Genomic DNA, 57553 nt, shown 5'->3' on the forward strand with positions numbered 1-57553 from the left:
GACACCGGCCAAACCCGCATCAACAACTACCACCACCCCGAGAAATACCTCCTGCCCGACGAACCCGACGACCCACCCACCGATCCCGACAACCACCCCAAGAACAGCGAAGGACCGTAGGACCCGACGCTTCCATTTCGAAACGGCTACTGGCGTGGGTGAATTACGATCCAGGCATGAGCCGGGTCGTCAAAGCTGTGCTGGTCACACTGGTCGTCGCGTGGTCCGGGCTGCTGGGTTTGGGTACAGCGAACGCGCAGCCACCGCAGCCGGCGTGCGGTTACACGCTGTCGCCGCCGCAGGTCGTCAACACCGACGGCGTGAGCAAGGTGACGGCGACGGTGTCATTCCTGGCCTGCGGCGCTCCGTTCCGTCCAGCGTGGAGCGTCGCTTGTGTCCACGTCGCCGGGCCCAACTCGCAGGGCCAGTGCACACAGGCGCGAGGGCCGGCAGCCGCGCAGGTGTTTTTCGCGCCGTACCAGCCGGGCGCGACCTACACCGCCAGCGGACGAGGCTGCGGCAAGGTCTTCGAAGACGCGCTCGAGCCGAACTGCCAGATACTCGGCCCGATCAACCTCACACTGTAGCGGAGAACCGGCGCAGCCGGAGGCTGTTGCTGACCACGAACACCGAACTGAATGCCATTGCCGCACCGGCGATCATCGGATTCAGCAGGCCTGCCGCCGCCAACGGCAACGCTGCGACGTTGTAGGCGAACGCCCAGAACAGATTGCCCTTGATCGTCGCCAACGTCCTGCGCGACAGCCGAATCGCGTCGGCGACAGCGTTCAGGTCGTCGCGCACCAACGTGAGATCACTCGCCTCGATGGCGACATCGGTGCCGCTTCCCATCGCGAGCCCGAGGTCGGCCTGGGCCAGCGCGGCCGCGTCGTTGACTCCGTCGCCCACCATGGCGACCACCTTGCCGTCGACCTGAAGACGCTTGACCACGTCGACCTTGTCCTGCGGCAACACCTCGGCGACGACGTCGTCAATGCCCACCAGTGCAGCGATCGTGCGGGCTGCGGCCTCGTTGTCACCGGTCACCATCATCGGCCGCAAACCCAGTGCACGGAGTCGTGAAATCGCTTCGGCCGACGTCGGTTTGACCGCATCGGCCACCACCAGCACGCCGCGCGCCGACCCGCCCCACCCGACGACCACCGCGGTCCTGCCTTGCGACTCCTTCTGTCGCACCGCCCCTTTCAGCGACTCGGAAAAGTCGTGCGATGTCAGCAGCCGCTGCCGTCCGACGGTCACATCGCGTCCGTCGACCCGTCCGCGCACTCCGAGACCACGCAGGTTGGTGAAGTCCTCGACCGCCGGCAGGTCACCGAGCTTGTCCCGCGCGCCCTTCGCGATCGCCCGTGCGATCGGGTGCTCCGAACCGTCCTCGACCGCTCCGGCGACCCGCAGCACCTCGTCGGGCTGTTCACCGTCGGCGGCGACGACATCGATGAGCGTCATCTTGCCCGTGGTGACGGTCCCGGTCTTGTCCAACACGATGGTGTCGATCCGCCGCGTCGACTCCAACACCTCCGGCCCTTTGATCAGGATGCCGAGCTGCGCTCCACGCCCCGTGCCAACCATCAGCGCGGTCGGTGTCGCCAAGCCCAACGCGCAGGGGCAGGCGATGATCAGCACCGCCACCGCCGCGGTGAAGGCCGCCGCGACCGACCCACCGGTGGCCAGCCAGAACCCGAGAGTCGCGACCGACAACGCGATCACCACCGGCACAAAAACCCCGGAGATTCGGTCGGCCAGTCGCTGTGCCTCCGCCTTGCCGTTCTGGGCGTCTTCGACCAGCCGCGCCATCTGCGCCAGCTGAGTGTCCGCGCCGATCCGCTTGGCCCGCACCACGAGTCGACCGTCGACGTTGACCGTCGCCCCGACGACCTCGTCGCCCGCAGCGACGTCCACCGGCACCGACTCGCCAGTCAGCATCGAAGCGTCGACCGCCGAGGCGCCCTCGACCACCACACCGTCGGCGGCGATCTTTTCACCCGGACGCACCACGAACTCGTCTCCGACGCCCAGCTGATCGATCGGAATGCGTTGTTCGCCATCGTCTCTGCGGACCACGACGTCCTTGGCTCCGAGCTCCAGCAACGCCCGCAACGCCGCACCCGCACGCCGTTTCGATCGCGCTTCGAAATATCGGCCCGCGAGGATGAACGTTGTGACTCCCGCCGCGACCTCGAAATACACGCTGCCCGAACCGTCGCCGCGTGACAGTGTCAACTCGAATCCATGCGTCATCCCCGGGGCGCCCGCGGTGCCCCAGAACAGCGCGTAGATCGACCATCCCAAGGCAGCGAGCGTGCCCATCGAGATCAGCGTGTCCATGGTCGAACTGCCATGGCGCAGGTTGGTCCATGCCGCGCGATGGAACGGCCAGGCGCCCCACAGCACCACCGGCGTCGTCAACGCCAGCGACATCCATTGCCAGTTCGGGAACTGCAGCGCGGGGACCATCGCCATCGCGATGACCGGGACGGTCAGCGCCAGGCACACCAGCAGCCTGCGCCGCAGTGCGACGGTCGGGTCCTCGTCGTCTGTCGTGCGGTCCGCAGGCAGGTGCGCGTGGTAACCCGCTTCTTCGACGGTGGCCAGCAGAGCCTGCGGCGTCACATCGGCGCCGTACGCGACGCGCGCCTTCTCGGTCGCGAAGTTGACGGTGGCCGTCACGCCGTCGAGCTTGTTGAGCTTGCGCTCGATCCGGTTCGCGCACGACGCGCAAGTCATACCGTCGATCGACAACTCGATCGTGTCGGTGGCCGCGGCGTCGGGTCTCATCAGCCGGCCAGGCGGTAGCCCGCCTCCTCCACGGCGCTTCTGATCGCGTCGGCTTCGACGGGTGCGACACTGTCGATGGTCACGGCGCCGCTGGCGACGTCGACGTCGACCGCCTGTACGCCCGGGATTTCGCCGAGTTCCTCGCGCACCGACGCCGCGCAGTGTCCGCAGGTCATTCCGGTGACTGTGACTGTGGTGGTAGCCATGCTCACCAGAGTACCCAATACCCCCTAGGGGTATTCAACCGGAGTCGGGTCTTATGGCCCGCTCCGCACGCATCGGCGGCCATGGCAGCATCTGCGAGCATGCGAGTTCTCGCTCAGCGGGTCACTTCGGCCGCGGTCACGGTGGATGGCGAGGTCGTCGGGCAGATCCGGCCCGACGGCCAGGGTCTGCTCGCGCTCGTCGGCGTGACGCATGACGACGACGCGGCCAAGGCCCGACGGATGGCCGAAAAGCTGTGGCAGCTCAGGATTCTCGACGATGAGAAGTCCGCGGCGGACGTTTCGGCGCCCATCCTGGTCGTCAGCCAGTTCACTTTGTATGCGAACACCGCGAAGGGCAGGCGGCCGGCGTGGAACGCCGCCGCGCCGCGCGCGACCGCCGAGCCGCTTGTCACCGCGTTCGCCGATGCGCTGCGCGATCTCGGCGCGACCGTCCAGACCGGTGTCTTCGGCGCTCACATGCAGGTCGAACTCGTCAACGACGGACCGGTGACGGTGCTGCTCGAGCTTTGACTAGGCGGTCGCGACGTGCGGCACACCCTCGGACGGCTGGACGATCACGAAGCCCTGACCGTGGAACGCGACCTGGATCGCCTCGCCGGACCCTCGGCCGATCAGCGCGCCGGCCTTGAAGCTGGTCTTGAGCTGGGTCTGCAGATGCGCCGACCACGCGACCACAGCGTTGGTATCGGCGAACGTCGGCGCCTCCGCCGCATTCAGCACCACCGGCGGCCCGTCGGTCGTCAGCGCGACCCATCCGGTTCCGCGCAGTGTCGTGTTGAACAGTCCGCCGGTCGCGATGCTGCCGCCGCGCACCCGCTCGATGTTCCAGTTCAGGCTCGACGAGAACGCCAGGACGTTCTTTCCGCTGATCGACAGCCCGGAGTTGTTCAGAGACAGCAGATGCACGTCGTACGCCCGCTCGGCGAGGAAAACGTCGCCCTGCCCCTGAACCCGCATCAGGGGCAGGCCCTCGCCCGTCAGCGCCTTCTTGATGAACTTCGAGGCGCCGCCACCCTCGAACGCGAAATCGACGTTGCCTTGGTAAGCCACCATCGACCCCTGCCGCGCCATGAACGGTTCGCCGAGGCGCACACGCAACATCTTCGTGTTCTGGTTGGCGATGGCCTTGGCCTCTTTCTCGCTGAACCGGCCGTCGACCAGGTCGCCGCTGATGCCTCCGAACCCGTCGCCGACGGCAGCGGCCTGCGGAGGCGCCGTCTGATGCGGGGGAGCCTGGGGTGCCGGGGGAGGTCCACCGAGTGACGTCAGCGGTGCTCGGCCCACCTGCCCCTGATGCGAAACCTGGTCGGTCCACTGCTGACCGTCCCACCAGCGGTACTCATAGCGACCCTCGGGATCGGGGCGCCAGCTTCCGTTGTTCGGTGCTGTCATGCGCTACAAACTAACCGGGCGACGGTCGCGCTGTGGCGGACTTTTCGGACTGGTTCACCGACGCCGAATCCGTCGCCGGCTGGCATTCTTGGGATATGGCAAAGGAAATCGACCGGGTACGGGCGCAGAGCGCCTTGGCGGTCATCAAGCAGCACCCGGGCATGGTGCTCTTCGTCGCCTCGCCCGCCCTTATCGCGGTCGCCCTGGCGTGGTGGTTGGTCAGCCCGACGCTGGCCGTTCTGCTGTTGATCGGCGCTGTCGTCGGCGGCGGCTTCGTGTTGCTGCGCAAGCGCGGCTAGGCGTTGTCATGATCAGGCGTCGAGTCGCTGTGTGCCGATGACCGACAGCAGGCGCAGCGCCTCTTCCGACGCCGAACCCGGATCGGCCGTGTAGATGACGACCCGCTGATCGGCGTCGGCGACGTCGAGCACGTCGCAGTTGACCGGCACCGGCCCGACTCTCGCGTGGTCGAACGTCTTGCACAGCGCGACCGCGACGCTGACGTCGTGCCGCTCCCACAGCTCAGCGAATTCTGGACTGCCATCGCGCAGTTCGGCGATCAGGTCGAGTGTCTGCCGGTCTTCGGGATACTTCGCGGCCGTCGTGCGCAGATGCAGAGCGCAGATCTTGGCGAATTCGTCCGCATCGGACACGCCGTAGAGGCGCCGCCCGTCTGGATGGGGGCCGAGGAATACGCGCCGGGCCAGGTTCCGGTCGCGTGGCGGCAACGCGGAGAAATCCTCCATCAGTGCGCACGCCAGGTCGTTCCACGCAAGTACGTCGTAGGTCGCGGACAACACGATCGCCGGCGCGAGCGGAAGCCGCCGGACGAGATCGACGATGCTGTGCCGCACGATCATCGGCGGTCCGGTCGGCCTCTCGGGTGCCACCCCGGCGAGCGTGTAGAGGTACTGGCGCTCGGCGTCGGACAGGCGTAGCGCCCTGGCCAGACCCGCCAGCACCTCCGCCGACGGATGGGGCGCCCTCGCCTGCTCGAGACGTGTGTAGTACTCGGTGGAGATGAACGCCAGCTGCGCGACCTCGTCGCGGCGCAGACCCGGTGTGCGGCGACGGCGACGGAGCGGCAGGCCGACGTCCGTCGGGGCGATCCGCTCGCGGCGGCTCCGCAAGAAAGCGGCGAACTCCGTCCTGTCCATACCGCCATTCTTCAGGCTTTCGGTGTTTCAGCCAGGTATCGGTGGGACCTGGTTGTCGTCGGCGCATCAGCACAGGCTCGATGCCATGACTCACACCACCACCACCACCACCACCGGCCTACTGGCCGGCAAGACCGCACTGATCACCGGTGCGGGGCGCGGCATCGGCGCCGCGGCCGCGCGGCTGTTCGCCCGCGAAGGAGCCTCCGTTCTGGTCACCGCGCGCACAGAAGAACAACTGCGCGCCGTCACCGACGACATCCGCGTTGCCGGGGGTGTCGCCGACTACGTCGTGTGTGATCTCGCTGACGCGGCCGATGTCCGTGCGGCCGTCGACACGGCAGTGAAGAAGTGGGGCCGGCTCGACATCGCCTTCAACAACGCCGCGACGATCGTGCCGCCCGGGCCGATCGACCAGGTAGCCGAGGCGGACTTCGACCGCGTCTACGAGGTGAACCTCAAGGGCGTGTACCTGGCCATGAGTGCCGAGGTCCAAGCAATCCGCGCGACGGCGGGAACCGGCGCGATCGTCAACACGTCGAGCGTGGGGAGCCTTCGCGGCAATCCGGCACTCCCGGCGTACGGCGCGATGAAACGGGCCGTCAACAGCCTCACTGAATCGGCAGCGGTCACCTACGGCCCCGAGGGTATCCGCGTCAACGCGATCGCTCCGGGGACCACGCTGACCGAGATGATTCGGGAGTGGGAGAGCGCCAGCCCCGGGGTGATCGATCAACTGGTGTCCGACTGCCCGCTTGGCCGCGCCGCCGACCCCGAAGAGATCGCCCAGGCGGCGGCGTGGCTGCTCAGCGACCGCGCCTCCTATGTCACCGGTGCCGTCCTGCGGGTCGATGGCGGCACCTGGGTCTGACCTGGACCGTTCGCCCACGGCGAACGACCGGATATCACATGTATAACGGTGTAAGTATGTAATCATGCGACACAATATCCATGGCCGGCGCCGTCAGGGCGGCTGGCAACAGGCACAGCAGCCCGACGCGGGCGACGCCGCCGACTGGTTCGCGGGCCGGCTTCCCGAGAGCTGGTTCGCCGCGGACCCCACGGTGGTGGTCGACCGCGAGGAAATCACCGTGATCGGCCGGCTGCCGGAGGCCGCGGGCGACGAAAGCGAGGCGCGCGCGTCGGGACGGGCCGCGCGGTTCCGTGAAGAGACCAGGTCCGAACGCATGCACATCGCGGACGAAGCCGAGGCGCGTTACGGCCGCAAGGTCGCGTGGGGCATCGAGATCGGGGAACCGGGCGCCGACAACCATGAGCGAATCATGTTCACCAACATGGCCGTTCCGGTGATGACCAGGTTGCGTCAGCCCGAGCGCCAAGTGCTCGACACACTCGTCGACGCGGGCGTGGCGCGGTCGCGCTCGGATGCCCTGGCGCGGTCGGTGCGTCTGGTCGGTGAGCATGCCGACGAGTGGCTGAGCAAGCTGCGCGAGGCGATGCGCAACGTCGACGAACTGCGCGCCGAAGGGCCGAATCTTTAGTCGTCCGGGCAGGAAACCCGTTCCACTCCAACGTATTGCGAACTGAGCGCCGACGTCTGCGACAGCGGGTCCACCGTTGCCCCCTCGACCAGCAGGTTGCGGTTGACGCCGTAGGAGACCGGCTCACTGCGCCCGTGCGGATCGAAGACCCGTGAACCCCAGCCGTGGTCGATGATGATCACGCCTTCACGCGGACGGTCGTTCACCACCGCCTTCAACTCGATGGAGCCGACCGGCGAGAACACCCTGACGACATCGCCGTCGCTCACCCCGAGGTCGGCGGCGTCCTTCGGGTGGATGACCACGTCATTGCCCTTACCGGCCGGATGCAGATCCGGTAACTCGTTGAGCCACGAGTTCATCGAGTGCCGCTGCCTGCGGTTGGCCAGCTGGTACGGATAGCCGACCGGCGCCGCGGGACGCGGTTCGGCGAGCAGCTGGCGGGCGCGCGCCACGAACTCCGGTGGTGCGGCGTGCACTTTCTTGTCGTCGGTTCTCAGCGCGTCGCGGAAGTGGCCGAACTCGCGCGGGCCCAACACCCAGCCATGCGGATGCGATATGACGTCGCGCCATTTGATCTTGTGGCCGTTGACCTTTCGCGAGGTCGCCACGACCAGACGGTCGATCCAGTGGGGACCGAATTCCAGGGCCTGCCTGCGAGTCGCGCGCGCCACCGCCCGCGTCGCCTTGATGAACCCGTTGAGGCCTTTGGCGCCGAACAACGGTCGACGCATCGCGAGCGCGAGGTCGGTGAAGATCCGCCATTCCTCGCGCACACCCGGCGGCGGCTCGACGACCTTTGCGCCGTACTGCAGATACGGTTCGTCGTGCATGTTGCTGGTGAACGCCAGCAGGTCGTTGCGCTCCAACCAGTGGGCGGCGGGCAGCAACCAGTGCGCGTGACGGTGGCTCTCCCGCTGGACGAAGTCGATCGCGACGAGCAGATCCAGGTCGGCGAGCGCGCGGTCCAGCTTGCCGCCGTCGGGTCCGGAGACGACGGGGTTACCGCAGTTGATCAGCATCGCGCGGATCTGGCCGCGGCCCGGCGTCGTGATCTCGTCGGGCAACTCGCTGAGTGCGTGTGCGCCCGCGACCATTTCGCGGCCCAGCAGTCGGCTGTAGTGCGGTTTGGCCTTGACCATCGCCGACATCCGGATGGCGTCGACGTAGCCCGGTTCGAAACGGCGGCCGCCGGGGCGGTCCATGCGGCCGGTGATCACGTTGAGCACATGGCCCAGCCACTCGGCGACCGTGCCGGCCAGATGCAGGGACACGCCGGTGCGCGTCACCACCATGGCGCCGCGCGCCGCGGCGAAGTCGTGGGCCACCCGCTCGATCCGGTCACGGTTGATGTCGCAGCGGGCGGCGAGGTCGTCCAGATCGGCCGCCGCGACCAGGGCACGCAGGTCGTCCACGCCGGTCGCCAGTTCGGTGCAATCCCCGTGGTGTTCGAGACCCTCGTCGAGGATGACCTTGACCATCGCCAGCAGCAGCGCCCAGTCCTGTCCGGGGCGCACTGCGAGGTGCACGTCGGCCTTCTCCGCGGATTCGGTGCGCAGTGGGTCGACCACCACTATCGTCGCGCCCTGTTGTTGGCGCGCCAGGGCGCGGCGCCAGCCGCCGGGCACCGTCTCGAGCCAATTCCATGCGCTCACTGCGGGATTGGCGCCGACGAGCAGGAAATAGTCACAGTTGTCGATGTCCGAAACCGGCGCCATCAGGATCGAACCGTACATCGCGTCCGCGACGACGTGCATCGCATTCTGGTCGACCGAACCCACGGCGTAGCGGTTCTGGGTTCCGATCGCGTCCAGCCAGCCGTTCATGAAGATGACGTTGGAGGAGGAGAAGCCCGCCGGATTGCCGTAGTAGACACCGACGGCGTCGGGCCCACCGGCCTCGATCGCGGCGTTCATCCTGCTCGCGATGTCGGCAATGGCCTCGTCCCAGGTGGCCTCGACATGGGTTTCGCCGACGCGGCGCATGGGGTTGAGGATCCGGCGCGGATGTTCCACGAGGTGATGTGCGGTGCGGCCCTTGGCGCAGAAGTCCCGCCAGCTGTGCGGATTCTGCTTGTCGGCGGCGATCTTCGTGACGTGGTTGTCCTCGACCGTCACCTCGAGACCGCACGAGGCCAGGCAGATCCGGCAGAACGTATAGACCGTCTCGCTCATCGTCTCGAGCGTACGGCGATCAGGCCTGCGTCATGGACCAATAAGCGCCACGCTTAGCGAGAAGCTCGCTGTGGGTGCCGCGTTCGACGATCCGGCCCTCGTCCATCACCACGATGAGATCGGCGTCGCGGATGGTCGAGAGCCGGTGGGCGATGATGAAACTCGTTCGATCCCGGCGCAACTCGGCCATGGCCTGCTGGATCAGCAGCTCGGTTCGGGTGTCCACCGAGCTGGTCGCCTCGTCGAGGACCAGCAGGCCGGGCTTGGCCAGTACCGCGCGCGCGATCGTGATCAGCTGCTTCTCACCGGCGCTGATGGTGCCGCCGTCGTCACTGACGCGAGTCTGGTAGCCGTCGGGCAGCATGTGCACGAACCGGTCGACGTACGCGGCCTTGGCCGCCGCGATCACCTCGTCCTCCGAGGCGTCGGGCCTGCCGTAGGCGATGTTCTCGAAGATGGTGCCGCCGAACAGCCAGGTGTCCTGCAGCACCATCCCGATCCGGGACCGCAGCGAATCCCGGCTGACCGTCGAGATGTCCACGCCGTCAACCAGAATCCGGCCGGAGTCGACGTCGTAGAACCGCATCAGCAGATTCACCAGCGTCGTCTTGCCCGCTCCGGTCGGCCCCACGATCGCGACCGTGCTGCCGGGTTCTGCGACCAGCGACAGGTCGCGGATCACCGGGGTGTCCGGGTGGTAGCCGAGCGTGACGTTCTCGAACTCGACCCGGCCCGCTTGGCCGACGGGAAGCGGCAGCTGCGCCGGGGGATCTGGCGTCTCCTCGTCCGCGTCGAGCAGGTCGAAGACCCGCTCGGCGCTGGCCACGCCGGACTGCAGGGTGTTGTACATGCCCGCCACCTGTGTGAGCGGCTGGTTGAACTGGCGGACGTACTGGATGAACGCCTGGATGCTGCCGAGCGTGATCTGACCGGTCGCCACCTGCAAACCACCCACGACGGCCACCGCGACGTAGCTGAGGTTGCCGATGAACGTGGTGGCGGGCCCGACGAGGCCGGAGAAGAACTGCGCGCCGAAGGCGGAGTTGTAGACGGCGTCGTTGCATTCGCGGAACCGCTCCTGGGCTGCAGCGCGGTGACCGAATGTCTTGACGACGGTGAAGCCGCTGTAGGTCTCCTCGATGTGCGCGTTGAGCCGGCCGGTGTTCGCCCACTGCGCGACGAACAGGCGCTGCGACCGGCGCGCGATCCAGCGCGTCGCCCACAACGACAGAGGCACGGTCACCACGGTCAGCAGCGTCAGAAGCGGCGAGATGGTCAGCATCATCACCAGCACCGAGAGGACCGTCAGCACCGACGTCAACAGCTGGCTGATCGTCATCGACAGCGACTGCTGAATGTTGTCGACGTCGTTGGTCACCCGGCTGAGCACCTCGCCGCGTTGGCGGGAGTCGAAGTACGACAGCGGCATTCGGTGAACTTTGTCCTCGACGTCGGAGCGCAGCGTCGCCATGGTGCGTTGCACCGCGACGTTGAGCAGCCTGGCCTGCAACCACACCAGCAGCGCGGCAACGAGATACAGGCCCAGCGCGAGAAGCAGGGTGCGACCGACGGCGCCGAAGTCGACGCCGCGGCCGGGCACCACGTTCATCCCCGACAGCAGATCGGCGAACGTGCTGTCGCCGCGGGCGCGGGCGGCGTCGATGGCCTGCTCCTTGGTCAGCCCCGCAGGTAGCTGTCGGCCGACCACACCGTTGAACAGAAGATCCGTGGCGTGCCCCAGGATTCGCGGGCCGATCACGCTGATCGCGATACCGCCGACGCCCAGGAGGATCACCGCCGCGGTCGGGCCGCGCTGGGGTGTCAACCGCTTGACCAAGCGGATCGCCGATCCGGTGAAGTCGCGCGAGCGCTGGGTGGGCGCCTGCACCATGCCGCGGATCGGCCGGGCCATCGGGGCGCTCACTGCGCGTCACCCACCCTCGCGAGCGACTGCGAGTCCGCGAACTCGGCGTACTCCGGGCAGTCCGCCAACAGGGCCTCGTGGGTGCCGATCCCGACGACGCGGCCGTCATCGATGACGACAATCTGATCCGCCTGCATGACGGTCGAGATGCGTTGCGCGACAACGATCACCGTCGCCTCCGCCGACACCTCCCGCAACGCGGCACGCACTCGCGCGTCGGTGTGGACGTCGAGCGCCGAGAACGCATCGTCGAACAGATACACCGCGGGCCTGCGGATCACCGCGCGGGCGATGGCCAACCGCTGCCGCTGTCCGCCCGAGAAGTTCGCGCCGCCCTGCGCGACCCGCATGTCCAGGCCGTCGGCATGCGCACGCACGAAATCGTCGGCGGCGGCCACCCGCAGGGCCTCCCACATCTGTTCCTCGGTGGCCACCTGTCCTGGGGCCATACCGAACTGGAGGTTGTCGGCGATCGTGCCCGAGAACAGGTATCCGCGCTGCGGCACCAGCCCGAGCACCGACCACAGCTGTTCGGGGTCGTAGTCGCGCACGTCGACGCCGTCGACTTGCACCGAACCGCTCGTCGGGTCGTACATCCGGCAGATCAGCGACACCAGAGTCGACTTGCCCGACCCGGTGGAGCCGACCACGGCGGTCGTCGTGCCGGGGAGTGCGGTCAGCGAAACATCCTGCAGGACGGGGCGTTCGGCGCCCGGATAGCAGAATGTCGCGGCGTCCAGCCGGATTTCACCGCGGATTTTCGACGGTCGCACCGGCCGTTCGGGGCTGACGATCTGCGGTGTGGTCGACAGCACCTCCGAGATGCGCTCGGCGCACACCGACGCTCGCGGGATGATGACGAGGATGAACGTCGCCAGCAGGACCGCCATCAGGATCTGCATGAAGTAGGCCAGGAACGCGATCAGCGAGCCGACCTGCATTTGCCCGGCATCGATGCGCAGCCCGCCGAACCAGATCAGCGCCACGCTCGACACGTTGATGACCAACGTTGTGGTGGGGAGCATCAGCGCCTGCCACCGGCCGGCCTCGAGCGCGGTGTCGGCCAGCGCGTGATTGGCGTCGGCGAACCGGGTGCGTTCGAACGGTTCCCTGGCGAATGCGCGGATCACCCGTAGGCCGGAGAGCTGGTCGCGCATCACCCGGTTGAAGCCGTCGACGAGGCGCTGCATGCGGCGGAAGATCGGCAGCAGGTGGCGGGTGATCCAGTAGTTGGACAGGGCCAGGATCGGCACGCTGACCAAGAGCAGCCAGGACAGCCCGGCGTCCTGGTGCACGGCCATGAAGATGCCGCCGATCGACATGATCGGCGCGGTGACCAGCATCGTGCACGTCAGCTGCACCAGCAGCTGGATCTGCTGCACATCGTTGGTGGTGCGGGTGAGCAGCGACGGCGCACCGAACCGCGCGGTGTCCTCGGCCGAGAACCCGGTCACGTGGTCGAACACCGCCGCCCGCAGGTCGCGGCCGACCCCCATGCCCGCTCGCGACCCGAAGTACACCGCGCCGACCGCGCACACCACCTGCAGCGCCGTGACGGCGAGCATGACACCGCCCAATTCGACGATCCTGCGCAGGTTCCCGGCCGCGACGCCGTCGTCGATGATCGCGGCGTTGACCGTCGGCAGGTAAAGCGAGGCGAGCGTGCTGACCAACTGGAGCGTGGCGACGGTGGCAAGCAGCGCCCGGTATGGCCGCGCGTACTGTCGCAGCAGCGCCCATAACATCCCGCTACTGTCGCACATCCGATATATGAGCTGGTCAACCGGCATGTCGGTGGTTGACCCCAAGAGCGGCCGCTACAGTGCATGGCGTGACTCACAGCACGCGCATGACCCGCTGCCTGGCCGTCGCGGCCGCCGTGGTCATCCCGCTGTCCGCCGCATGCTCGGATTCCGAGCCCACCGGCCCGCAGGTGCCCGAGGACAACCCGACGCCCGCTGCGGACGCGTCACACGGCCCGTTCTTCCCCGAATGTGGGGGCATCGGTGACGCGGAGGTCATGAAACTGACCCGCGTGCCGGGGCTGGTGGCCACCGCCAAGAACTCGGTCGGATGCCAGTGGTTGGCCGGCGGCAGCATCCTCGGCCCGCACTTCTCGTTCAGCTGGTTCCGCGGAAGCCCCATCGGCCGCGAGCGCAAGACCGAGGAACTGTCCCGCACCAGCGTCGAGGACATCAACATCGAGGGCCACGACGGCTTCATCGCCGTCGGCGACGACCCGCTTCTGGGCACGAATCTGTGCGAGATCGGCATCCAGTTCGACGACGACTTCATCGAGTGGTCGGTCAGCTTCGCCAGCAAGCCGTTCCCGGAACCCTGCGACGTCGCCAAGGAACTGACCCGTCAATCGATTGTGAATTCCGAATGACAACCGCCTTCGCTCGTCGGCTGGGTGCCGGCCTCATCGCTGTGCTGGCCGTGCTGTCGCTGCTCACCGGTTGCACGCAGACCGTCGAGGGCACCGCGGCCAAGTCGGGTTCGGGAGGTGGCGGCCCGCGCAACCAGGACTCCGAGCGGCAGTACCCGAACCTGCTCAAAGAGTGCGAGGTGCTGACCGAGGACATCCTCGCCGAAACCGTGGGCGCCGACCCCCTCGACATCCAGAGCACGTTCGTCGGCGCGGTGTGTCGCTGGCAGGCGGCCAACCCGCAGGGTCTGGTGGACATCACCCGGTTCTGGTTCGAGCAGGGCAGCCTCGACAACGAGCGCGAAGTGGCCCAGAAGCTCAACTATCAGATCGAGAACCGTTCGGTGGCCGGCATCGAGTCGATCGTGATGCGTCCGAACGACCCGAACGGCGCGTGCGGCGTGGCCAGTGACGCGGCGGGCGTCGTCGGATGGTGGATCAATCCGCAGTCGCCGGGGATCGACGCCTGCAAGATGGCGCTGAAGTTGATGGAGCTGACGCTCGCCACCCGTGCGTGACGCCTACCGCGGTACGTGGAAGGTGACCAGCGAAGCGCCGTCGAGCGCGAGTCCCTCCCACGACTCGCCGGTACGCAACACCGCGATCGACGACGTCGGATATTTCATCGAGATCTGTTCGGCCGCAGCGATGTTGCTGCCTTCCACGGTGGACAGCCCGAGTGCGACGTTCGACATCGCCGGTTCGTGGCCGATCACCAATAGCGTCTGCACTTCGAAGTCGAAGTGCGACGGTACCCGGTTGATCTCGTCGATCACCGTGCCCGGCGTCGCGTCGTAGAGGCGGTCGAGGTAGCGGACCGGCGCGGCGATCCGGGTGCGTGCCAGCGTCTCGCGGGTGCGGGTGGCGGTCGAACACAGCACGGCGTCGACGGCGGGGGCGTGGGCGCGCAACCAGTCACCGGCCAACCCCGCCTCGCGCACACCCCGCGGCGCCAGCGGACGGGCATGGTCGCCGACACCCGCCGGATAGTCCGACTTGGCGTGCCGGAGCAACAGCAGCGTGCGAAACCGGTCGGTCACCGGACTAACGGTAAGGCATGCCGCCGCACCTCCCGTGACTTGTCGGGGTGCCGCCCTACACTCGCGGTGCCCGGCAAACACATGAGCGGAAGGAGCGCGCTGAGATGCGATTCGTGCATACCGCCGACTGGCAACTCGGCATGACGCGGTACTTCCTGAATGGCGAGGCGCAGCCCCGTTATTCGGCCGCGCGCCGCGACGCGGTGGTCGAGGTGGGGCGGGTGGCGGCCGACGCCGGCGCGGAGTTCATCGTCGTCGCCGGCGACGTTTTCGAGCACAACCAACTCGCGCCCAGAGATGTCAGCCTGTCGCTCGAAGCCATGCGCGCCGTCGGCGTTCCCGTGTACCTGCTGCCCGGCAACCACGACCCGCTCGACGCGTCCTCGGTCTACACCAGCCCGCTGTTCCTCGCCGAGCGCCCCGACAACGTGTCGGTCCTGGACCGCGCCGGTGTGCACGAGGTACGGCCCGGACTGGAACTGGTGGCTGCGCCGTGGACCTCGAAGGCGCCGTCGTCGGACCCCGTGGCCGGCGTGCTCGAGGATCTGCCCGCCGACGGGGTGACACGGATCGTCGTCGGCCACGGCGGCGTGGACATCTTCGTACCCGACAAGGACCGCGCTTCGCTGATCCGTCTGGCGGCGCTGGAGGCGGCGGTCAACCGGGGCGCTGTGCACTATGTAGCGCTGGGCGACAAGCACTCTCGGATGCAGGTCGGTGCCACGGGACGGATCTGGTATTCCGGGTCGCCGGAGGTCACCAACTACGACGACATCGAGGTCGACTCCGGGCACGTACTGGTCGTCGACATCGACGAGACCGATCCGGCGCATCCGGTGAACGTCGAACCGCGCAAGGTGGGCCGCTGGCGGTTCGTCACGCTGCGCCGCGGCGTAGACAGCGACCGGGACGTCGCCGACCTGGACATCAACCTCGATCTGTTGCCGGACAAGGAACGTATCGTCGTGCGTCTCGCGTTGACGGGATCGCTGACGGTCACCGACAAGGCCGCGCTCGACGCGTGCCTGGACAAGTACGCCCGGCTCTTCGCCGCGCTGCGGGTGGACGAGAAACAGAGCGAGATCGCGGTCATCCCCGCCGACGGCGAGTTCGACGACCTCGGTATCGGCGGCTTCGCCGCATCGGCCGTCGACGAACTGGTCGCCACCGCACGGTCGGACGGTGAGGCGGCCGAGGACGCCCGCGCCGCCCTGGCGCTGCTTCTGCGGCTGTCGGATCGGGGCGTGGCGTGAAACTGCACCGCCTGGTCCTGACCAACTACCGCGGAATCACGCACCGCGAGATCGAATTTCCCGAACGCGGCGTGGTGATCGTCAGCGGCGCCAACGAGATCGGCAAGTCCTCGATGATCGAGGCGCTCGACCTGTTGATCGAGGCCAAGGACCGGTCGGCGAAGAAAGAGGTCAAAGAGGTCAAGCCGACACACGCCGACATCGGCGCCGAGGTGGAGGCCGAGATCTCCACGGGCCCATACCGATTCGTGTACCGCAAGCGGTTCCACAAGCGCTTCTCGACCGAGCTGACGATCCTCGAGCCGCGACGCCAGCAGTTCACCGGTGACGAGGCGCACGACCGGGTGCGGGCCATGCTCGACGAGACGGTCGACACCTGCCTGTGGCAGGCGCAGCGGGTGCTGCAGTCGGGGTCCACCGCGGCCGTGGATTTGTCCGGATGTGACGCGCTGTCCCGCGCGCTCGACGTCGCCGCCGGTGAGGCGGTGGCGCTCTCGGGTGCCGAACCGCTGTTGGTCGACCGCGTCGAAGAGGAATACCTGCGTTACTTCACCCGCACCGGAAGGCCCACCGGGGAGTGGGCGGCCGCCACCAACCGGTTGCGAGCGGCCGAGGACGCGTTGGCCGAGGCCGCGGCGTCCGTCGCGGAGGTCGACGAGGCGGTGCGCAGGCACACCAACCTCACCGACGAGCTGGCCAGGTTGACGGCCCAACGCGCGGCCGCGGCCGAACAGCTCGCCGGCGCGCAGAAGGCCGCCGAAGAGGTCGCCGGGCTGAAGGGACAGCTCAAGGAAGCGGAGCTGGTCGCCGCGGCCGCTCACGCCAACCACGGCACGTCGCGCACCGCGGTCGACGAGCGCAGGCGGTTGCGTGCCGACATCGAGCAGCGGGCCGCCGCGATGGTCGAGCTCGAGACCGCCGCCACCCAGGCCGCCGACGATCACACGACCGCGGTCGAGGTGGCTGAGCTCGCCGAGACCGCCGCCGAACAGGCGCGAAATGCATTGGAGGCCACGCAGGCCCGCGTCGAAGCGGCGCGAGGAGCCGTGCAACGGCTCGCCGACCGCGACGAGGCGGACCGGATCGCCGCGCAACTGTCGAAGATCGAGACCGCTGAACGGGAACTCGAGCGCGTGCAGGGCGAACTCGCGCAGATCCGGTTGACCGGCGAGGGTATGCGCGCGATCGAGTCGGCCAAGGCGACCGTCGACGCCGTGACGGCACAGGTCGAGTTGGCGTCGGCGCACATCGAATTGGTCGCGAGCGCCGACGTCGAGGTGCGCGTCGCCGGCGAGACGGTCAGGCTGGGTGCAGGGGAGGCGTGGACCGCCAGCGTCAGCGCCGAAACCGCGATCGAGGTACCGGACCTGCTCACCGCTCGGCTGCTGCCCGGTGCGCCGGCCTCCCAAACGCAGGCCAAACTCGATGCCGCACAAGGGATTCTTGCGTCGGCGCTGACGGACTGTGGCGTCGCCGACCTAGCCGAGGCGCGCACCCTCGATCAGCGGCGCCAACAGCTGGTGACGACCCGCGATCGGCTGAGCGCGACCGTCGAGGCGCTGACGGGTGACCGGTCGGCGGATCGGCTCAGGGAACGTCTTGCCGAGCTCACCGCGCGTCAGCCTGGGGTCACGGAGCTGTTTGAGGTCGACTCCGATGCCGCCCGCGCCGAGCTCGACGCCGCGACGGCCGCCCAGAAGCAGGCGATCGCCGAGTGCGAGAAGCATCGAAAGGTCGCCGAGGAGGCGGCTAAGCGTCTGGGGGAGAGCGATACTCGGGCGACGGTGCTGCGCGAGAAGCTCACCGGCGCCCGGTCCGAGCTCACACTGGCCCGCGAACGGTTGGAAGGTCAGCGGGCCACCGTGAGCGACGACGAGTTGGCGCTGCGGGCGCAGGCGCACGCCGAGGAGGCGCAGCGGGCCGCCGCATTGGTCGCCGAGCTGAGCGAGGAACTGACCCGCGCGGCACCCGACGCCGTGGCCGCGACGCTCCAAGAGGCCACGCGCCGCGCCGAGGCCTTGTCGGCCAGCCGCGACGACGTGATCGAGGAGCTTCGCGAGATCGGTGCGCGGCTGAAGGTGTATGGGACCGAAGGCCGCAGGGGCAAGCTCGACGACGCCGAGACCGAGCGTGAGCACGCGCTCGACGAGTACACGAGGGTTCAGCGCCGCGCGAGGGCAGCGGAGCTGCTGCGGTCGGTGATCGCACGGCATCGCGAATCCACCCGCTCACGCTACGTCGACCCGTTCCGTGGCGAGGTGGAGCGGTTGGGCCGCATGGTGTTCGGCGACAGCTTTGAGGTGGAAGTCGACAGTGCGCTGCGGATCTGCACCCGCACGCTGTCCGGCCGCACGGTGCCCTACGACTCACTCTCGGGTGGGGCCAAGGAGCAACTGGGCATCGTGGCACGGCTGGCGGGGGCGGCGCTGGTGGCCAAGGAGGACACCGTACCGGTGGTCATCGACGACGCGCTCGGGTTCACCGACCCCGACCGCCTGGTCAAGATGGGTGCGGTGTTCAACGCGGTCGGCGGCGACGGGCAGGTGATCGTGCTGACGTGCAGCCCGCAGAGGTACGCGGCCGTCGACGGCGCCGAGCACATTGCGCTGACGGCGTAACCGGCTGGCGCGGCGGCGCCGGCCCTAGGGAACGCTGACGAGTTTCGGTCGGATTTCCGACACCGCCCGTTTGTCCGCCCCGAAAAACCTAGACTCCGGCGGATGGAAGCCGACTACGTCGTCGTGGGAACGGGCTCCGCCGGGTCGGTGGTGGCGGCCCGCCTGAGCGAGAATCCGTCCGTCCGGGTCGTCGCGCTGGAAGCGGGTCCCCACGACAAAGACAAGTTCATCCGCATCCCCGCGGGCTTCGTCAAGCTGTTCCGCAGCCCCGTGGACTGGGATTATCTGACCGAACCGCAGAAGGAACTCGACGGCCGCGAAATCTATTGGCCGCGAGGCAAAATGGTCGGCGGTTCGTCGTCGATGAACGCGATGATGTGGGTGCGCGGATTCGCCGCGGACTACGACGAGTGGGGCGAGGCGGCCGGCGACCAGTGGGACTATGCGCATCTCGAGCCATATCTGCGCAAGATCGAAGCGGGGCCGCTGTCCATCAGCAAGCAGCGCAGCCCGCGCAGTTCCACCGCCAAATGGCTGGCCGCTGCCGAGCAGTGTGGCTACCGTATCGAGAAGCCGAACCAGGCTGCGCCCGAAGGCTTTTGCGAGACACTGGTCACCCAGCGCCGCGGTGCGCGATGGAGCGCGGCCGACGCCTATCTCAAACCGGCCCTCAAGCGCGCAAACCTGACGCTCGAAACGGACGCGCTGGCGACCAGGGTGGTGTTCGACGGCCGCCGCGCGGTCGGCGTCGAGATCGAGCAGAACGGCACCCGTCGCGTCGTCAAGGCCCGGCGCGAGGTGGTGTTGTGCGGCGGTGCCATCAACAGCCCGCAGCTGCTGATGCTGTCGGGCATCGGCGATGGCGAACGGCTGGCCGAGCACGGCATTTCGACGCTGGTCCACGCCCCGGATGTCGGCGCCAACCTGGCCGACCACTTCATCGCGGCGCTCGGCTTCGATGTTCCGAACGACAGCCTCTTCGCCGCCGAGAAGCCGCTTCAGCTGCTGAACTACCTGCTGCGGCGCCGCGGGATGCTCACCTCGAATGTGGGGGAGGCCTACGGTTTCGTTCGGAGCCGTCCGGACCTCGCACTGCCCGACCTCGAGCTGATCTTCGCCCCTGCCCCGTTCTTCGAGGAGGGCATCGGCGACCCCTACGACAACCACGCCGTCGTGCTCGGCACGATCCTGCTCAAGCCGCAGAGCAGCGGCACCATCGAACTGCGTTCGGCCGACCCAAGGGACAAGCCGATCATCGACCCGCGGTATCTCACCGATCCCGGCGGCGTCGACCGGGCCGCCGTCATGGCCGGTCTGCGCATCTGCGCGACGATCTCGCAGGCGCCCGCTCTCGAGGGCGTCATCGGCAAGATCGCGAGGCCGCTGGACTCGGCGGCCCTGGACGACGAGACGCTCGCACGCGCGCTGGCCACGTTCTCGCACACGCTGTATCACCCGGTGGGGACGTGCCGAATGGGGCGCGATGACGCCAGCGTGGTCGACCCGCAACTGCGCGTGCGCGGCGTCGAGGGCTTGCGGGTGGCGGACGCCTCGGTGATGCCGGCGATCATCCGCGGACACACCCATGCGCCCAGCGTGCTGATCGGGGAGAAGGCCGCCGAACTGCTGCGCACGTGAGCGGTGCCAAGATGGAGCCATGGCCGAGCGCGACCGCGACGAAGCCGGGCGTCCCCGCAACACCCGCGCCCGCGACGAGCTGGGGCGGCCGTTGCCCCACGGCAGCGAGGGCGTCGCGCGGATCCCCGACGACCTCGACCTACCACCGGCCGAGACCGTCGTGTACGCGCAGGAGCTTCTCGACAAGGGGATGGCGTTTCACGCGCACGAGGTGTTCGAGGCCGCATGGAAGAACGGCCCACCGGACGAACGCGTGCTCTGGCAGAGCCTCGCCCAACTGGCCGTCGGCATCACCCACGTGCAGCGCGGAAACACGAAGGGCGCGCTCGGGGTGTTGAGCCGGGCGCGCGCCGGCCTCGCCGACGGCGGCACGGCCACGCACGGCGTCGACGTCCGTGGTCTTGCCGACTACGCGGAAACGTTGATCGACGACCTCGAAGCCGGGGTGGTGACCGCCCCGGAGCGACTGCGGCCGCGCCTGACTACCGACTAGCTCACCGACTGCAACCGCTGCGCCGGCGCGAACGTGACATCGCCGAGCCCGAGGTGCTCGCGCAGCGTGTCGCCGGTGTACTCGGTGCGGAACAGCCTGCGCCGCTGCAGTTCGGGGACGACCGCGTCGACGAAGTCGTTGAAGGTGCCCGGCGTCTGCGCCGCCGACACCATGAACCCGTCGGCCTCGCCCGCGGTGAACGACTCCTCGATCTGATCGGCGACTTGCTCCGCGGTACCGACGAATTGGGGCAGGAGCACACCCTGGGCGTACCACTTGCCGATGTCGCGCAGGGTCAGGTTGTCGCGGTTGGCGACCCGTCGCGCCGTATCGAACAAGCCCTGCGTTCCGGTCACCTGAACGTCTTCGACCGGGGCATCGAGGTCGTAGACCGAGAAGTCGTGGTCGGTGTGCACCGATAGCGTGATCAGCCCGGAGATCGGATCGGCCAACTCGTTGTGGAACGCCTGCTTCTCGCGGGCGATCGACTCGGTTTCGCCGATGAACGGGATGAACGCCGGGAAGATCAGCACCTTGTCCGGATCGCGGCCGAAATCGGTGGCGCGCGACTTGATGTCGTCGTAGTAAGCCCGTCTGCCCTCGGGTGTGGGGTCGATCTCGAAGATGGCCTCCGCCCACCGCGCGGCGAAGTCCTTGCCGGTGTTCGACGAGCCGGCCTGAATCAGCACCGGCCTGCCCTGCGGTGAGCGCGGGACGTTCAGCGGGCCGCGCGTCTTGAAGAACCGGCCGTCGTGCTCGACGGCGTGCACCCGCGACGGGTCGGCGAAGACGCCCTCCTTCTTGTCGAGAACGAGCGCATCGGACTCCCAACTCGTCCACAGATCCAAAGCGGTGCGGACGAACTCGTCGGCGCGCTCATAGCGGAACTCGTGGTCGAGATGGTCGTCGTGGCCGAAGTTCTGCGCCTCGCTCTGCGTCAGCGACGTGACGATGTTCCACGCCACCCGGCCGCGGGTGATGTGGTCGAGGCTGGCGAAGATGCGTGCCAGCTCGTAAGGGTGAAAGTAAGTGGCGGACTTGGTGATCGCGACGCCCAGCTTGGACGTCACCGCACCGATGCTGGCCGCGACGATCGACGGATCCAACGTCGCAGGTCGGCGAAGAACACGAAGTCGAACTTGCCGCGCTCGAGAATGCGCCCGAGGCGGTGGTAATACTCCGGCGTGGTGAACGCGGTGTCACTGGCGGGATGACGCCACGCTGCATGCGAATGGGTGACCTGTGAGGCGATCTGGAAACCGCCAAGGTGTAGTTGTCGCGACATGGAGCGCTCCTCGACACGCGATTTGTGCGTGAAAACGATCGCTGTGCGATCGAAATCACGCACAAATCGCTGGGTGGATGAGGGTCAGAAGTACGCGTTCGACGGAATCGGGGTGTCGTGCAGCAGGTTCTGCCCGATCACCCTGGCCTTGTAGACGACCGGGTTGTGCAACGTGATCGTGCGGATGTTGCGCCAGTGCCGGTCCAGGTTGCGCTTACGGCTGGCGGCGCTGGCCCCGCCGAGTTCGAGCAACCGCGTCGCGGCCTCGGGCGCCACCTGGTCCAGGTGCACCTTCACCTTCGCCACCTTCAACTGGGCCTCGGAAGCGAGGTCGGCATCCGGGACGCCGTCGACCTCGGACGCCGTCGCGGCGCCGATCGCGGCGGCCGCGTCGAGCACCGAGGCCCTGGCGATGTAGGCCGTGCTCGCCAACTCACCGAGCAGCTTCTGGTACAGCGGATCGTCGCTGGGCCGCTCGGTGAGCGCGTGGCTGAAGCTGCGGTCGCGGGAACGCAGCAGCGCGACACCGTCGTCGACGACCGACTCGAGGATGCCCGCCACCACCGCGTGGATGAACAGCTGCAGCGAGGCGTACTGGACCGTCGGCACCGGATCGGCGTCGTAGGGCGTGTCGCTGAGCACCTCGTCCGCCGCGACCGCGACATCGGTGAAGACGGTCGTACCCGTGCCGGTGCGGCGTTGGCCGAAGCCGTCCCAGTCGTCGATGATGCGGACACCCTCGCGATCGGCGGGCACCACCACGTTCGCGACGGAGTCGTGGTCGGTCGTCGCCGTCACGGTGAGGTAGTCGGAGAACAACGTCCCTGTGCTGTAGAACTTCTCGCCGTCGAGGCGATACGCGCCCGGGTTGGCGGGGTCGGGCAGCAGCCGGGTCTTGAACACCAGGCTGCCGACGGCCAGCGAGCTCTTCTCGCTGAACGCGTTGCCGAAGACCTTGCCCGCGGCGACCTTCTCCAACCACGCCTGCGATGTCGGCAGATCGGCCGTGCGCAGCCGTTCCTCGACGAACCAGAAGTGGGTGCGGAAGATGTGCGCGACGATCGGGTCGGCGTGCGCAACGTCGATCACGGCGGAAAACAGCTGCGGCACGGTGAATCCCGCGCCACCGGCGTCGGGCGGCAGCCGCAGGGTTCCGAAGCCGGCGTTCTTCAGCGCGGCGACCGCGTCGAAGGGGTTTTCGTCGTTGAGGTCTCGGTCGCTGGCGCCTTCGGCGATGCGGGCGAGCAGCTGTGTCCACTCCGGTGTTCCCGGAAGTGCGCGTGTGGGGAGATCGGCCGTTGTCATGGCGTTTGTTCTACCGACGGCCAGCACCGCGAACACTGCTTTGGCTCACCGAGAGCCTAAGGCGTTACGGCTTCATGAAGCCGATCTTCGTGTAGTCCGCGTCGGCCAGGCCGAAGGCCCCGTAGTTCGCCAGATTGCTTCGCACCGCGATGTTTCCGGGCGATTGGGTCAACGGCAGGCTGAACACCTCGTCGAACAGCATTTTGTCCAGCTCGTTGGCCAGCTGCCGGGCCTTGGCGGGATCCAGCTCGCCGACGGTCTGCTCGATCTTCTCGTCGATCTCCGGACTGCTGATCTTGCCGAAGTTGCTCTCGGCTCCGGTCCGATAGATCTGGGTCAAGCTCGCGAGCGGGAAAGCGTCGCCGCTCCACGAGAACTGGGCGATGTCGAAGTTGCCGACGGTGACGTAGTCGGTGAAGAAGCCGGCCGCCGGCCGGACGTCCAGCTCGAGCTTGACGCCGATCTGGGCGAGGTTGTTCTGCGCGATCTGCCCGTACTGCCGAGTGCTGAGCGAGTCGAACAGCACGTCGCGGATCACCAGCTGACGACCGTCCTTCTCGCGGAACTGACCGTTCTGCCGCCAGCCCAGCGCATCGAGCTCCTGCTTGGCCTTCTCCGGATCGAAGGCGACCTCGCCGCTGTTGTCCTGGTAGCCCTCCTGGCCCGCGACGAAGATGTGGTTGTTCAGCGGCACCGGATTGTCGGCAAGCCCGCGCTGGGTGACCTCGGCGATGGTCTTGCGGTCGATGCCCTTGGCGATCGCGCGTCGCAGCGCAGGGTCGGCCAGGATCGAACCGGGGGAGCCGTTGAACGTGAAGTGGTACCAGGCCAGACCGGGCGCGCGCCGGATGCTCACCCCCTCTGTGCGCCGAGCGATCTGCATCTCATCGAGGGTCGCCAGTCCGGTGGCGTCGATGGTGTTGTTCTGCAGTGCGGGAATGCGTGCGGCGTCGTCGAGGACGAGGAACGTGATGCTGTCCAGCAGCGGCTGCTCACCCCACCATTTGGGGTTGCGGGACAACGTGATTCGCTTCGCCCCGCGATCCAGGTTGGAGACGATGAATGGTCCCGCCGACGGTCCGGGGCCGTTCAGTTGGCCCTTGTTGAAAGCCTCGGGAGTCTCCGTCGAGCTCTTCGGCAGCAGCACGGTGCTTCCGGCGAACATGCCCCGCCAGTCGGACCACGGCTTGGCGAAGGTGATGACGGCTTGGCGGTCGTCGACGCCGCGCTCGACCTTCTCGACGCGGTCGCTGCCGTTCGTGGCGGCGATCGCGAACCGGTCGTCCTTGCCGCTGGTGGCGTTGATCTGGGACTGGATGTCCTCCCAGGTGATTGGCGTGCCGTCGCTCCACACCGCCTTCGGGTTGATCGTGTACGTCACGACCTGCGGGTCGGTGCTCGTCAACTCCACGCTGGTGAAGTAGTCGGTGTTGACGGTGGCCGAGCCGTCGGGCCCGATCCGGAACGCGCGTGGCATCGTCGGCTTCAGCACCGCGTTGTTGTCGCCGGTGTTGCCGTCGATGTGCAGCGGGTTGAAGTTGGGCGAGAAGTCGTTCAGTGCGAGTCGCAGGGTGCCGCCCTGCTGGAGGTTGGCCACGTCCTGCGGGTTGATGTCGTTGGTGGTTCCGACCGTCGCCTCGCCGCCTGCCGAGGGGGGCTCTTCGGAACCGCCGGAGCATGCGGTCAGGGTCAGCGCGGCGATGGCGGTGGCCGCAGCGAAGCGTCGCAAGATCCCTGCCACGGCTCCCGCTCGTCCTCTGCCCTCCGGGCGTGGGCCCACCGGTCCTCGCTCCGCTGCGATCCTCACTCGCGCTCGCCTTCGGGTGCTCATGCGCTCCGACTTTAGCTGCGATTCACCTGCGGCTGCGGCACCGCGGCGAGCAACCGCCGGGTGTAGTCGTGCGCGGGGTCGGTGAACACCTGGTCGCCGTCGCCCTGTTCGACCACCGTGCCCTTGTACATGACGACCACCCGGTGAGCGAGGTGGCGGACCACCGAGAGGTCGTGCGAAACGAACAGGTAGGACAGCCCGAACCGTTGCTGAAGATCGAGCAACAGGTTGATGATGCCGGCCTGGATCGAGACGTCCAGCGCCGACACCGGCTCATCAAGGGCGAGGATCTTCGGCTGCAGCGCCAGCGCCCGCGCGATGCCGATGCGCTGCTTCTGCCCGCCGGAGAACTCGGCCGGATAGCGGGCGGCGTCTTCGCGCTGCAGCCCGACGATGCCGAGCAGCTCGCCGACCCGTTCCTCTCGACTACGCTTGTCAAAACCGTTGGCCTGCAACGGCTCGGCGAGCACATCGAACACCGGGAGCCGCGGATCGAGGGATGCCACCGGGTCTTGGAACACGACCTGCAGGTCGCCCCGTAACGCGCGCCGACCCTGCCGGTCCAGCGAGGCCACATCCTTGCCGAGCACCTCGATGGAGCCCCCTTCGGGCGCGGTCAACTGCAGAATCTGATGCAGCGTCGTCGACTTGCCCGACCCGGACTCCCCGACGATGCCCAGCGTGCGGCCCTGCTGCAGTTCGAAGCTGACGCCGTCGACCGCACGCACCTCACCGACCTGGCGGCGGAACACCACACCCTTGGTCAGCTTGTAGGTCTTCACCAGATCCTCGACGCGCACCACCACGGGCGCGTCGGCCTCGGACGGCGTGGCAGGCGGGCGCGTCGACACGCCGTAGATGTCGGCGGCGCTGCGGCCGACAACGTGCTCGGTGCGGATGCAGGCGGCGCGATGCCCGGCCGACGCGTCCATGGGCAGCAGCTCGGGCTCGGCGGCGCGGCAGTCGTCGATGGCCAGCGGGCACCGCGGCGCGAACGGGCAACCCGGCGGAAGCGCGGCCATCGACGGCGGGGCACCCGGTATCGGCACCAGGCGCGAACCCTGCGCCGCGTCGAGGCGGGGTACCGAGCCCAGTAGCCCGACGGTGTAGGGCATGCGCCGGTCGCGGTACAGCTCCTCGACGCCGGCCACTTCGACCGCCCGGCCCGCGTACATCACCAGCGCGCGGTCTGCGAATTCGGCGACCACGCCGAGGTCGTGGGTGATGATGAGGACGCCCGCGCCGGTCACGTCGCGTGCGGTCTTGAGCACCTCGAGGATCTGCGCCTGCACGGTGACGTCCAGGGCGGTCGTCGGCTCGTCGCAGATGATCAGGTCGGGATCGTTGGCGATCGCGATCGCGATCACCACCCGCTGGCGCTCGCCTCCGGACAGTTCGTGCGGGAACGACTTGGCGCGACGGTCAGGCTGGTTGATGCCGACCAACTCGAGCAGTTCCACCGCCCGCTTACGGGCCGCCCGCCGACCAATGCCGCGCTGATGGATCTCGATCGCCTCGGCGATCTGGTCGCCGACGGTGTAGACGGGGGTGAGCGCCGACATCGGGTCCTGAAAAACCGTGCCGATGGTCTTGCCGCGGATCGCCGACATCCGTTGATCGGTCAGCCCGATGAGCTCGTCGCCGTGCAGCCGGATCGAACCGGAGACGTCGGCGTACTCGGGAAGCAGGCCGACCACGGCCATCGCGCTGGCCGATTTGCCCGCTCCGGATTCCCCGACGAGCGCCACGACTTCGCCCTTGCCGACGTCGAAGTTCATGCCGCGCACCGCCTTCACCGGCGCCGCATCCGTCGGGAACGCGACCGTGAGATCGCGGACCTCGAGCAGGCTCATCGCTTGCGTCTCCGGAGCTGGCGTGCACCCGGATCCAACGCGTCGCGCAAGCCGTCACCAACCAGGTTGGCGCACAGGATGATCAGCACCAGCACGCCACCCGGGAACAGGAACAACCACGGGAACGTCGTCGCAGATTTCGTACCGTCGGCGATCAACGTGCCCAGCGACACGTCGGGCGGCTGAATGCCGAAGCCGAGGAAGCTCAGCCCGGTTTCGGCCAGCACGGCCACGCCCACGTTGAGCGCCGTGTCGATGATGATGATCGACGCGACATTCGGGAGGATGTGGCGGATGATGATGCGCCAGTCGCTGACGCCCATATAGCGTGCGGCCGCGACGAATTCGCGGTCACGCAGGCTCATCGTCATACCGCGCACGATCCGCGAGCTGATCATCCAGCTGAACAGCGCCAGCAGCAGGATCATCCAGACGATGTCACCCTTGGTGCGTTGCACGACGATCGAGATCAGCAGGAAACTCGGCACCACCAGCATCAGGTCGACGAGCCACATCAGGGCCGGGTCCCGCCAATCGGCGAAATAGCCGGCGATCGTGCCCACCGTCGCCGCGATGATGGTCGAGATGAACGCGACGCACACGCCGATCAGCATCGACTTCTGCATGCCCCGCAGAGTCTGCGCGAACAGATCCTGCCCCAGCGCGTTGGTGCCGAACCAGTGGTCGGGGCTGGGCGGCTGCTGCAACGCGAAGTAGTCCAGATCGCTGTAGCTGTACGGCAACAGCGGCGGCAGCGCGTAGCAGCCGATGAACAACAGCGCCAACAGGATCAGGGAGATGACCGCGGGCTTGTTGCGTACGAACCGGCGGAACACCAGCGACCGTCGCGATGCGAAACCGGCGGCGTTCAAACCGGACTGCGCGGTGGTCGAGGTCTCACTCGTGACGGGTTCGGTCATGACACCCGCACCCTCGGATCGAGCGCCGCGTACACCACGTCGGAGAGCAGGCCGGCCAACAGGATCATCGCGGCGGACAGAACCGTGATCGCCGCGACGATGTTGATGTCCTGATTGCCGATGCCGGTGACGATCCACTCGCCGACGCCGTACCAGCCGAAGATTTTCTCGGTGAACACCGCGCCGGTGACCAAACCCGCGACGCTGTATGCGAACAACGTCGCCATCGGAATCAACGCGGTCCGCAAGCCGTGCTTGACCAACGCCCGTCGCCGCGTCAGACCCTTCGCCCGGGCGGTGCGGATGAAGTCCTGCCCGAGGACGTCGAGCATCGCGTTGCGCTGATATCGGCTGTAGATGGCGATCGAGGAGATCGCGAGGGTCATGCTCGGCAGCACGAGGTGCTGCAGCCGGTCGACGAACTGGTTCCACGCCCCCTCGATGGGGAACGACGACGTCTCGCCGGTGTACTCGAATATCCGCACGCCCAACACGTTGTTCACGCCGAGCGCCGCGAGGATGAACAGATTGGCCAATACGAACGTCGGCGTGCTGATCACGAGCAGCGACAGCACGGTGACGACGCGGTCGCTCAGGCGGTATTGCCGGATAGCGCCCCATGCCCCGGCGGCCACGCCGATGACGGTGCCGACGACCGAGCCGATCACCAGCAGTCGCAGGCTCACCCCCACCCGGCGCCACAGCTCGTTGGTGACCGGCTGCCCGCCGACCGTCACGCCGAAGTCGCCGCGGAGCGCCCCGGACGCCCAGTGGACGTACTGCTCGAGCACGGGCTTGTCGAGGCCCAGTTCGACGCGCTTGGCGTCGATGACGGTCTGGGGCGGGCGGGGGTTGCGGCTCTCCAGGCTCTCGAGAGGGTCGAACTGCCACGAGGCGAGCAGGAAAACCAGGAAGGACGCCAACCCCAGCAACACGACGTAGTTGAGCAGCCGGCGCGCCAGAAACCGCGTCATGCGGAGGATCCGTCCGTCGGCTGCATGCGCTCAGGTTAGGAGATGACGGCTGCAGTGGCCGTGATGCGGGCTTTTGCAGCGCGCCGAACTGGCCGTTTTGGCGAATTTGCACCGGGGCCGCAGCGGGCGTCCAGTTTCGGCTGGTTCAGTCGAGAGGCATCTGCAATTTCACGGTGGCCGCGCCGATGGGGCGACTGGGCAACCAGGGATGGAGGAATTGAGATGGCACGTCACAGGGCGCGACGCAGTACCAGGATCCGTGCGGTCTCGGCCGCGATCGGCGCCGGCGCGATAGCCGCGATGACCGTGCTCGGGATGGCGGCCGAACATTCGACCACCGGCCCGGCGACCGCGAAACCGGCCATGACGGTCGGCTCGACGACCAAGCAGACCACGCCGGCCACGGCGCCCGCCGTCGGGATGGCGAAACCCGCCATCAAGGGGCCGGCGCCGCTGCCGTCGGAGGAGGAAGCCGCCAAGTAGCACGGCTATCGTTTCACGCGCCTCCCGTTCGGTTATCCAGCACGTCAAGGGTTCGACGGCGATCCCTGTACGCGCTGCTCAACGGGCTGCGACCCCGGTCGCGCCCACCGGACCAGACGGAGAGGTCGAAGTGAACACGAAACAGGTGAAGGTGCTCTCGGCGGCGGTCGGAACCAGCGCCCTGTTGGCGATGGGCGGATTCTCGCTGGCGTCCACCACTGCCGCTCAGGACGACGAACCGCCCGTGACCCCGGGCCCCGTGACCACATCGGAGATCACGACCGGCGAGACCAGCACCCAGACGGGTGCTCCGGAGACGCCGACGACGTCGGTGGCCACGCCGCCGGTTACCGCCGAACCGCCGCCCACGGCCTAATTTCGCTGCGTGCTGATGCTGGTCGCCGTCGGTGTGCCGTCGGTTCGCGTCCCACGGACCGTGACCGTGTCGTTGATCGCCGCCGGCTGATCGTCCGCACGCGTCGAGTACGTCTGCGTGAAGCCGTCGGCGCTGCGGACGGTGACAGTTCCTGGCGACGTCGCCGTGACTGTCCCGGTCTGCGTCAACACGGTAGTGAACCCGCCCGCGCCCTCCTCAAGCACGAATTCGCCGTGCACTTCCGGTGCCGGATCGACCCCGGGTGGCCCGCCGTTCGACCACGGCCCCGGCTTGAGGCCGGGCGGGCCGGCGGGCATGCCGTGGAAAGCCGGGACGCCAGGTGGCGAACCGCCGTCGGTGGCCGCATAGATCGCCGCTCCGCCGAGTGCCGCGATCACCGCGGCGACGCCGACCGCCAGCACGGTCTGACGTCGGCCCCACTGCGGCTGTCTCGGCTCGGGTGCACCCCACGTGGGGCCGGTTGTGTCGAGACTCACGCCGTCCACTTTGCGCGCGGTCGATGTGCGCTCGCTGTGTGACGGATCAGTCGTTGCTGTGGACCTGTCCACAGCTTGCACATAGGAATGGCACAGGAACCACCCATGGCCGCTGCGGATAATGAATACGTGGCCACCTCCCGTTCCTCAGGCGTCAGCGAGCAGGACACCGGGCGGGTCGTCATGCGCCGAGCCGACGGGAAGCCGATCCACGTGCTGGTCGTCGATGACGAACCGGTGCTCGCCGAGCTGGTGTCCATGGCGCTGCGCTACGAGGGCTGGGACATCGCGACCGCGGCCGACGGAGCGTCGGCGATCGCGTCCGCGCGCGAAACGCCGCCGGACGTCGTCGTGCTCGACGTGATGCTGCCCGACATGAGCGGGCTCGAGGTGCTTCGCAGACTGCGCGAGCAGATCCCGGGTCTGCCGCTGCTGCTGTTGACGGCCAAGGATTCTGTCGAGGACCGCATCGCCGGCCTCACCGCGGGCGGCGACGACTACGTCACCAAACCGTTCAGCATCGAGGAGGTCGTGCTGCGGTTGCGGGCGCTGCTGCGGCGCACCGGGGTGGCCAGCGAATCGGGTGGCGCCAAGATCGTGGTGGGCGATCTGGTGCTCGACGAGGACAGCCACGAGGTGACTCGCGGGGGCGAACTGATCTCACTGACCGCGACCGAGTTCGAGCTGCTGCGTTTCATGATGCGCAACTCCAAACGCGTGCTGAGCAAGGCCCAGATCCTCGACCGCGTATGGAGTTACGACTTCGGCGGCCGGTCCAACATCGTCGAGTTGTACGTCTCGTACCTGAGAAAGAAGATCGACAGCGGGCGAGAGCCGATGATTCACACCCTGCGCGGTGCCGGGTATGTCCTCAAACCCGCGCGCTGACGGGCCGCCCGGACCCGGACCCGGACACGGGCCGCCGACGCGCATCCGCTCCCCGCGGACGTGGTCGTTGCGCGCCCGCCTTCTTGCGTCCCAGGTCGTGCTCCTCGCGCTGGTGTGCGCCGCCATCGGGGTGGGCACAGTGCTTGCGCTGCAACACTTTTTGACCAATCAGCTCGACGAACGACTCCTGGAGACCGGACGGCGTTCGGCCGGCTTGTTCGAGTTCGGTCCGCCACCGCCTCCGGGATTTGCGCGGCCCGGTTTCCGCGAGCGCATGATCATCCGCGGTGAGCAGGGACCCGGACCTGCCTTCCTCAACGCGCCGGGTCAGGCCGCCGGGACGTTGGGCGTGGTGGTCTCATACGGCACCCCGGTCGACGCCGGGGTCATCACCGCCGACGGGACACGAAGCGAGATCAGCGCCACCGCGGCACAACAGCTGGCGCAGGTCACCGACGCTGCGCCCACGACCCTCGATGTCGACGGGCTCGGCCGTTACCGGGTGCTCGCCCTTCACGTGCATCGCCCCGGTGAAGCGATCGTGACCGGACTGCCGCTGTCCGACGTCGACGACACGCTGCTGACCGTCGCCATCATCTTCTGCGTGGTCGGCGCCACGGCGCTGCTCGGGGCGACCACCGCGGGAATACTGATCATCCGGCGCCAATTCGCGCCGCTGGCACGGGTTTCCGATGCCGCTCGACAGGTCGCCGACCTCGAACTCGAACGCGGTGAAGTGCGCCTGCCCACGCCGATCGTCAAGGTGGACCCCGCGAGTGCACACACCGAGATCGGCCAGCTCGGTTCCGCGTTGAACCGGATGCTCGATCGGATCGCGTCCGCGCTGTCCGCGAGGCACGCCAGCGAGACCCGGATCCGCCAGTTCGTCGCCGACGCCAGCCATGAGCTCCGCACCCCGCTGGCGGCCATCCGCGGCTATACCGAACTGGCACAACGTAAACGCGACGACGTACCCGACGACGTCGCCCACGCCATGAGCCGGGTGGAGTCAGAGACCGCCCGGATGACCCAGCTCGTCGAGGACATGCTGCTGTTGGCGCGTCTCGACACCGGCCGCCCGCTCGAGCAGCAGCCGGTGGACCTGTCGCGCCTGATCGTCGACGCGGTCAGCGACGCGCATATCGCCGGTCCGGAACACCAATGGTCGCTGGATCTTCCGGAGGAGCCGGTGATGGTCGTCGGCGACGAGGCACGCCTGCATCAAGTGCTGGGAAACCTGCTCGCAAACGCCCGCATCCACACTCCGCCCGGCACCTCGGTCACGACGTCGCTGAGCGTCGAGGCGGACGGGAGCGTCGTGTTGACCGTGGCCGACGACGGCCCCGGCATCCCGGCCTGGTTGCAGCCCGAGATATTCGAGAGGTTCGCCCGCGGCGACTCGTCGCGATCGCGCCGCGGTGGCAGCACGGGCCTGGGCCTGGCGATCGTCGCGGCCGTCGTCAGGGCGCACCGCGGCAGTATCGACGTGCACAGCGTCCCCGGCGACACACGGTTCGTGGTCAGCCTCCCCTATTCACAGCCTGCGCACAGCGGGCCCAAGACCGGAACCTAGCTTTCGCGGCGACACTCGACCCGGTGACCGCTCTCGTTCCTCCGCGTGCGCAGACGCGAGTCGCCCCGGCACGCCGGAACTCATGGGCCGATCGCAACCACGCCCGTCTCGGGCTGCCCATCCTGTTGGCGGCGACGGCGGTGCTGTACCTGTGGAACCTCTCGGCGAGCGGATGGGCCAACGCCTTCTATTCGGCTGCGGCGCAGGCCGGTGCGAGCAATTGGACCGCGATGCTGTTCGGGTCCAGCGACGCGGCGAACGCCATCACCGTCGACAAGACACCCGCGGCGCTGTGGCTCATCGACATCTCGGTGCGCCTGTTCGGGCTCAACCCGTGGAGTGTGCTCGTTCCTCAGGCGCTCGAGGGCGTCGCCGCGGTGGGGTTGCTGTACGCCGCGGTCTGCCGGGTCGCCGGGCGTGGCGCGGGCCTTCTGGCCGGCGCCATCCTGGCGCTGACGCCGGTGGCGGCGTTGATCTTTCGCTTCAACAACCCCGATGCCCTGCTGGTGCTTCTGCTCGTGGCCGCGGCCTACTGCATGCAACGTGCCTGCGAGAAGGACGCCAGCCGCTGGTGGTTGATCGCCGCAGGCGGCGCGGTGGGCTTCGGCTTCCTCGCCAAGATGTTGCAGGCATTTCTGGTGCTGCCGGGGTTCGTCGTCGGATACCTGATCGGAGGCCACCGGCCCTGGCTACGACGGTCGCTCGACCTGCTCGCCGCCGCCGCGGCCATGGTGGTCACGGGCGGCTGGTACCTGCTGCTCGTCGAGTTGTGGCCGCCGCCGTCGCGGCCCTTCATCGGTGGTTCGCAGCACAACAGCATCATCGAATTGACGTTTGCCTACAACGGGTTCGGTCGCATCACCGGCGACGAGCCGGGCGGCTTGGGCAACCTCGACCACGACGTCGGCTGGGGCCGGCTGTTGGGCACCGGGATGGGGCAGGACATCGCGTGGCTGTTGCCGGGCGCGTTGATCTGTCTCGCCGCCGGGCTCGTTCTCGTCCGGCGGCGTCCGCGCACCGACCCATTGCGAACCGCGCTGATCATTTGGGGCGGCTGGTTGATCGTCACGGCCGTCGTCTTCAGCTTCGCCGGCGGCATCATCCATTCGTACTACACCGTCGCACTCGCACCTGCGATCGCGGCCTGCATCGGCATCGGTGCAAACCTCATGTGGCACAACCGTTTCGACATCAGGGTGGCGACAGCTATGGCAAGCACCGTGGCGGTCACGGTCTGCCTCGCGGCGGTTCTGTTGAGCAGGAACGTCGGCTGGCTGCCGTGGTTGCGCGTGGTGGTGGCGGTCGGCGGAGTGGGGGCGGCGGTTCTGCTTGTCGTCGCGGGCAGGTTGCCGCGGTCGACGGCTGCCGCGGTGGCCGTGCTCGCCGTCGCGTCGTGTCTGGCCGCACCGGCCGTCTACTCCGTGGCCACCGCGGCGACGCCGCACAGCGGTGCGATCCCGGCGGTCGGTCCGTCCGGCCGCGGTTTCGGCGGTCCGCCCGGACTGCTGAACGCGCCGACGCCGGGACCCGCGCTGTCCGCGGCGTTGCGGAAGGATGCCGGCGCCTACACGTGGGTGGCGGCGGTCGTGGGCTCGAACAACGCCGCCGGCTACCAGCTGGCCGTCGGCGCCCCGGTGATGGCGGTCGGCGGTTTCAACGGCACCGACCCCGCGCCGACGCTCGAGGAGTTCCGCTCGCTGGTCGCCGCGCGCCGGATTCATTACTTCATCGGCAGCCGCATGATGTTCGGTCGTCACGCCAAAAGCGGGAGTCGGGAATCCGCCGACATCACCGAATACGTCGCGACCCACTACTCGCCGATGACCGTCGACGGGGTGGTCATCTACGACCTCACCCGGCCGAACAACTCATAGCTCAGACACAGGTTCGGCCAATGGGGGACACAACATGCGCCTCGACCATGGACGTCGTGACAGACATCGCTCTCGAGCGCCTGCGTTTTGAATACCGGCCCAACGCCGCGACGGCGGCCCGCGCGGCCGGCGTTCCGGTTCTCGACGTCGTGGTTCCGGTGTACAACGAGCAGGACGACCTGGCGGGGTCGGTGCGCCGGCTGCACCGGCACCTGCGGGAGAACTTCCCGTTCCCCTCCCGAATCACCATCGCCGACAACGCCAGCTGCGACGACACCCCCCGCGTGGCTGCCGAACTGGCCGCCGAACTGAGCGATGTGCGGGTGGTGCGGCTCGAACAGAAGGGCCGCGGCCGGGCGCTGCACACCGTGTGGTCGGAATCGGACGCGCAGGTGCTCGCCTATATGGACGTTGACCTGTCGACCGATCTCACCGCGCTCGCCCCGCTGGTGGCGCCACTGATTTCCGGGCATTCGGACTTGGCGATCGGGACGCGTTTGAGCCGCGGCTCGCGGGTCGTGCGTGGTGCCAAGCGCGAAGTCATCTCGCGCTGCTACAACCTCATCCTGAAATCCACGCTCGCGGCCCGGTTCTCCGATGCGCAATGCGGCTTCAAGGCCATCCGCTCCGACGTGGCCCGGTTTCTGCTGCCGCATGTCGCCGACACCGGTTGGTTCTTCGACACCGAACTGTTGGTGCTCGCCGAACGGAGCGGCCTACGCATTCACGAAGTACCCGTCGACTGGGTCGACGATCCGGACAGCCGCGTCGACATCGTCGCCACGGCCGCCGCCGACCTGAAGGGAATTGGACGCTTGTTGCGCGGATTCGCCAATGGATCGATCCCGGTGCACGACATCGCCGCACAACTGGCACCGGCGAAGGCCGCCGCCCCCGGCTCGTTGTTCCGCCAGGTTGTGCGCTTCGGCGCCATCGGTGTCGTCTCCACAGCGGCCTACGTCGCGCTGTTCATGCTCATCCACGGGTGGGTGGGAGCGCAGGCGGCGAATCTGATCGCGCTGCTGACCACCGCCGTGGCCAACACCGCCGCGAACCGCCGGTTCACCTTCGGCATCGGGGGTTTCGCCAACGCGACGCGGCATCACGTCGAGGGGCTGATCGTGTTCGCGATCGCCCTCACCATCACCAGCGGCTCACTCGCCGTCTTGCATCTGCTGGTCGCCCATCCGCACCGCCTGGTCGAGCTGACGGTGCTGGTGCTGGCCAACCTCGCGGCCACCGCGGCGCGATTCGTGCTGCTGCGCGGCTGGGTGTTCCATCCCCGGCGCGCTCGAAACAGGCTGCACGGCAGAGGAATCGCGCGATGACCGTCACAGACGAACTCCGGCCTGCGGCATCGGCTGCCGATACCCCGGTTGAGCGGACCGGTGCCCGCTGGACACGTCCGGCCCTGGCCGCGCTATTGCTCGCGACCGCGGTGCTGTATCTGTGGGGTCTGGGCTCGAACGGCTGGGCCAACGACTATTACGCGGCGGCGGCCCAGGCCGGCACACAGAACTTCAAGGCGTGGCTGTTCGGGTCCCACGATGCCGGCAACTCCATCACCGTCGACAAACCGCCTGCCTCCCTGTGGATCATGGTGTTGTCCGGCCGGCTGTTCGGCTTCAACGCGTTCACCATGCTGCTCCCACAGGCGATTATGGGTGTCGGCTCCGTGGCGGTGCTCTACGCGACGGTCCGCCGCGTCAGCGGCCCGGCTGCGGGCCTGATCGCCGGCGCCGCACTGGCGCTCACACCGGTCGCCGCGCTGATGTTCCGCTTCAACAATCCCGACGCGCTTCTGGTACTGCTGATGGTGGTCGCCGCGTACTGCGTGCTGCGGGCGACCGAGACCGCAAGCACCCGCTGGATGGTGCTGGCGGGTTGTGCTCTCGGCTTCGCGTTCCTGACGAAGATGTTGCAGGCCTTTCTCGTCGTACCCGGTCTGGCGTTGGCGTTCCTGGTCGCCGCGCCCGTCGGGATGTGGCGGCGCATCGGTTCATTGGCGGCGGGTGCGGCCGCGATGGTCGTCTCCGCCGGGTGGTTCCTCGCCCTGGTCGAATTGTGGCCGGCCGATTCGCGGCCCTACATCGGCGGCTCCACGGACAACAGTCTGCTGCAGCTGGCATTGGGCTACAACGGAATTGAGCGGATCGCCGGCCGGGGCGGGCCCGGGGGCATGGGTCCCGTCCCGGGCGGGCCTGACGGTGGACGGCCCCTGTTCTTCGGCGGTGAGCCCGGCATCGGCCGGATGTTCGGCGACTCGATGGGCACGCAGGCGTCCTGGCTGTTGCCCGCCGCATTGATCGGACTGGTGGCGGGATTGTGGTTCACCCGCCGAACCGCGCGGACGGCCGGCGTGCGTGCCGCACTCCTGATGTGGGGCGGCTGGTTGCTGATGACCGGCGCGGTGTTCAGCTTCATGGACGGCATTATCCACCCGTACTACACCGTCGCGCTGGCGCCTGCGGTGGCCGCGCTGGTCGGGATCTCGGTCCGAGAGTTGTGGCGAGGCAGGCGTTTTCCCGCCCCGCGGATCGTGTTGGCGATCATGTCGGCGACCACCGGCGTGTGGGCGTTCATCCTGCTCGACAGGACGCCGGACTGGTGGCCGGCGGTGCGCTGGGTCGTGTTGGTCGGTTCGGCGGTCGTGGCTTCGATGCTGGCGGTCGGCGCGCACCGGCTCGGCCGCGCGACGACCGTGGTGGCCCTCGCCGCTGCGGCATTCGGGGTGGCCGGTCCCACCGCGTACACGGTGGCGACGGTCGCCAACACGCAGGGCGGCCCGATGGTTGTGGCCGGTCCTTCCGTCGGCGTGAGCGGTTTTCATGGGGACGGGCCGGGTCGGTACGCGCCTCCCGGAGGCCCCGGTGGGTTCGGCGCCGTAGCGGACAATCCGGCGCTCGAGAACATCGTCAGGGAGGCGCCGACCCGCTGGGCGGCAGCGACCGTCGGATCGATGACCGCGAGCAGGCTCGAACTGGACACCGGCGCGTCGGTGATGGCGATCGGAGGGTTCACGGGATCCGACGATTCGCCGACGCTCGAGCAGTTCCAGGCGTATGTCGGGCACCAGGAGGTGCGCTACTTCATCGGCGATGACCACGGCGGGCCCCCTCACCGTGACCACGGCGAAGCCTCCGCGATCGCGTCATGGGTGCAGCAGAACTTCACCGCGGTCGATGTCGACGGCGCCACGGTCTACGACCTGTTCGCGCCGATCGTCGGGTGATCGGCGCAGCACGCTCGTCAATTATTCGATCTGCTTGATTTTCTTCGCTCTGTCAGGGCGGAGGCGGTTATAGGGTCGACCCCATGTCCGTGACCGATGAATATCTGAAGAACAACGAGGAGTACGCCAAGACGTTCTCCGGTCCGCTGCCGTTGCCGCCGAGCAAGCACGTCGCGGTGGTCGCGTGTATGGACGCCCGGCTCGACGTCTACCGGATCCTCGGTCTCCAAGACGGCGAGGCGCACGTCATCCGCAACGCGGGCGGCGTCGTCACCGACGACGAGATTCGGTCGCTGGCGATCAGCCAGCGGCTGCTCGGCACCAAGGAGATCATCCTCATCCACCACACGGACTGCGGCATGCTGACGTTCACCGACGACGGCTTCAAACAGCAGATCCAAGACGAGATCGGCATCAAGCCCGAGTGGGCCGCCGAGTCGTTCGTCGATCTCGAGGAGGACGTGCGGCAGTCACTGCGCCGCATCGAGGCCAGCCCGTTCGTCACCAAGCACGAGTCGTTGCGCGGGTTCGTCTTCGATGTCGCCACCGGCCGACTCAACGAGGTCACGCTGTAGCCCCGCCTACTTATTGCGCGAGCGAGCGTGTCTGCACACGACACGCCGCTAAATAGCAGCACTTCGCGGTCGCTCGTGACCGACGAGCGTGCGCTAACCGATCTTGTGCGTGGCGATCGCCTTCGCCACCGCTTCGCCGTCGGCGGTCACGACATCGACGTCGCAGTTGACCAGGGTCTTGCCGCGACGCAACACCCGCCCGATCGCGACGAGGTCACATGCACGCGCGGGCGCCAGGAACTGCATCGACATCGACGTGGTGACCCCTCGCAGTGACTCTGGAACCGCGGCCTGTGCCCACGCCGCGGCCATCACCGCAACATCGGCCAACGCTGCGATCGCGCCGCCGTGCACCATGTCGCCGACGGTCACGTTGGACTCGTCCCACGGCAGGCGCAGTCGGACCTCGTCGCCGCCGAGCCGCTCGGGCACGATGCCGAGTTTGGCGACGAACGGGGACTGCGGGATGAACTGCGCCATGACGTCGGCGCCCGTCTGGCGCGGGGAAGTGCTGGTCATGGGTCGAGTATCGCCGGACTTCGTGCGGGTTCAATTACCTTGCGGGTAAGCACTGTGCGCACGCTCGCTGCGGTCGAGCGTGCACAGATGACTGAAGTTCCGTGGCGTGTCGTGTGCAGACACGCACGCTCGCGCACGGGCGCGTGCAGAGCCATCCACTCGTTGACACCCCGCGTGGCCTCGGTGTCTAATACCAAGTAATGATCGTAAATATGGTCATTCCTACCAACTTTACGAGGAAAATATGACGGCCACCACCGAACACGCTCATGCGGGGCGCTACGAGCTCAGTCACCTGCGGTCATTGGAAGCCGAGGCCATCCACATCATCCGCGAGGTGGCCGCAGAGTTCGAGCGGCCCGTGCTGCTGTTCTCCGGCGGCAAGGACTCCATCGTGATGCTGCATCTGGCGCTCAAGGCCTTCCGGCCGGGCCGGCTGCCATTCCCGGTCATGCACGTCGACACCGGGCACAACTTCGACGAGGTGCTGCAGACGCGCGACGAACTCGTCGAGGAGTTCGGCGTCCGCCTGGTCGTGGCCAAGGTGCAGGACGACATCGACGCCGGGCGTGTGGTCGAGACGATCCCGTCGCGAAATCCGCTGCAGACGGTGACGCTGCTGCGGGCCATCCGCGAGAACAAGTTCGACGCCGCGTTCGGCGGCGCGCGCCGCGACGAAGAGAAGGCGCGCGCCAAGGAGCGGGTGTTCTCCTTCCGCGACGAGTTCGGCCAGTGGGACCCGAAGGCCCAGCGACCCGAGCTGTGGAACCTCTACAACGGCCGCCACCACAAAGGCGAGCACATCCGCGTGTTCCCGCTGTCGAATTGGACCGAGTTCGACATCTGGTCCTATATCGGCGCCGAGAAGATCAAGCTGCCGTCGATCTACTACGCCCACCGTCGCAAGGTGTTCGAACGTGACGGGATGCTGCTGGCGGTGCACCGGTACCTGCAGCCGCGCAAGGACGAAGAGGTCGTCGAGAAGACCGTGCGGTTCCGCACCGTCGGCGATGTCACCTGCACCGGATGTGTGGAGTCCCGCGCCGCAACGGTTTCCGAGGTCATCGCCGAGACGGCGGTATCGCGGCTGACCGAACGCGGCGCCACGCGCGCCGACGACCGCATCTCCGAGGCCGGCATGGAGGACCGCAAGCGAGAGGGCTACTTCTGATGACCAGCACCACCGAGCGGCCCGCGTCCAATTCGCGGCCCGCCGCGACGCTGCTGCGGATCGCCACCGCGGGTTCCGTCGACGACGGCAAGTCGACCCTCATCGGCCGGCTGCTGTTCGACTCCAAGGCCGTCATGGAAGACCAATTGGCCTCCGTCGAGCGGACGTCCAAGGAACGCGGTCACGACTACACCGATCTCGCGCTGGTGACCGACGGCCTGCGGGCCGAGCGTGAGCAGGGCATCACGATCGACGTCGCTTATCGCTACTTCGCTACGCCCAAGCGCAAATTCATCATCGCCGACACTCCGGGCCACATCCAGTACACCCGCAACATGGTCACGGGTACGTCGACCGCGCAGCTGGCGATCGTCCTCGTCGATGCGCGCCACGGCCTGCTCGAGCAGTCGCGCCGTCACGCGTTCCTCGCATCGCTGCTCGGCATCCGGCACATCGTGCTCGCCGTGAACAAGATGGACCTGATCGATTGGGACAGAGAGCGGTTCGAGAAGATCCGCGATGACTTCCACGACTTCGCCGCGCGCCTGGACATCCACGATGTGACGACGATTCCGCTGTCGGCCCTCAACGGCGACAACGTCGTGACCAAGTCCGACAAGACGCCGTGGTACGAGGGTCCGCCGCTGCTGACGCACCTGGAAGAGGTGTACATCGCAGGCGACCGCAATCTCGTCGACGTCCGATTCCCCGTCCAGTACGTGATCCGCCCACAGTCGCTGGAACACCACGACCACCGCAGTTACGCGGGCACCGTCGCCAGCGGCGTGATGAAGGTCGGCGACGACGTCGTCGTGCTGCCCGCGGGTCTGCCCTCACGCATCTCGGCGATCGAGGGTCCCAATGGTCCTGTCGACGAAGCGTTCCCGCCCATGGCGGTGGCGATCAGCCTGACCGACGACATCGACATCTCGCGCGGCGACCTGATCGCGCGACCGAACAACCAACCCCGGGTGGCACAGGAATTCGACGCCACCGTCTGCTGGATGGCCGACGGGTCCGCGTTGGAGCCCGGCCGCGACTATCTGATCAAGCACACCACCCGCACGACGCGGGCACGGGTGACGGCGTTGGACTACCGGCTCGACGTCAACACGCTGCACCGGGACAAGGAGGTGACTGCGCTCAAACTCAACGAGCTGGGCCGCATCTCGCTGCGGACGCAGACGCCGCTTCTGCTCGACGAGTACAGCCGCAACGCGACCACCGGCTCGTTCATCCTGATCGACCCGAACACCAATGGCACGGTCGCCGCGGGCATGATCTTGCCGCAGGTGACCGCCCGCACCTCGAGCCCGAACACCGTGCGGCACGAGTCGTTGTGCAAGGCCGAGGACCGGCTGAGCAAGGGCAGGACGGTGTGGTTCACCGGCCTGTCGGGGTCGGGTAAGTCTTCGGTGGCCATGCTGGTGGAGCAGAAGCTGATCGAAAAGGGCGTTCCCGCCTATGTTCTCGATGGTGACAACCTGCGCCACGGGCTCAACGCCGATCTCGGCTTCTCGATGGCCGACCGTGCCGAGAACCAGCGCAGGCTGGCGCACGTCGCGGCGATCCTCGCCGATTCCGGACAGGTGGTGCTGGTGCCCGCGATCAGTCCGCTCGAGGAACACCGCGCCCTGGCGCGGAAGGTGACCACCGAGGCGGGCCTCGACTTCTTCGAGGTCTTCTGCGACACGCCCCTGGAGGACTGCGAGCGACGCGACCCGAAGGGCTTGTACGCCAAGGCCCGCGCCGGGAAGATCACCCACTTCACCGGAATCGACAGTCCCTACCAGCGACCGAAGAACCCGGACCTGCGGTTGACTCCCGACCGCGACCCCGAGGAGCTGGCGGTCATGGTCATCGAGCTGCTGGAAAGCCGCCAGTGAGCGATCACGGTCTCGCTGCACAGCTGGCCACAGCGGCGGGAAAGCTTCTGCTCGACGTGCGCACCGAGCTGGCCGACGCCACCGGAGCCGAGCGAAAAGCTGCCGGGGACAAGCGTTCCCACGACTTCCTGATGGAAGCCCTGGCGACCGAACGGCCGAATGACGCGGTGCTGTCGGAGGAGGGCGCCGACAACCCCATCCGCTTGAGCGCCGAACGCGTCTGGATCGTCGACCCCCTCGACGGCACCCGGGAATTCTCCGAACTCGGGCGCGACGACTGGGCCGTGCACGTCGCACTGTGGGAGGGCGGTGAACTCGTCGCGGGCGCGGTCGCACTTCCGGCGCAGGACATCACGTTGGCCACTCCCACGGTGCCGCCGCCGCCTGCCGCCCCCGACACGCCGCGGATCGTCGTGTCTCGCACACGGCCGCCCGCGATCGCGCTCGCGGTGCGCGACGCGCTCGGCGGCACGTTGGTCGAAATGGGCTCGGCGGGGGCGAAGGTCGCTTCCGTCGTCCAGGGTCTTTCGGACGTCTACGTGCACGCGGGTGGGCAGTACGAGTGGGATTCGGCGGCGCCCGTCGCCGTTGCCCGCGCCGCCGGCCTGCACACCTCGCGCATCGACGGGTCCCCGCTCCTCTACAACCGGCCTGACCCGCTGCTGCCTGACCTCATCGTCTGCCGGCCCGAGCTCGCCGAAGCGGTGCTGGCCGTCACTCGTGATTGACTGTGTCCATGCGCATGTCGGCCAAAGCGGAGTACGCCGTTCGCGCGATGGTGCAGCTGGCGACAGCTGACGAGGGCGTCCTCGTCACGACCGACGACCTCGCCAAGGCGCAGGGCATCCCGTCGCAATTCCTGGTCGACATTCTTGCGGCACTGCGCACCGACCGCCTCGTGCGCAGCCACCGCGGTCGTGAGGGCGGCTACGCGTTGGCCCGGCCGGCGAAGGACATCAGCCTCGCCGACGTGTTGCGGTGCATCGACGGCCCGCTGGCCAGCGTCCGTGACATCGGGCTCGGCGACCTGGCGTACACCGGCCCGACGACGCCGCTGACCGACGTCTGGCGTGCACTGCGCGCGAGCATGCGATCGGTGCTCGAACAGACCAGCGTCGCCGACGTGGCCGCCGATGCGCTGCCCAAACACGTCCGCAAGCTCGCCGACGACTACCGCGATCAGGAAACCAAGCGCGGCCACTCGCTCAACTAGCCGGTCGGCCCGCGGGGGATCCGTAAGGCCGGGTGATGATCTCGAGGTAGTGGCCCGCCGGATCCTGAAAGTAGACGCCGCGACCGCCGTCGTTGTGGTTGATCTCGCCGGGCCGCATGCCGCGGGGGTCGGCCCAGTGCTGCAGGCCGCGCTCGCGGATGCGGCCGTAGATCTCGGAGAACTCGTCCTCGGACACCAGGAATGCGTAATGCTGCGGGCGGATCTCCTCATCGGGACCGACCTGCGCGAAGTCGAGGCTGGCGTCGTGCGCCAATCCGACGGCAAGGAAATGCCCGAACTCCTTGGCGGCGGGTAGGCCGAACAACTCGGTGAAGAACCGGGCCGATTCCTCACGGTCTCTTGCGGCCACGATGGTGTGGTTGAACGTGATCGCCATACCGATTCAGTCAACCACCGTGGTGGTGCACCCGGCAACGATGCACGATGTACCCATGGTGGACATCGAGTTGGTCAACGGCCCGAGGATCACGTTGCGTGCGCCGACCCTCGACGACGCGGAACCCCTCTTCGAGCGGGTCGCGTCGGATCCAGAGGTGACGCACTTCATGGCGTGGCGAACGCACCGCGATGTCGGCGAAACCCGACGCGTCCTCACCGAAGTGTTCAACGTCGGTGGCGAGACGACCTGGCTGATCGATCTGCGCGGCGACGGTCCGATCGGGGCGATCGGCTGGCGGCGACCGCAGCCGCACCACATCGACTTCGGCTACTACCTGGGGCGGCCGTGGTGGAAGCAGGGTTTCATGTCCGAGGCGGTACGGCTGTTGTTCGACAAGGCGCACCGTGATCCGACCCTCTACCGCATCTCGGCGTACTGCCACGTCGACAACGAGGCATCGGCGAACCTGCTCCGGCGCAATGGGCTCCGCCTGGAGGGTCGCCTGGCCCGCTACGCGTTGCTGCCGAACATCAGCGACGAACCGCAGGACTGCCTGCTCTTCGCCAAGGCGGTGCGCTGATGTTCGATCTGCGCGACCTCACCGCGGCGATTCTCGTCGCGCCGATGGCCGGCGGTCCGTCGACCCCCGAGCTCGCCGCCGCAGGTAGCGCGGCCGGTGGCTTGGGATTCGTGGCCGGGGGCTATCTCACGGCGCAGGTGTTCGCCGAACGCATCAGCGCCGCACAGAGCCTGACCACCGGTCCGGTGGGCGCGAATGTCTTTGTCCCGCAACCATCTGCGGCCACACCCCAGGCGATCGCCGAGTATGCCGCGGCGTTGGGCCCCGACGCCGAACGTTACGGCGCCGCGCTCGGTGAGCCCCGGTTCGACGACGACGCCTGGGCGGGCAAGCTCGACGTTCTGCTCGATCTGAGGCCCGCGGTGGCGTCGTTCACCTTTGGCCTGCCCAGCGCCGAGGAGATACAACGCCTGCGTGCGACGGGTATCACGACGGTGGGCACCGTGACGACGTTGGCCGAGGCCCGGCAGGCCGTCGAGCGCGGCGTGGACGCGGTGGCCGTGCAGGGGCCCGCGGCGGGAGGACATCGCGGCACCTTCGACCCCACCGTCCGGCCGTCCGACGTCCCGTTGGACGAGCTTCTGGCCTCGGTGGTCGCCGACGTCGACGTGCCCGTCGTCGCCGCGGGAGGCCTGATGAGCGCCGACGACATCGACCGGATGCTGCGCGCCGGTGCGGTGGCCGCACAACTGGGCACCGCGTTTCTTCTCGCCGACGAGGCCGGCAGCAGCGCCGTACACCGTGCCGCACTACAAGACCGTTCCTTCACCGAAACGGTTGTGACGAAGGCATTCTCGGGCCGCTACGCGCGTGGGCTGCGTAACCGGTTCGTCGACGACCACGAGGACCAGGCACCGCTGGGTTACCCCGAGGTGCACTACCTGACCAGCCCGTTGCGGGCGGCCGCCGTGCGCGCGGGCGACCCGCACGGCGTGAACGTGTGGGCGGGTAAGGGCTTCCGCGAGGCGAAGCCGGGTTCGGTGGCCGACATCATCGGCAGGCTCACCTGAGGGTCACTTCGGGGCGCTCAGCTCCAGCGCGATGTTGTCCGGGTCGCGGAACTCCAGGATGTACATCGGGCCGATGTCCTTGATGGGTTCGTGGTCGATGCCGAGATCGTCGAGATGGCTTTCGGCGGAATCGAGTTCGTCCTTGCTGTTCAGTCGGAACGCGACGTGGTCGAGGCCGGTGCGGTCCTCGTCGAAGGTGTCGGTTCCCACGGGCCGCAAAGCGACGAGGACGCCACCGAGGTCGTAGATGACGCCGCCGTACAGGAAGCTCAACGCCTCGCGAGTGGCCGCATTGGCGCCCTCCGGAAGCTCGATGAACACGCGCCAGCCGAACACCGACTCGTAGAACTCCCGCGACCGTTCGATGTCGGTGACCGTGAGCCGGAGGTGCGCGATGGACGTGGTGGTGATCGCCATGCCCCACATGCTGCCAGTCGTGCCAGAATCGCCGTCGTGCAAATCGGAATGACGATGCCGGTCATGGAACCCGACCTCGACGCGAAGACGCTCGAGACCTGGGCCCGCGTGATCGACGAAGGGCCGTTCTCGTCGCTGTGCTGGGGTGAGCGCATCGCGTTCGACAACCCGCATTCGCTGACGTTGCTCGGGGCGCTCGCCGCGTGGACCGAGCGCGTCCGGCTCGTGACGACCGTCATCGTCCCGCAGTTGCACGATCCCGTGATGCTGGCCAAGGCGCTGGCCACCGGCGACATGCTCTGTGGCGGCCGGTTGACGGTCGGTCTGGGCGTGGGCGGCAGGGAGGAGGACTACCGCGCGGTGGGCGCGGACCCGACCGGCCAAACAATGCGCGGGATGGCCGATCGTGTTGCGGTGATGCGCAGAATCTGGGCGGGGGAGAAGGTCACCGAATCCGTCCTCCCGGTCGGTCCGGTGCCGGTTCAGCCCGGCGGACCCAAACTGTTGGTCGGCACGATCGGGCCGAAGACCGTCCGCAGCGCGGCCCGATGGGCCGACGGGCTGGCAGGCACGACGCTCGATCTCGACGTCGACCGGCAGAACGAACTGTTCGACGTCGCCCGCACCGCGTGGGCCGAGGCCGGTAAGCCGGCACCGCACCTGGCGACGTCGTTCTGGTTCGCGATCGGCGAGGGTGAACAGCCCCGCGAGCAGGTACATCGACACTTGCGGCGGTACATGAACTGGATCCCCGGCGACATCGTCGACGCGATGGCGCCCACGACGGGTTGGGCGGGCACCGAACAGGAACTTCTCGATGTTCTACACCGGTTCGAGGACGTCGGTACCGACGAAATTCACCTGATTCCAACGAGTTCGGACATCGAGCAGGTGCGCAGGGTCGCCGAGGTGATCAGCGGGTTCGCTCCGTAGGGCGGTTGGCGCCCCGATGAACCGCAGTGGCAGGATGGTCCTGTCGGGGAAGTCGTGAGGGTCGCATGGCGTTGGACTGCAATACGAGCGTCCATAGCAGCGGCGGGGGCAGATTGCCGAGAGGAAATCACGATGACGATGACAGGATTGAAGAGGTTAGCGGCCGGAGCCGTGATGGTCGGGGCATTGGGATTCGCCGCAGGCCTCGGCGCGGGCCAGGCGGTGGCCGACGACCACTGGTGGCACCCGCCAGGACCGGGGCATATCGTTCCGCCACCAGGGCATATCGCGCACATCCCGGGGGTTCCGCCGCCCGGGCACATCGCCCATATCCCCGGCGTTCCGCCGCCCGGACATTGGGACAAGCCCTGGAAGTGGTGGAGGTGACCCGGGGCCGCCGCTAGAACTTCAGGTGGTGGCTGGTGTCGCCGACCTGGTCGATGAAGATGGTGCGAGTGTCGAACCACCACGTACCGTCGATGCGATGGAACGTGTCGCGGTAACGGCCGGTCACGATGACCTGCAGAGGTAGATCCGGTGTCGCTTGCGTGACGCAGTAATAGGCGCTCCCGCGGGCGGTACCGGCCTCGTCGTCGACGCGCACAGTGACGTTCGTGGTCAGGTGTTTGGTCCTCGGTGTGCCGTCATCGTAGAGGCGCACCGCCATCTCGAACATCTGGCGTGCGCGGTTCGCACCCTCGAACACCGTGTCCGGCGGTCCGTGCTCGACGGCGTTGATCCGCCCGTGGGCGAAAAGTGCGCCGACACCTTCGAGGTCGCCGGCATCGATTCGCTCGGCGTATGCGTAGACGAGATTCTCGATCTCGCGGGCGGAGTCGCTCATCGGCGAGTAGACAACCAGCACCGATGTGTCGTGTCAACGATCGCCGGTGTCGGGGTCGTCGCTAACCTCATGCGATGGCTACGAACTGGTCGCCGAGCAGGCTGGGCAATCTGAGCGGACAGCGGATCGTCGTCACCGGCGCGACGAACGGCGTCGGGTTGGCGACGGCGCGGGCGTTGGCCGGTGCGGGCGCGCACGTGATCCTCGCCGTGCGCAACCTCGAACTCGGCGCACAGCGGGCGGCGGAGATGGGCGGAGACACCTCGGTGCTCAAACTCGACCTCGCCGATCAGTCGTCGGTGCGCGCCTTCCCCGAGTTGCTCGAGGGCGACGTCGACATCCTCATCAACAACGCGGGCCTCGTCGCGCAGAACCGGCGCGAGACGGACGACGGTTTCGAGATCACGCTCGGCACCAACTTCCTCGGACCGTTCGCGTTGACCAACCTGCTATTTCCACGGGTGCGCTCGAAGATCATCAACGTGGGCTCCGACGCGCACAAGTCGGCGACGTTCAACTTTGACGACCCGCATCTGCGCTCGAGCAAATGGTCGGCGTTCCCGGCCTACGCCCGGTCGAAGCTGGCCGTGATGTTGTGGGGGCTGCAGCTCGACCTCCGACTGCGTGAGGCCGATTCGCCGATCAGCAGCTTCCTCACGCATCCCGGCTGGGTGGCGTCCAACCTGTCGAACGTCTCGGAAAAGCCAGTCATGGCCGCGTTTCACGGTGTGGTCAAGACGGTGGCCCGGGTGCTCGCCAACGATCTCGACGCGGGCGCCGCGCCGACGTTGTACTGCATCACCGAGCCGATCCCGCCCGGCAGCTATGTCGGCATCGACAGCCGGTACGGCCTGAAGGGTGGGCCGACGCTGAGCGGACGCGGCGCGGTCGCGTGCGATTACGACGACGCCCGCAAGTTGTGGGAGTTCGCGGAGAAGGAGACCGGCACCAGCCTGCCGGTATAGTCAGCCGCTCGCGATCTACGCGACGAGCAGCACGAGACGCACCTTCGCTTCTCAGGTTCATCATCCCGTTGGTATATGGACGTACTCAGGCTCAGTACAGCGAATTCACATACAGCAGAGTTACTTTGGTATTACCCCTCTCAATAAGCATGGAGGTGAGAGGTAATGAAGATTGGATCACTCGCCGCTCTTTTTACGTCCGGAGCCGTCGCCGCCGTTATCTTAACGCCGGTGGCGCAGGCCGCACCCACGGCAGAGCCCACAGCTAGTTCCGTTCAATCCGTTGGTAATCAACAGATTCAGCCGTCACCGATGAGATGCACCACCACCAGAGTGGCAAGCATGTGCATGTCGCCCGGTAACGCGCAGATCAACGACTCCCCGCCGTTCGTCGACAACTATCCGATGTACGGCTACTTCCCGTGGATACTGTGACCGCCATCCTCTACCGAGCTTATCCGCAAGTGCTGATTCCGCCGATTGCGTTGGGGTGGTCGACGGTTGGTGAGGTTGTGTTGACCTTCCGGGAGGACACCACATGACCATCGACGATCACCGCGCTGACGAGCTCAATGCGAACGAACCACTTGATGCGCTGCTCGATCCGCGTGCTCGACCGACATCAAGCCTCGAAAGACTCGATGAACGTGAGTTCGCCGGCGGCATTCCGCAAGTGCGCGCGAATGTTCCGTCGTTTCGGCTCGGTCGGCGGTGGGTCAATTGCTTATGGTTGGTGCTACTGGGCTGCGTCGGGATCGTGATCGCCATCCTGGTAGCAAGACAGTTGCGGCAGTACGACTGGATGCAAAGCTTCATCATCGAGTATCCGGGTACCGCAACAACTTACGCACCGGCGGTAAAATCAGGCTTCCCGGCCTGGCTGCGCTGGCAGCATTTCTTCAACATCGTGTTCATGATGTTCATCATCCGTGCGGGGCTGCAGATACTCGCCGACCACCCACGGTTGTACATGAACTCAGGATGTCGGCCGGGTACCGAATGGTTTCGGATGCGCGGCCCGGTTCCACCCGACCGGATGGACAAGAGCAACCCGTCGCGGGTGTGGACGTCGAAAGATGACGCCGTTGCGCTTCCGAAGTGGCTGGGGATACCGGGGATCCGCCATTCGATCGGGTTGGCGCGCTGGTGGCACTTCAGCTTTGACCTGTTGTGGTTGCTCAACGGCGTGGTGTTCTACGTGCTGCTGTTCAGCACGGGCCAGTGGCAGCGGCTCGTGCCACAGTCGTGGACCGTCTTTCCGAACGCGTTGTCCACCGCGGTGCAGTACGCCTCCCTCGATTTCCCGGCCAACGCGGGTTTCACAACGTACAACGGCCTGCAAATCCTGGCCTACTTCGTCACAGTGTTCATTGCGGCGCCGTTGGCCCTGCTCACCGGCTTGCTCCAAGCGCCGGCCGTGGCCGCGCGGTTCGGCACTGGCCGTGGTGTGCTGAACCGGCAGGTGGCGCGCACCGTCCACTTCGGCGTCCTATGTTGGATGCTGCTGTTCATCGTCTGCCACGTCACCATGGTGCTCGCCACGGACGCCGTGCAGAACCTGAACCACATCACTTTGGGGACCGATACGCGTTCAAACTGGGCGCTGGCGATCGTCGGGGTAGCCGCTGTGGTGGTGGTGTTGTTATGGCTCATCGCGACTCCACTGACCATCCGGTACCCCAGGCTCGTCCAGAGCACCGGCCGGTTCATCGTCGGCTGGGCCAAGGACCTAATGGAACGCACGACCTCGCGAGCCAGCTACCAGGAAAAAGACATCACACCCTACTTCTGGATGAACGGTCGGTTGCCGGACTCCGAGTACTACCGGCGGCTGCAGCGATCCGGATGGTCGGAGTACTCCCTGCGTGTCGAAGGGCTCGTCGAGAATCCGGTGCGCTTGTCCTATGAAACCCTGCTGGCGATGCCGAAACGGGTGCAGATCACCCAGCATTACTGCATTCAGGGTTGGTCGGGGGTGGCCAAGTGGGGCGGGGTCGGCATGAGCGACCTTCTCGACATCGTCCGTCCGCTTCCTACGGCGCGGTGGGTGGTGTTCTACTCCTTCGCCGACGGCGCCGAACCGAACACCGGTAGGTACTACGCCTGCCACAAGATCGAGCACATGCGCTCGCCGATGGCGATGTTGGCCTACGAGATGAACGGCCAACCGCTCAGCGAGGCCCACGGCGCGCCGTTGCGGGTGCGCAATGAACTCGAACTCGGCTTCAAACAGGTCAAATGGGTTTCGGCCGTCGAGTTCGTGGCAGATATTGGTGACATCGGATGGGGGCACGGCGGCTATAACGAGGACCACGAGTACTTCGGATATCGCATGCCGATCTGACCTACGACGTCCATCCAGGCATCCCGTAACGGCCGTCGACTCGGCTGACGGGTTGATCCTCGGTAGCGGATGCTTGCAACCGACCGATTAGCGAAGTATCCGAGTATTTCTCGAAGTCGCGATTTGATGCAGCCCCATTAACGTCTTGACGGCTGATCACGAAGTGGTGACTGAGTGCCCCCGGCAGGATTCGAACCTGCGGCCTTCTGCTCCGGAGGCAGACGCTCTATCCCCTGAGCTACGGGGGCGCGTGAACAACGGCGCCGATGGGCCTGCACAGCCTAACGCATCCGAGTCATCGGAAACGGATTCGGGGGCTGATCACCCCAGACCATAGGATGGACCCTCGTGACCCCCGCCGATCTGGCCGACCTGCTCAAGACCACCGCCGCCGCGGTGCTGGCCCAGCATGGGCTCGACACGTCAGCGCTGCCGGAGACCGTCACCGTCGAACGCCCCCGCAACCCCGAGCACGGCGACTACGCCACCAACCTCGCTCTTCAGCTGGGCAAGAAGGTCGGCGCCAACCCGCGCGAGCTGGCCGGCTGGCTCGCCGCGGCGCTGGCCGACACCGACGGCATCGCCGCCGCGGACGTCGCGGGCCCGGGTTTCGTCAACCTGCGCATCGAGGCCTCGGCGCAGAACGTGATCGTCTCCGACGTCCTGGCGGCCGGCGCGGCCTACGGCAACTCAGAGGCGCTCGCAGGCCAGAACATCAACCTCGAGTTCGTCTCCGCCAACCCGACGGGGCCCATCCACATCGGCGGCACCCGCTGGGCCGCCGTCGGCGACGCCCTCGGCCGCCTGCTGTCCACCCAGGGCGCCGCGGTCACCCGCGAGTACTACTTCAACGACCACGGCGCACAGATCGACCGGTTCACCAACTCCCTGATCGCGGCAGCCAAGGGCGAAGCGACCCCCGAGGACGGCTACGCCGGCGACTACATCAAGGACATCGCGGCGCAGGTGCTCGCCAAGGAACCCGATGCGCTGGGGCTCCCCGCCGATCAGATGCACGAGACGTTCCGCGCCATCGGCGTGGATCTGATGTTCGCTCACATCAAGCAGTCGTTGCACGATTTCGGCACCGACTTCGACGTCTACACACACGAAGACTCGATGCACACCTCCGGGCGCGTCGACCAGGCGATCGCGCGACTCCGTGAAGCGGGCAGCATCTACGAAAAGGAGGGCGCGACCTGGTTGCGCACCACCGATTACGGCGACGACAAGGACCGTGTCGTCATCAAGAGCGACGGCGCTCCGGCCTACGTCGCCGCCGACATCGCCTACTACCTCGACAAGCGCGAGCGCGGATTCGACCTGTGCATCTACATGCTGGGCGCCGACCACCACGGCTACATCGCCCGCCTCAAGGCGGTGGCGGCCGCGCTGGGGGAGGACCCGGCCACGGTCGAGGTGCTCATCGGTCAGATGGTCAACCTCGTACGTGACGGTCGACCCGTCCGAATGAGCAAGCGAGCAGGCACGGTGATCACCCTCGACGACCTGGTCGAGGCGATCGGCGTCGACGCCGCCCGGTACTCGCTCATTCGTTCGTCGGTCGACAGTCCGATCGACATCGACCTCGAACTGTGGTCCTCGGCGTCCAACGAAAACCCGGTGTACTACGTGCAATACGCACACGCACGGCTGTCCGCCCTGGCCCGCAACGCCGCCGAACTCGGCGTCGTGCCCAGCGCCGACAACCTGCAACTGCTGACCCACGACAAGGAAGGCACGCTGATCCGCAACATCGGGGAGTTCCCCCGCGTGCTCAAAATGGCTGCGGCACTGCGCGAACCGCACCGCGTCTCGCGATACCTCGAGGACCTGGCCGGCGACTACCACCGGTTCTACGACTCCTGCCGCGTGCTGCCCCAAGGTGACGAGGCGCCCAACGAACTGCATGGTGCGCGCCTGGCCCTGTGCCAAGCCACCCGCCAGGTGATCGCGAACGGGCTTGGCATCCTCGGCGTTTCCGCTCCGGAGCGGATGTGATCGCCCATCCCGCCGGACCCCGGCACGCCGAAGAGGTGCACCACGCCGGTGCCCCGCCTCGCCCCCAGTCACCGTCCGAGCTTTCCCTGCTCGCGCCGAACGTCTGGCCACGCAGCACTGCCCGCGGCGCCGACGGCGTGGTGTCGATCGGCGGAGTTGCCGTGACCGACATTGCCGCGGAGTTCGGGACCCCGACGTTCGTGGTCGACGAAGACGATTTCCGGTCGCGCTGCCGCGAGATCGCCGACGCGTTCGGTGGTGGTGAGAACGTGCGCTACGCCGCCAAGGCGTTCATGTGCACCGAGGTCGCCCGCTGGATCGCCGAAGAGGGACTCTCGCTCGACGTGGCCAGCGGCGGTGAGATGGCCGTCGCGCTGGCCGGCGGTTTTCCTGCCGAGCGAATCGCGTTGCACGGCAACAACAAATCGGTCGCCGAGCTGACCGCCGCCGTCAAGGCCGACATCGAGCACGTCGTGGTCGACTCGATGATCGAGATCGATCGCCTCGACGAGATCGCCGGCGCCGCGGGCGTGGTCCAGGACGTACTGGTCCGGGTCACGGTCGGCGTCGAGGCCCACACGCACGAGTTCATCTCCACCGCGCACGAGGACCAGAAGTTCGGGCTCTCGTTGGCATCCGGCGCCGCTATGGACGCCGTACGCCGGGTGTTCGAAACCGACCATCTTCGGCTGAAGGGTCTGCACAGCCACATCGGCTCGCAGATCTTCGACGTCGCGGGCTTCGAGATCGCCGCGCATCGGGTGATCGGCCTGCTGCGCGACGTCGTCGCCGAGTTCGGGGTCGACAAGACCTCGCAGATGTCGATCGTCGACCTCGGCGGCGGTCTGGGCATCTCCTATTTGCCGCAGGACGATCCGCCACCCATCGCCGATCTGGCGGCGAAGCTCACCGCTATCGTGCGCGACGAGTCGGCCGCCGTCGGGCTGCCCACGCCTCGGCTTGTGGTCGAGCCGGGCCGCGCGATCGCCGGTCCCGGGACGATCACGCTCTACGAGGTGGGCACCGTCAAGGACGTCGCCGTCAGCGCGACCGCGCACCGGCGGTACGTCAGCGTGGACGGCGGTATGAGCGACAACATCCGCACATCGCTCTACGGCGCGGAATACGACGTCCGGCTGATATCGCGGCAGACCGACGCTGAACCCGCCATCAGCCGCATCGTCGGAAAGCATTGCGAGAGCGGCGATATTGTCGTACGCGACACCTGGATGCCCGACGACATCCGGCCCGGCGACCTGTTGGGGGTCGCGGCGACCGGCGCCTACTGCTATTCGATGTCGAGCCGTTACAACCTGATCGGTCGCCCCGCCGTGGTGGCCGTGCGCGACGGGCAGGCCCGCCTGATATTACGCCGGGAGACGGTCGACGACCTGCTGAGTCTGGAAGTGAGGTAACGATGAGTGACTCCGAGAAACCCATCGGCGTAGCGGTCCTCGGCTACGGAAACGTAGGCAGCCAAGTCGTGCGGATCATCGAAGAGAGCGCCGAGGACCTGGCCGCACGGATCGGCGCCCCGCTGGTGCTGCGGGGTGTCGGCGTCCGCCGGGTGGCCGAGGATCGCGGTATCCCCATCGACAAGCTGACCGACAACATCGAGGAACTCGTCTCCCGCGACGACGTCGACATCGTCGTCGAGTTGATGGGGCCCGTCGAACCCGCGCGCAAAGCCATACTCGCGGCGCTGGAGCAGGGCAAGTCTGTCGTCACGGCCAACAAGGCGTTGATGGCGGTGTCGACCGGCGAATTGGCGCAGGCGGCTGAAACTGCCCGGGTCGACCTGTATTTCGAGGCCGCGGTCGCCGGTGCGATTCCTGTCATCCGCCCGCTGACCCAGTCGCTGGCGGGCGATTCCGTCGTCCGGGTCGCGGGCATCGTCAACGGCACCACCAACTACATCCTCTCGGAGATGGACAGCACCGGCGCCGACTACAACAGCGCGTTGGCCGACGCGAGCGCCCTCGGTTACGCCGAGGCCGATCCGACTGCCGACGTCGAGGGATACGACGCCGCGGCGAAGGCCGCGATCCTGGCCTCGATCGCGTTCCACACTCGCGTCACCGCCGACGACGTCTACCGCGAAGGCATTACCAAGGTCAGCAGCACCGACTTCGAATCGGCCAAGGCACTCGGCTGCACCATCAAGCTGTTGGCCATCTGCGAGCGGCTCACCGGAGACGAGGGACAGCAACGGGTTTCGGCGCGCGTCTACCCCGCACTGGTTCCGCTGGATCATCCACTCGCCGCCGTCAATGGTGCGTTCAATGCGGTCGTGGTCGAGGCCGAAGCCGCGGGCCGGCTGATGTTTTACGGGCAGGGGGCCGGTGGTGCGCCAACGGCCTCTGCGGTGATGGGCGACCTCGTAATGGCGGCCCGCAACCGCGTGCAGGGCGGTCGCGGACCACGCGATTCGAAATACGCCAAGCTGCCGATCGCGCCGATCGGCTTCATCCCGACCCGGTACTACGTCAACATGAACGTCGCCGACCGCGCCGGTGTGTTGTCCGCTGTGGCAGCCGAATTCGGCAAGCGCGACGTCAGCATTGCCCAGGTCCGGCAGGAGGGCATGGTCGACGAAGGTGGCCAGCGCTGCGGCGCGCGCATCGTGGTGGTGACCCACCAGGCCACCGACGCCGCGTTGTCGGAGACCGTGGCGGCGCTGGCCGACCTCGACGTCGTGCAGAGCATCAACAGCGTGCTGCGCATGGAAGGAACGACCGAATGAGTGCCTCAGCGCAGGCCGTGCACCAGCCCTGGCCCGGGCTGATCGCCGCGTACCGGGACCGTCTTCCGGTCCAGGACAATTGGACACCGATCACCCTGCGTGAAGGCGGCACTCCGCTGCTGCCCGCCCCGGGGCTGTCCGAACTGACCGGTTGCACAGTGCATCTCAAGATCGAGGGGCTCAACCCGACCGGCTCGTTCAAGGACCGCGGCATGACCATGGCCGTGACTGAGGCCGTGGGCCGCGGCCAGCAGGCGGTGCTGTGCGCGTCGACGGGCAACACCTCGGCATCGGCCGCGGCCTACGCGGCCAGGGCAGGCATCACCTGTGCGGTGCTGGTGCCGCAGGGCAAGATCGCCATGGGCAAGCTGGCGCAAGCGGTCATGCACGGCGCCAAGATCATCCAGATCGACGGCAACTTCGACGACTGCCTGGAACTGGCACGCAAGATCACCGCCGACTTCCCGACCGTATCGCTGGTCAACTCCGTCAATCCGTACCGGATCGAAGGACAGAAGACCGCGGCCTTCGAGATCGTCGACGCGCTGGGCGTCGCGCCCGATGTGCACTCGCTGCCGGTCGGCAACGCCGGCAACATCACCGCCTACTGGAAGGGCTATACCGAATACCACCGCGACGGCGTCTCGGATCGTCTGCCGCGCATGCTGGGCACGCAGGCGGCCGGTGCGGCACCGCTGGTGCACGGTGAGCCGGTCAAGAACCCGGAGACCATCGCGACGGCCATCCGGATCGGCTCGCCCGCTTCGTGGGCCACCGCCGTGGAGGCGCAGCAGAAGTCCGACGGTCGCTTCTTGGCCGCCACCGACGACGAGATCCTGTCGGCCTACCACCTGGTGGCCAGCACCGAGGGTGTGTTCGTCGAACCGGCGTCGGCGGCCAGCATCGCGGGTCTGCTCAAATCGATCGAAGATGGTTGGGTGGCGAAGGGTTCGACCGTGGTGTGCACGGTGACCGGCAACGGGCTCAAGGATCCGGACACCGCGCTCAAGGGCATGCCGCCGGTCATCGCGGTGCCCGTGGATCCGGTCGCCGTCGTCGAGCAGCTGGGGCTGGGATAGCCGGTGACTCACGTACTGCCATCAGGACTGAGGGCCACCTCCGTGGTGGCGGCATCCAGCGCGAATCTCGGCCCGGGCTTCGACAGCCTGGGCATCGCTTTGAGTCTGTACGACGAGATCGTCATCGAGACAACTGATTCCGGCCTGACAGTCGAGGTCGAAGGCGAGGGCGCGGGCCAGGTGCCGCTGGACGAGACCCATCTGGTGGTTCGGGCCATCCGGCGAGCGCTACAGGAGTTGGACATCAGCGTCGCGGGCATGACGGTGCGCTGCCGCAACGACATCCCGCACTCGCGAGGGCTCGGCTCGTCGGCCGCAGCGGTGGTCAGCGGGCTCTCGGTCGTCAACGGCCTTGCGGCACAGGTGGGTTCGGCGCTTCTGTCCGAGCGTGACCTGGTCCAGTTGTCTTCGGAGTTCGAGGGCCATCCCGACAACGCCTCGGCCGCGGTGCTCGGTGGCGGGGTGGTGTCATGGACCGCGGGGGAGGAGTCCGCGCCCCGCTACGAAGCCGCGCCGATCCGGGTGCACCCCGATATCCGCCTGTTCGCCGCGATTCCCGACGAGCGGTCGTCGACCGCCGAGACCCGCGTGCTGCTGCCGGAGAAGGTCAGCCACGCTGACGCGCGGTTCAACCTGAGCCGGGCGGCGCTGATGGTCGTCGCCCTGACGACGCGGCCCGACCTGCTGATGCCGGCGACCGAAGATGTGCTGCATCAGCCGCAACGTGCGTCGGCGATGCCGGGTTCCGCGGAATACCTGCAGGTATTGCGGCGTTGTGGAGTGGCAGCGGTGCTGTCCGGGGCCGGGCCTTCGGTGCTCGCGTTGAGTACGTCAGCGGAGCTGCCGACGGAAGCCCTGGAGTTCGGCATCGCGAATGGATTCACCGTCAAAGATATGACCGTGGGTGAGGGCGTCGCCTGGACGTCGGGCGCGGCGGTCCGGAGCTGATCGCGCGAGAACAGCAATCACAGGAGCAACACGACACACATGTCTTTCTTGCTTCCCGTCCCGATGCGGGATATTCTCGCTGTCGTCCGGCAATCGCAGCGTCTCTACCTGCGCCGACACTAGGACACCACCAATTCTTCTCGTAGATGACGGTTCGCCGCACACCGGCGAAGTCCGCCCATCACCGTTGCA

General features: G+C 67.4%; 52 protein-coding genes, 1 tRNA gene and 1 pseudogene. 34 read left to right on the forward strand and 20 right to left on the reverse strand.

The genetic code is table 11. From position 1 onward, the window contains the following. Positions 1 to 176: 176 nt before the first annotated feature. Positions 177 to 587: a hypothetical protein gene (locus A5752_RS18900; protein WP_067088578.1), complete on the forward strand. Its 411-nt coding sequence runs from the start codon at positions 177 to 179 to the stop codon at positions 585 to 587. On the opposite strand, the gene A5752_RS18905 is transcribed toward A5752_RS18900, so the two are convergent. After that, positions 577 to 2796, reverse strand: coding sequence for a heavy metal translocating P-type ATPase (locus A5752_RS18905; RefSeq protein ID WP_067088580.1), 2220 nt, complete (start codon positions 2794 to 2796; stop codon positions 577 to 579). The two genes, A5752_RS18900 and A5752_RS18905, sit on opposite strands and share 11 nt — an antisense overlap. Further along, positions 2796 to 3002, reverse strand: coding sequence for a heavy-metal-associated domain-containing protein (locus A5752_RS18910; RefSeq protein WP_067088582.1), 207 nt, complete (start codon positions 3000 to 3002; stop codon positions 2796 to 2798). Before A5752_RS18910 ends, A5752_RS18905 begins: the two co-directional genes overlap by 1 nt. Before the next feature lie 99 nt (positions 3003 to 3101). On the opposite strand from A5752_RS18910, the gene dtd reads away from it, so the two are divergent. Continuing rightward, on the forward strand, positions 3102 to 3533 hold the full coding sequence (gene dtd / locus A5752_RS18915; RefSeq protein WP_067088584.1) for a D-aminoacyl-tRNA deacylase: 432 nt from the start codon (positions 3102 to 3104) through the stop codon (positions 3531 to 3533). Here dtd and A5752_RS18920 read toward each other — a convergent pair whose 3' ends face one another. Beyond that, positions 3534 to 4415 (reverse strand): AIM24 family protein, encoded by an 882-nt coding sequence (locus A5752_RS18920; protein ID WP_067088586.1) that lies wholly within the window; start codon positions 4413 to 4415, stop codon positions 3534 to 3536. Between the two features lie 95 nt (positions 4416 to 4510). On the opposite strand from A5752_RS18920, the gene A5752_RS18925 reads away from it, so the two are divergent. Next, a complete protein-coding gene (locus tag A5752_RS18925; protein WP_067088729.1) occupies positions 4511 to 4714 on the forward strand; it encodes a hypothetical protein in 204 nt (67 codons plus the stop codon). Between the two features lie 12 nt (positions 4715 to 4726). Here A5752_RS18925 and A5752_RS18930 read toward each other — a convergent pair whose 3' ends face one another. Then, complete coding sequence (locus tag A5752_RS18930) at positions 4727 to 5572, reverse strand: helix-turn-helix transcriptional regulator (protein WP_067088588.1); 846 nt, start codon at positions 5570 to 5572, stop codon at positions 4727 to 4729. An 85-nt stretch (positions 5573 to 5657) separates the two neighbouring features. On the opposite strand from A5752_RS18930, the gene A5752_RS18935 reads away from it, so the two are divergent. Together A5752_RS18935 and abmR are read left to right on the forward strand one after the other, a co-directional pair. Next, positions 5658 to 6443, forward strand: coding sequence for an SDR family NAD(P)-dependent oxidoreductase (locus A5752_RS18935; protein ID WP_067088590.1), 786 nt, complete (start codon positions 5658 to 5660; stop codon positions 6441 to 6443). 64 nt (positions 6444 to 6507) lie between these two features. Then, positions 6508 to 7074, forward strand: a complete 567-nt coding sequence (gene abmR / locus A5752_RS18940; RefSeq protein WP_067088591.1) for an ATP-binding transcription factor AbmR — start codon at positions 6508 to 6510, stop codon at positions 7072 to 7074. Here the strand turns inward: abmR and A5752_RS18945 are convergent. The 3 genes from A5752_RS18945 to A5752_RS18955 are packed head-to-tail and all read right to left on the reverse strand — an operon-like array spanning position 7071 to position 12917. Beyond that, entirely contained in the window at positions 7071 to 9248 is a 2178-nt protein-coding gene (locus A5752_RS18945; protein WP_067088593.1) for a molybdopterin-containing oxidoreductase family protein, read from the reverse strand. The two genes, abmR and A5752_RS18945, sit on opposite strands and share 4 nt — an antisense overlap. 19 nt (positions 9249 to 9267) lie before the next feature. Beyond that, positions 9268 to 11160: an ABC transporter ATP-binding protein gene (locus tag A5752_RS18950; RefSeq protein ID WP_067088595.1), complete on the reverse strand. Its 1893-nt coding sequence runs from the start codon at positions 11158 to 11160 to the stop codon at positions 9268 to 9270. Between the two features lie 8 nt (positions 11161 to 11168). Then, on the reverse strand, positions 11169 to 12917 hold the full coding sequence (locus tag A5752_RS18955) for an ABC transporter ATP-binding protein (RefSeq protein WP_067088597.1): 1749 nt from the start codon (positions 12915 to 12917) through the stop codon (positions 11169 to 11171). 104 nt (positions 12918 to 13021) lie between these two features. Between A5752_RS18955 and A5752_RS18960 the strand changes: the two genes are divergently transcribed. Further along, positions 13022 to 13561 (forward strand): DUF3558 domain-containing protein, encoded by a 540-nt coding sequence (locus tag A5752_RS18960; RefSeq protein WP_156614005.1) that lies wholly within the window; start codon positions 13022 to 13024, stop codon positions 13559 to 13561. Then, the gene (locus A5752_RS18965) at positions 13558 to 14118 is read left to right on the forward strand and encodes a DUF3558 domain-containing protein (protein WP_067088601.1); all 561 of its coding nucleotides are present in this window, start codon (positions 13558 to 13560) and stop codon (positions 14116 to 14118) included. Before A5752_RS18960 ends, A5752_RS18965 begins: the two co-directional genes overlap by 4 nt. A gap of 3 nt (positions 14119 to 14121) precedes the next feature. Here A5752_RS18965 and A5752_RS18970 read toward each other — a convergent pair whose 3' ends face one another. Beyond that, a complete protein-coding gene (locus tag A5752_RS18970) occupies positions 14122 to 14640 on the reverse strand; it encodes a SixA phosphatase family protein (protein ID WP_067088604.1) in 519 nt (172 codons plus the stop codon). Positions 14641 to 14744: 104 nt separating this feature from the next. On the opposite strand from A5752_RS18970, the gene A5752_RS18975 reads away from it, so the two are divergent. The 4 genes from A5752_RS18975 (at position 14745) to A5752_RS18990 (ending at position 20642) form a co-directional block, all read left to right on the forward strand. After that, positions 14745 to 15893, forward strand: coding sequence for a metallophosphoesterase family protein (locus tag A5752_RS18975; RefSeq protein WP_067088605.1), 1149 nt, complete (start codon positions 14745 to 14747; stop codon positions 15891 to 15893). After that, entirely contained in the window at positions 15890 to 18511 is a 2622-nt protein-coding gene (locus A5752_RS18980) for an AAA family ATPase (protein ID WP_067088606.1), read from the forward strand. The genes A5752_RS18975 and A5752_RS18980 overlap by 4 nt, the downstream gene beginning before the upstream one ends. Positions 18512 to 18613: 102 nt before the next feature. After that, on the forward strand, positions 18614 to 20149 hold the full coding sequence (locus A5752_RS18985; RefSeq protein WP_067088607.1) for a GMC family oxidoreductase: 1536 nt from the start codon (positions 18614 to 18616) through the stop codon (positions 20147 to 20149). Positions 20150 to 20168: 19 nt separating this feature from the next. Next, the gene (locus A5752_RS18990; protein WP_067088608.1) at positions 20169 to 20642 is read left to right on the forward strand and encodes a DUF309 domain-containing protein; all 474 of its coding nucleotides are present in this window, start codon (positions 20169 to 20171) and stop codon (positions 20640 to 20642) included. Here the strand turns inward: A5752_RS18990 and A5752_RS18995 are convergent. The 6 genes and pseudogenes from A5752_RS18995 to A5752_RS19020 all read right to left on the reverse strand — a co-directional run bounded on the left by A5752_RS18995 (position 20639) and on the right by A5752_RS19020 (position 28810). After that, a pseudogene (locus tag A5752_RS18995) lies at positions 20639 to 21927 on the reverse strand (LLM class flavin-dependent oxidoreductase). The gene A5752_RS18990 and the pseudogene A5752_RS18995 sit on opposite strands and share 4 nt — an antisense overlap. Positions 21928 to 22011: 84 nt before the next feature. Beyond that, a complete protein-coding gene (locus tag A5752_RS19000; RefSeq protein WP_067088732.1) occupies positions 22012 to 23232 on the reverse strand; it encodes an acyl-CoA dehydrogenase family protein in 1221 nt (406 codons plus the stop codon). A 64-nt stretch (positions 23233 to 23296) separates the two neighbouring features. Continuing rightward, positions 23297 to 24973 carry an ABC transporter family substrate-binding protein gene (locus A5752_RS19005; protein WP_502686754.1) on the reverse strand — a complete coding sequence of 559 codons (1677 nt, stop codon included), beginning with the start codon at positions 24971 to 24973 and terminating at the stop codon, positions 23297 to 23299. A 101-nt stretch (positions 24974 to 25074) separates the two neighbouring features. Continuing rightward, positions 25075 to 26916: a dipeptide ABC transporter ATP-binding protein gene (locus A5752_RS19010; RefSeq protein WP_067088609.1), complete on the reverse strand. Its 1842-nt coding sequence runs from the start codon at positions 26914 to 26916 to the stop codon at positions 25075 to 25077. Continuing rightward, the gene (locus A5752_RS19015) at positions 26913 to 27836 is read right to left on the reverse strand and encodes an ABC transporter permease (RefSeq protein WP_067088614.1); all 924 of its coding nucleotides are present in this window, start codon (positions 27834 to 27836) and stop codon (positions 26913 to 26915) included. The genes A5752_RS19010 and A5752_RS19015 overlap by 4 nt, the downstream gene beginning before the upstream one ends. Beyond that, a complete protein-coding gene (locus tag A5752_RS19020; protein WP_067088616.1) occupies positions 27833 to 28810 on the reverse strand; it encodes an ABC transporter permease in 978 nt (325 codons plus the stop codon). The genes A5752_RS19015 and A5752_RS19020 overlap by 4 nt, the downstream gene beginning before the upstream one ends. 222 nt (positions 28811 to 29032) lie before the next feature. Between A5752_RS19020 and A5752_RS27200 the strand changes: the two genes are divergently transcribed. Together A5752_RS27200 and A5752_RS19030 are read left to right on the forward strand one after the other, a co-directional pair. Next, entirely contained in the window at positions 29033 to 29293 is a 261-nt protein-coding gene (locus A5752_RS27200) for a hypothetical protein (RefSeq protein ID WP_082963970.1), read from the forward strand. A gap of 130 nt (positions 29294 to 29423) precedes the next feature. Beyond that, on the forward strand, positions 29424 to 29669 hold the full coding sequence (locus tag A5752_RS19030; RefSeq protein WP_067088621.1) for a hypothetical protein: 246 nt from the start codon (positions 29424 to 29426) through the stop codon (positions 29667 to 29669). On the opposite strand, the gene A5752_RS19035 is transcribed toward A5752_RS19030, so the two are convergent. Then, on the reverse strand, positions 29666 to 30166 hold the full coding sequence (locus A5752_RS19035) for a hypothetical protein (RefSeq protein WP_231983455.1): 501 nt from the start codon (positions 30164 to 30166) through the stop codon (positions 29666 to 29668). The two genes, A5752_RS19030 and A5752_RS19035, sit on opposite strands and share 4 nt — an antisense overlap. A 183-nt stretch (positions 30167 to 30349) precedes the next feature. On the opposite strand from A5752_RS19035, the gene A5752_RS19040 reads away from it, so the two are divergent. The 6 genes from A5752_RS19040 (at position 30350) to A5752_RS19065 (ending at position 38308) form a co-directional block, all read left to right on the forward strand. Beyond that, positions 30350 to 31054, forward strand: a complete 705-nt coding sequence (locus A5752_RS19040; protein WP_067088741.1) for a response regulator transcription factor — start codon at positions 30350 to 30352, stop codon at positions 31052 to 31054. Continuing rightward, on the forward strand, positions 31032 to 32627 hold the full coding sequence (locus A5752_RS19045) for a sensor histidine kinase (protein WP_067088744.1): 1596 nt from the start codon (positions 31032 to 31034) through the stop codon (positions 32625 to 32627). Before A5752_RS19040 ends, A5752_RS19045 begins: the two co-directional genes overlap by 23 nt. A 23-nt stretch (positions 32628 to 32650) precedes the next feature. Beyond that, positions 32651 to 34501 carry an ArnT family glycosyltransferase gene (locus A5752_RS19050; protein ID WP_067088624.1) on the forward strand — a complete coding sequence of 617 codons (1851 nt, stop codon included), beginning with the start codon at positions 32651 to 32653 and terminating at the stop codon, positions 34499 to 34501. A 47-nt stretch (positions 34502 to 34548) separates the two neighbouring features. Then, a complete protein-coding gene (locus A5752_RS19055; protein ID WP_067088627.1) occupies positions 34549 to 35829 on the forward strand; it encodes a bifunctional glycosyltransferase family 2/GtrA family protein in 1281 nt (426 codons plus the stop codon). Next, positions 35826 to 37733 carry an ArnT family glycosyltransferase gene (locus A5752_RS19060; RefSeq protein WP_067088630.1) on the forward strand — a complete coding sequence of 636 codons (1908 nt, stop codon included), beginning with the start codon at positions 35826 to 35828 and terminating at the stop codon, positions 37731 to 37733. Before A5752_RS19055 ends, A5752_RS19060 begins: the two co-directional genes overlap by 4 nt. Positions 37734 to 37816: 83 nt before the next feature. Continuing rightward, positions 37817 to 38308 carry a beta-class carbonic anhydrase gene (locus A5752_RS19065; protein ID WP_067088633.1) on the forward strand — a complete coding sequence of 164 codons (492 nt, stop codon included), beginning with the start codon at positions 37817 to 37819 and terminating at the stop codon, positions 38306 to 38308. A gap of 93 nt (positions 38309 to 38401) precedes the next feature. Here A5752_RS19065 and A5752_RS19070 read toward each other — a convergent pair whose 3' ends face one another. Continuing rightward, positions 38402 to 38827 carry a PaaI family thioesterase gene (locus tag A5752_RS19070; protein ID WP_067088636.1) on the reverse strand — a complete coding sequence of 142 codons (426 nt, stop codon included), beginning with the start codon at positions 38825 to 38827 and terminating at the stop codon, positions 38402 to 38404. 244 nt (positions 38828 to 39071) lie between these two features. On the opposite strand from A5752_RS19070, the gene cysD reads away from it, so the two are divergent. Genes cysD through A5752_RS19090 form a run of 4 tightly spaced genes read left to right on the forward strand, consistent with a single transcriptional unit; the run spans position 39072 to position 43097 of the window. Continuing rightward, positions 39072 to 39998 carry a sulfate adenylyltransferase subunit CysD gene (gene cysD, locus A5752_RS19075; RefSeq protein ID WP_067088639.1) on the forward strand — a complete coding sequence of 309 codons (927 nt, stop codon included), beginning with the start codon at positions 39072 to 39074 and terminating at the stop codon, positions 39996 to 39998. After that, positions 39998 to 41884, forward strand: a complete 1887-nt coding sequence (cysN, locus tag A5752_RS19080) for a sulfate adenylyltransferase subunit CysN (RefSeq protein ID WP_067088642.1) — start codon at positions 39998 to 40000, stop codon at positions 41882 to 41884. The genes cysD and cysN overlap by 1 nt, the downstream gene beginning before the upstream one ends. After that, positions 41881 to 42612 (forward strand): 3'(2'),5'-bisphosphate nucleotidase CysQ, encoded by a 732-nt coding sequence (locus tag A5752_RS19085; protein ID WP_067088645.1) that lies wholly within the window; start codon positions 41881 to 41883, stop codon positions 42610 to 42612. The genes cysN and A5752_RS19085 overlap by 4 nt, the downstream gene beginning before the upstream one ends. Before the next feature lie 8 nt (positions 42613 to 42620). Then, complete coding sequence (locus A5752_RS19090) at positions 42621 to 43097, forward strand: Rrf2 family transcriptional regulator (RefSeq protein ID WP_067088748.1); 477 nt, start codon at positions 42621 to 42623, stop codon at positions 43095 to 43097. Here A5752_RS19090 and A5752_RS19095 read toward each other — a convergent pair. After that, positions 43090 to 43494: a VOC family protein gene (locus A5752_RS19095; protein ID WP_067088647.1), complete on the reverse strand. Its 405-nt coding sequence runs from the start codon at positions 43492 to 43494 to the stop codon at positions 43090 to 43092. The genes A5752_RS19090 and A5752_RS19095 overlap by 8 nt on opposite strands. A gap of 55 nt (positions 43495 to 43549) precedes the next feature. Here A5752_RS19095 and A5752_RS19100 point away from each other — a divergent pair, with 55 nt between their 5' ends. Both A5752_RS19100 and A5752_RS19105 read left to right on the forward strand, forming a co-directional pair. Beyond that, positions 43550 to 44077 carry a GNAT family N-acetyltransferase gene (locus A5752_RS19100; protein WP_067088754.1) on the forward strand — a complete coding sequence of 176 codons (528 nt, stop codon included), beginning with the start codon at positions 43550 to 43552 and terminating at the stop codon, positions 44075 to 44077. Beyond that, the gene (locus A5752_RS19105; RefSeq protein ID WP_082963971.1) at positions 44074 to 45087 is read left to right on the forward strand and encodes a nitronate monooxygenase; all 1014 of its coding nucleotides are present in this window, start codon (positions 44074 to 44076) and stop codon (positions 45085 to 45087) included. Before A5752_RS19100 ends, A5752_RS19105 begins: the two co-directional genes overlap by 4 nt. Before the next feature lie 3 nt (positions 45088 to 45090). On the opposite strand, the gene A5752_RS19110 is transcribed toward A5752_RS19105, so the two are convergent. Next, complete coding sequence (locus tag A5752_RS19110; protein ID WP_067088758.1) at positions 45091 to 45504, reverse strand: VOC family protein; 414 nt, start codon at positions 45502 to 45504, stop codon at positions 45091 to 45093. 48 nt (positions 45505 to 45552) lie between these two features. Here A5752_RS19110 and A5752_RS19115 point away from each other — a divergent pair, with 48 nt between their 5' ends. Continuing rightward, complete coding sequence (locus A5752_RS19115) at positions 45553 to 46437, forward strand: LLM class flavin-dependent oxidoreductase (protein ID WP_067088651.1); 885 nt, start codon at positions 45553 to 45555, stop codon at positions 46435 to 46437. Between the two features lie 132 nt (positions 46438 to 46569). Beyond that, positions 46570 to 46824, forward strand: a complete 255-nt coding sequence (locus A5752_RS27205; protein ID WP_082961973.1) for a hypothetical protein — start codon at positions 46570 to 46572, stop codon at positions 46822 to 46824. 13 nt (positions 46825 to 46837) lie between these two features. On the opposite strand, the gene A5752_RS19120 is transcribed toward A5752_RS27205, so the two are convergent. Further along, complete coding sequence (locus A5752_RS19120; protein ID WP_067088761.1) at positions 46838 to 47281, reverse strand: nuclear transport factor 2 family protein; 444 nt, start codon at positions 47279 to 47281, stop codon at positions 46838 to 46840. A gap of 74 nt (positions 47282 to 47355) precedes the next feature. Here A5752_RS19120 and A5752_RS19125 point away from each other — a divergent pair, with 74 nt between their 5' ends. Continuing rightward, positions 47356 to 48246, forward strand: coding sequence for an SDR family NAD(P)-dependent oxidoreductase (locus A5752_RS19125; RefSeq protein ID WP_067088654.1), 891 nt, complete (start codon positions 47356 to 47358; stop codon positions 48244 to 48246). Between the two features lie 538 nt (positions 48247 to 48784). Beyond that, positions 48785 to 50590, forward strand: coding sequence for a molybdopterin-dependent oxidoreductase (locus A5752_RS19130; RefSeq protein WP_082963972.1), 1806 nt, complete (start codon positions 48785 to 48787; stop codon positions 50588 to 50590). Between the two features lie 175 nt (positions 50591 to 50765). Here A5752_RS19130 and A5752_RS19135 read toward each other — a convergent pair. Next, positions 50766 to 50838 (reverse strand) — tRNA-Arg (locus A5752_RS19135). Between the two features lie 100 nt (positions 50839 to 50938). On the opposite strand from A5752_RS19135, the gene argS reads away from it, so the two are divergent. From argS to thrB, 5 genes are read left to right on the forward strand one after another with little or no spacing between them, the layout of a single operon-like run. After that, on the forward strand, positions 50939 to 52591 hold the full coding sequence (gene argS / locus A5752_RS19140; RefSeq protein WP_067088658.1) for an arginine--tRNA ligase: 1653 nt from the start codon (positions 50939 to 50941) through the stop codon (positions 52589 to 52591). A 35-nt stretch (positions 52592 to 52626) separates the two neighbouring features. After that, the gene (gene lysA / locus A5752_RS19145) at positions 52627 to 54006 is read left to right on the forward strand and encodes a diaminopimelate decarboxylase (protein WP_197500681.1); all 1380 of its coding nucleotides are present in this window, start codon (positions 52627 to 52629) and stop codon (positions 54004 to 54006) included. Between the two features lie 2 nt (positions 54007 to 54008). Beyond that, entirely contained in the window at positions 54009 to 55334 is a 1326-nt protein-coding gene (locus A5752_RS19150; RefSeq protein WP_067088663.1) for a homoserine dehydrogenase, read from the forward strand. Next, positions 55331 to 56413 (forward strand): threonine synthase, encoded by a 1083-nt coding sequence (thrC, locus tag A5752_RS19155; protein WP_067088666.1) that lies wholly within the window; start codon positions 55331 to 55333, stop codon positions 56411 to 56413. Before A5752_RS19150 ends, thrC begins: the two co-directional genes overlap by 4 nt. A 3-nt stretch (positions 56414 to 56416) precedes the next feature. Further along, complete coding sequence (gene thrB / locus A5752_RS19160; RefSeq protein WP_067088669.1) at positions 56417 to 57361, forward strand: homoserine kinase; 945 nt, start codon at positions 56417 to 56419, stop codon at positions 57359 to 57361. The last annotated feature ends 192 nt before the right edge of the window (positions 57362 to 57553 follow it).

Source organism: Mycobacterium sp. 852002-51961_SCH5331710, from assembly GCF_001665535.1.
Classification (GTDB): domain Bacteria; phylum Actinomycetota; class Actinomycetes; order Mycobacteriales; family Mycobacteriaceae; genus Mycobacterium.

Coding starts and splice junctions, on each gene's coding strand:
- A5752_RS18935 (WP_067088590.1), top strand. CDS start 5,658: ATGACTCACACCACCACCACCACCACCACCGGCCTACTGGCCGGCAAG.
- A5752_RS18900 (WP_067088578.1), top strand. CDS start 177: ATGAGCCGGGTCGTCAAAGCTGTGCTGGTCACACTGGTCGTCGCGTGG.
- A5752_RS19090 (WP_067088748.1), top strand. CDS start 42,621: ATGCGCATGTCGGCCAAAGCGGAGTACGCCGTTCGCGCGATGGTGCAG.
- A5752_RS18930 (WP_067088588.1), bottom strand. CDS start 5,572: ATGGACAGGACGGAGTTCGCCGCTTTCTTGCGGAGCCGCCGCGAGCGG.
- A5752_RS27205 (WP_082961973.1), top strand. CDS start 46,570: ATGACGATGACAGGATTGAAGAGGTTAGCGGCCGGAGCCGTGATGGTC.
- cysD (WP_067088639.1), top strand. CDS start 39,072: ATGACGGCCACCACCGAACACGCTCATGCGGGGCGCTACGAGCTCAGT.
- A5752_RS19065 (WP_067088633.1), top strand. CDS start 37,817: ATGTCCGTGACCGATGAATATCTGAAGAACAACGAGGAGTACGCCAAG.
- dtd (WP_067088584.1), top strand. CDS start 3,102: ATGCGAGTTCTCGCTCAGCGGGTCACTTCGGCCGCGGTCACGGTGGAT.
- A5752_RS18905 (WP_067088580.1), bottom strand. CDS start 2,796: ATGAGACCCGACGCCGCGGCCACCGACACGATCGAGTTGTCGATCGAC.
- A5752_RS18945 (WP_067088593.1), bottom strand. CDS start 9,248: ATGAGCGAGACGGTCTATACGTTCTGCCGGATCTGCCTGGCCTCGTGC.
- A5752_RS19130 (WP_082963972.1), top strand. CDS start 48,785: ATGACCATCGACGATCACCGCGCTGACGAGCTCAATGCGAACGAACCA.
- A5752_RS18955 (WP_067088597.1), bottom strand. CDS start 12,917: ATGTTATGGGCGCTGCTGCGACAGTACGCGCGGCCATACCGGGCGCTG.
- A5752_RS18990 (WP_067088608.1), top strand. CDS start 20,169: ATGGCCGAGCGCGACCGCGACGAAGCCGGGCGTCCCCGCAACACCCGC.
- A5752_RS19110 (WP_067088758.1), bottom strand. CDS start 45,504: ATGGCGATCACCACCACGTCCATCGCGCACCTCCGGCTCACGGTCACC.
- A5752_RS19125 (WP_067088654.1), top strand. CDS start 47,356: ATGGCTACGAACTGGTCGCCGAGCAGGCTGGGCAATCTGAGCGGACAG.
- A5752_RS19055 (WP_067088627.1), top strand. CDS start 34,549: ATGGACGTCGTGACAGACATCGCTCTCGAGCGCCTGCGTTTTGAATAC.
- abmR (WP_067088591.1), top strand. CDS start 6,508: ATGCGACACAATATCCATGGCCGGCGCCGTCAGGGCGGCTGGCAACAG.
- A5752_RS19045 (WP_067088744.1), top strand. CDS start 31,032: ATGTCCTCAAACCCGCGCGCTGACGGGCCGCCCGGACCCGGACCCGGA.
- A5752_RS19040 (WP_067088741.1), top strand. CDS start 30,350: ATGCGCCGAGCCGACGGGAAGCCGATCCACGTGCTGGTCGTCGATGAC.
- A5752_RS18925 (WP_067088729.1), top strand. CDS start 4,511: ATGGCAAAGGAAATCGACCGGGTACGGGCGCAGAGCGCCTTGGCGGTC.
- A5752_RS19120 (WP_067088761.1), bottom strand. CDS start 47,281: ATGAGCGACTCCGCCCGCGAGATCGAGAATCTCGTCTACGCATACGCC.
- A5752_RS19060 (WP_067088630.1), top strand. CDS start 35,826: ATGACCGTCACAGACGAACTCCGGCCTGCGGCATCGGCTGCCGATACC.
- A5752_RS27200 (WP_082963970.1), top strand. CDS start 29,033: ATGGCACGTCACAGGGCGCGACGCAGTACCAGGATCCGTGCGGTCTCG.
- A5752_RS19115 (WP_067088651.1), top strand. CDS start 45,553: ATGACGATGCCGGTCATGGAACCCGACCTCGACGCGAAGACGCTCGAG.
- A5752_RS19095 (WP_067088647.1), bottom strand. CDS start 43,494: ATGGCGATCACGTTCAACCACACCATCGTGGCCGCAAGAGACCGTGAG.
- A5752_RS18985 (WP_067088607.1), top strand. CDS start 18,614: ATGGAAGCCGACTACGTCGTCGTGGGAACGGGCTCCGCCGGGTCGGTG.
- A5752_RS18910 (WP_067088582.1), bottom strand. CDS start 3,002: ATGGCTACCACCACAGTCACAGTCACCGGAATGACCTGCGGACACTGC.
- cysN (WP_067088642.1), top strand. CDS start 39,998: ATGACCAGCACCACCGAGCGGCCCGCGTCCAATTCGCGGCCCGCCGCG.
- A5752_RS19015 (WP_067088614.1), bottom strand. CDS start 27,836: ATGACCGAACCCGTCACGAGTGAGACCTCGACCACCGCGCAGTCCGGT.
- A5752_RS18960 (WP_156614005.1), top strand. CDS start 13,022: ATGACCCGCTGCCTGGCCGTCGCGGCCGCCGTGGTCATCCCGCTGTCC.
- A5752_RS18920 (WP_067088586.1), bottom strand. CDS start 4,415: ATGACAGCACCGAACAACGGAAGCTGGCGCCCCGATCCCGAGGGTCGC.
- A5752_RS18975 (WP_067088605.1), top strand. CDS start 14,745: ATGCGATTCGTGCATACCGCCGACTGGCAACTCGGCATGACGCGGTAC.
- A5752_RS19070 (WP_067088636.1), bottom strand. CDS start 38,827: ATGACCAGCACTTCCCCGCGCCAGACGGGCGCCGACGTCATGGCGCAG.
- thrC (WP_067088666.1), top strand. CDS start 55,331: ATGAGTGCCTCAGCGCAGGCCGTGCACCAGCCCTGGCCCGGGCTGATC.
- A5752_RS19010 (WP_067088609.1), bottom strand. CDS start 26,916: ATGAGCCTGCTCGAGGTCCGCGATCTCACGGTCGCGTTCCCGACGGAT.
- A5752_RS19000 (WP_067088732.1), bottom strand. CDS start 23,232: ATGACAACGGCCGATCTCCCCACACGCGCACTTCCGGGAACACCGGAG.
- A5752_RS18965 (WP_067088601.1), top strand. CDS start 13,558: ATGACAACCGCCTTCGCTCGTCGGCTGGGTGCCGGCCTCATCGCTGTG.
- A5752_RS18950 (WP_067088595.1), bottom strand. CDS start 11,160: ATGGCCCGGCCGATCCGCGGCATGGTGCAGGCGCCCACCCAGCGCTCG.
- A5752_RS19100 (WP_067088754.1), top strand. CDS start 43,550: ATGGTGGACATCGAGTTGGTCAACGGCCCGAGGATCACGTTGCGTGCG.
- A5752_RS19150 (WP_067088663.1), top strand. CDS start 54,009: ATGAGTGACTCCGAGAAACCCATCGGCGTAGCGGTCCTCGGCTACGGA.
- A5752_RS19020 (WP_067088616.1), bottom strand. CDS start 28,810: ATGACGCGGTTTCTGGCGCGCCGGCTGCTCAACTACGTCGTGTTGCTG.